Origin of the sequence: Paenibacillus hemerocallicola, from assembly GCF_006265175.1 — a bacterium.
Taxonomy (GTDB): domain Bacteria; phylum Bacillota; class Bacilli; order Paenibacillales; family NBRC-103111; genus Paenibacillus_AB; species Paenibacillus_AB hemerocallicola.
Genome location: NZ_VDCQ01000006.1, coordinates 6074 through 63744 on the forward strand (window position 1 = coordinate 6074; position 57671 = coordinate 63744).

Consider the following 57671-nt stretch of genomic DNA (forward strand, 5'->3'; position numbering starts at 1 on the left):
TCCGCCATGCTGTCCGCCCCAACCGACGCCTTGACCGCCATGCCAACCGCCATGCCATCCGGAGTGTCCCGGCCAACCGCCGTGCTGGAACGGAGAATAAGAATACGGGAAGAGATAAGCCGTCGGGTAAACTTGCTGCGTGCCTAACGAGTATGGATTGTAAGACATTTGAATCAGTCCTCCTTTTTCGATACGACAGCATATGTTGCTCTGGGCACGCTGGATGCTTGCCTATACGATTTGGGCTTATCCTTTCCAATATTTTCTATTCAGGCGAACGGATGTTTGAAATACTGAAACCGAACGTATGTTTGTGTGCGGTGGAATGGCACGGCAAAATGATCAGGATAATGCCGCAACAGCGAGTATACGGGATGAAATCGTGGAGGAAATGGCACGCAGGTTCGGATGGAAAGCGGATTTCGTTCACGAAAAGAGGACGAATATGCCGCCGCGCGATGCCCTGCAACGGGAATTGCCTTCCAAGGAGACGATGCTCAAGAGGCTGGACAAAAACTTGGACGAGACCGCGGCGGCGGGCCATGAACGGTTCGTTCTCGCCTAAGAAGGTTCATGCGATGTGCGGGACCAACAAGCGATGAGCCGTTTTATTGAAGAAATGATTAGGATCGCAGAACAATGGGACGATCTGCAACAGATTAGTAGCGTATAAGAGGCGCTATGTCGGGAAAAAAGATCATAGTTTATACGACGGGCACATAGAATGGAGTCACCGAATACAGAGGTGATGCGATATGGAACGAAACGGCTCCGCCGTTCGAGGATTACTGTTTGCGGTCATGCTCGTTGCACCGGTTTGGGCCATTGTTGCATGGCTTTGGAGTCACTCGTGAGAGTGGCTTTTTTGCTTGTTCGAAGCTCTCGTCGATCATCCGGAGAAATCGATTCGGGTTCCGACGAAATATCCGAGCGTGATGAAGAACAGACACCATAACAGAGCGCCGAAGCCGGCATACCATAAATATTTCCGGTGGTCCATTCCGCTTACGCCGGACAAATAACAGGTCAAATGACGAATGCCAGGGATGAAATAACCGAAGCTCACGGTCCATAGTCCGTACCGGTTAAACCATCTCTCGGCTTTCCCGAGTCGACTCGGCGTCAGCTTGACCCACTTGCCGTATTTCCATAGCAACGGTTTGCCGAATGCTCGCCCGGCCCAGTAGCTGCATACCATTCCGGTCATGGCTCCCAGGAAGCTGACCGCCAAGGCGGCAGGGTAATCGAGCAGATCGAGAGAAGTCAAGTAGCCGACAAACGTCAATAGCAGTTCATCCGGAATAGGTATGCCGACGATACCGAGGGCGAGCAGAACATACAGCGCGATATATCCGTACTGGGCGACCATGTCTTGAACAAAACTCATCGTCTCACTCCATCTGTTAGTGCGAGTGTTCCTCCTCCGGCTGTTGGGCCGAACGGTCTGACGGCTTCCCGATCGCTTGCACGTCCAGGATGTCCAACAAGAAGACGAAGGTCGGAATTCCGACGATCAGTCCCCATACGCCGAAAAAATGCTCGGAGAACAGAAGCACTACGAATGTGTAAAACATCGGAAGGTTGGTCTTCGACGCCATCAACCGCGGGTTGAGCACATATGCCTCCAAGGCATGAACGACAGTAATGACTACGAGCAGGTAGACGATGTACAAAATTCCCCCGATGCTGTATGCGATGGCGCATAGCGGAATCAGAGACAGGAACACGCCCGCCACGGGAACAAGCCCGAGAACGAAAATAAGCAGCGCCAGCACGAATAAGTTCGGAAAGCCCATCAGCCATAGCGCCAATGTCGTTACGATGCAATTGATAAAGGCGATCAGCAGCTGCGTTTCGATAACCTTGCCGAAGGTGTGGACGAATTTGCGTCCGAAAAATTCCACTTCGTTAAACAGCCAAGCCAATTTGCTCGTCCGGAATTGTCTCGTGAACCGGACTACGTTTTCTTTGCCGAGCAGCAGGAACAAGCTAAGAAGCAGGGCTAGAAATAGATGGAATCCCCAATTGCTGACTCTCATTACGAATTCGAGTCCGTGCTTGACCGTGCCTTGAATATTGATCGTATTCAGGAAAGAAACGAGATAGCCGGCCAGTTCGTTTTCTTGAGGCATCGTATTGACGCGCTTCACCAGATCGATCAGCTGCCCGGTCTGATTAATAAGCGCCGGAAAAAGCTTGAAGCCCCCGGCGATCAGGAGCGCCGTGAGTGTCGCATACAGCAGCGACAACACCAGCTTGGAATTCACCGGTACGACCTTGTTCAACAGACGGGATGTATGGAAATGCAGTCTGTCCATCAGAAAAGTAAGCAGAAAGGTCAATAGCATAATGTTGAGCATACTGCGCAGCATTACGAGCAGCAAGCAAAACAACGCGAGGATCAAGAATCGCCGTGCATCTTTTTTTTGCAGGAGGGTGACGATGAAGTTCATGGAAACATCCTTTCTGCGGAGGACACGTCTTTGGAGTTCAATCATATTAGCAAAATGTTGTGTATTTCATGTGTTCATAGCGGGGTGAACGGAACATTTTGCGTTGTCGCGGCGGTTCTGGACATACAAAAAACACAATCATCGGTTATACTGGACATAAAACGTGTAGACGCTCGATCAACTGTAGCGATACCGGGAATCGGGGGTGCGCAGAAATGAAGCGAGACATCCTGCTCATCGAGGACGAGAGCCGGATCCGCGAAATCGTGGCGGACTATTGCGAACGCGAGCAGTGGAACGTATACGAAGCCGAGAACGGCAGGCAAGCGTTGGATATGCTGGAAACGTTGAAGCCCGATCTGGTCATTCTCGATATTTTACTGCCGGAATTGGACGGCTGGACGGTATGCAAGCGGGTGCGGGCGCAATCCGACGTGCCGATCATTATGCTGACGGCGAAGTCGGAGGACGACGACAAACTGCTCGGATTCGAGCTTGGCGCGGACGATTACGTCACGAAGCCGTTCAGTCCGAGACTATTGATCGCCCGGGCCAAAACGCTGATCAAACGGGCGGAGGGCACGATCGGCAAGAACGACCATCTTGTCCGCTTCGGCCGCGTAGCCATTAACAAACGGGCGCATCGCGTGGACATAGATGGAAACGGGATCGAGCTATCGCCCAAGGAGTACGAGCTGCTTCTCTATTTGCACAGAAACGAAGGCATCGTGCTGTCCAGAGAGACGATATTGGACCACGTATGGGGCTTCGATTATTTCGGAGATTTGAGAGTCGTGGACACGCATATCAAAAAATTGCGCGGCAAGCTGGGCGAAGAGGCCCGTCATATTCGCACGGTGATCCGCTCCGGCTATAAATTCGAGGAGGACCGATGAAGAGGCGCGGAATCATTGTCAAGCTGTTTGCGATTACGGCGTCGTTTTTTATCGCGTTATATGCGATCGTCCTTGTTTGCCAGCTGTTGTTTTTCGAACGGTTTTACGAGCATCACAAGCTGAGCGCGCTCGAGAAGAAGCTGAAATCGTTCGCGGAGCAGTACGAGCAGACGAAAGAGGACGATTCCCGCATTTCCCGCGAGATCGCCTTGTTCATTAACCGGAACAAGTCCCAGATGGCCGTATTGACGCCGCAAGGAAAAATATTGCACGACAACCCGTTTCGCATCGTAATCCGGGAGGCCGACGGGCACGAGGTGAAAATATCGCTGTCGCCCTTCGCGGCCGCCCAAGGCCGGGATTTGCAGGCGGCGAAGCTGAAGCGCGGCGACCGGATCGAGGTCGAAGGATTTTTCGAGGACGAGGCGGCGCGGGATTGGCTGTATCCGGTCCTGATCAAGAAGGCCGGGGCAAAGGAAATTCGCGGTCCGGAAGGAATCGAGACGCCTTTCCCGAAAATACGCGTCAGCGGAGACATTACCGAGCTGCTGCTCCCCGGTATCAAGCAATGGAATATGAGGCAGGGTATGTTATCGCTCGCGCTGGAGGAATGGTTCCCGCTAAAGGAAGTCCATGCGGCCGAGCTGCAAAAAGGACACCTGGTGAAGCAGGAATGGACCGATTCGTGGAGCGGGGTGCGCAGTTACATCGCTATCCAGCCCGTACTGAGGGACGGCCGAGTCACCGAGCTCGTATTCGCCTATACGTCGCTCCAGCAAATCAACGAAGCTTACGATGCGCTTCAGCTGTTCTACGTATATATCGGAATCGGCGGGTTTGCACTTATCGTGCTGTTATCCTTGGTGTTCTCGCGCATCGTGTCCAAGCCTATTTTGTCGTTGAACAGCGTGGCTCTGCGCATGGCGAAGCTGGATTTCGCGGCAAAATCGCCGATGCGAAGAAACGACGAAATCGGCAGCTTGTCCGACAGCTTGAACAGCCTGTCCGAGACGCTCGGCATTACGCTGAAGGAGCTGCAGCAGGCGAACGACCAGCTGCGCGAAGATATGGAGAACAAGCGGCAAATCGAGCGCATGCAGAAAGAATTCGTGTCAAACGTCTCACACGAGCTGAAAACCCCGCTAAGCATCGTAAGAGGCTTTGCCGAAGGATTGAAGGACGGCGTAGGCGAAAGCAAGCGCGAGCGCTACACGGAAGTGATTTTGGACGAAACGGAAAAAATGGAAGAGCTCGTCAAAGACTTGCTCGAGCTGACGAAGCTGGAGTCGAAAACGATCAAGCTGAAAAAAACGTCGTTTTCCATCAGCGAGCTGATGGAGGATATCGTGGACAAGCTGTCGCATCATTTGAGCATCAAAGAGCTGAAAGTCGTCATTGTGCCGGCCAACGAACAAGAAGTCCACGCCGATTCGGTCAAAATCGAGCAGGTGCTGTTCAACATAATGATGAACGCGATTCGACATGCCGTTCCCGGAAGCGAGATTACGGTAAGGATCGATAAGGAGCGCGACCGGGTGCGCGTTGCGATCGAGAATGAAGGAGAACCGATTCCGGAGGACCAGATCGAGCATGTATGGGAGCGGTTTTACCGTACGGAACGTTCCCGCAACCGAAAGACCGGAGGGACGGGACTCGGACTCGCGATCGTCAAGCTCATCTTGGAGCTGCATGAGAGCCGGTATGGGGTTATGAACACCGGACGCGGAGTTTCTTTTTATTTCGATTTATGAGGAATGGGAAATAATAACAAGACCATGAAAAGGCCGGACCCGTGTCCGACCTTTTTTTGTGCCGATCATAGTGGATGCCGCGCAGTAACGCCGGCCCGCAGGATACTGTTACTCGTCCGCCTTGGGGTAATCGGCTTTGAGCGCGTCGGCGCTGTCGTACCGCTGCGTCTCGAATATAAACTTGGCCGGTGCTTTGTCCGTCCGGTTTTTGATAATATGTCCGTATACCTTGTTGCCGGACGCGAAAATGAACATCGTTTTATCGGGCTCGTTGGCGAGCGAATATTTCTCGATCATGGGACACCTCCGACAAGTACAATTCGGCAGTTCAGGGGAAATCCCTTCCTTGCAGACCGCCGAACTTTCGCTAGAATAGATGGCAAAGAGAGAATGAAAAATAAATCGAGATTAGTGTTGACATGTCCATAGAATCTTGATATTATATTCCTTGTCACCAGCGAATACGATCTGTTAGCTCAGCTGGGAGAGCACTATCTTGACAGGGTAGGGGTCAGTGGTTCGAGCCCACTACAGATCATATTACAGAAGAAGTCCTTGATGTCAAGGGCTTTTTTTATTTTTGTTGATGATTTTCTCCCCAAGCTGCAATGAGCATCCCTTGCGCAGCCAATTTGATAATGATCCGATTAAACTTCTCCATTTCCTCTGATGAAAGGCCTGTCAATTCTAAAATAATTTCCCTTTATGATTGCCGATCGATTCGCCTTCTTCTCCTGCCACTTCCAGCAAGCTCGCACGCTTCCATAAACGTTCGACTCATGAAAGCGAGAAGGATATTCTTGTTTTCCTCGCTGCCGAATATGCGTTAATGATGCTGGAGATTTTGTGGTGTCATAAAATGCTGTTGAAAGAAGGAAATGCCGGTTGGGTATAGAATGAGTTGTGGAAAGGAATGAGACTTAAGAACTAATTTTCGAATAGTCAATAATGCCAGGGAATGAGTCGATTCAACTTTTTGCCGGAATATACTTCGAATTGAGGAAAGGATGTTCATCGTGACCAAAAAGCTGATCGTATCGATCCTATTCAGCATGGCTTTTGTTTTCGTAGTCCTTCATTTTGCCTTTGCTACCGTGGTCGCCGCCTCTTCTCAAACGTTGAGTATTGTCGGAGCCCAAGGCACGACGGGGCAGACCGATCAGTACACCGAATTCTCGCTGGACAGCGGGCAAACGTGGCGCCGGGCGTATTTGTACGGGGTGCATCCCTGGGGGGTTATAGAAGGAACCGACAGCTGGATCAATTGCGGTCCTTCCGGTTCCGATTGTGCGGGCATGGATGTCCTTTACCGCGTTCGGTTCATCCTTCCGGATGACTTCTCCAAGCCGCAGACCCTATTCCAATTCAAGGCCGACAATGCTGTCACGATCAGACTGAACAACACCTACGTGTCCGATATTACTACGGAAGGCACTGTGACCGGCGACACATACACGAATGGCGCGCTTAAAGCCGGCATAAATGAGATCGGGATGGTTCTCCATGATTACGGCGGCTTAACGGGGTTGAATTACAAAATCACGATAAATGTCGATGCGTCGTCAACCCCGACGTTGGTGACCGCGCCTCTTTCGGTATTGCCCGCACCGACATTAAGCGGAAGTCCGGATATACCGACAAGAGATACTGTCAGCGTGACGATCATCTACCCGGCCGATGCCGTTCTGAAGGAGTACAGCCTCAATGGAACGGATTGGATCGGTTATACTTCAGCGGTCGTTATGACGGATAATGGGACGATTCATGCCCGATGGAAGGATTCGTTAGGCATAGTTTCCAGCACGGGAACGTTTGCCGTATCCAATATAGACAGAACTGCCCCTGCGACACCGACGCTGAGCGCCACGCCAACGACACCGACGAATGGCGATGTGAAGGTGACCATTGAGTACCCCGGGGATTCGGTGCTGAATAAATACATAATTGGAACTGGCGAGGCACAGGGATATGTCGGGTCCATTACTCTTTCGGTGAACAATGTCGTTTATGCCTACGCGGTGGACGCGGCCGGAAATACAAGCGGTGTCGGAATGCTTACGGTGAGCAATATCGATAAAACGGCTCCGACCACGCCAAGTCTCTCTGCGGATATTACTAATCCTACCCTCAGCGTTGTTCGTGTGACCCTTTCCAATTGGGGCGATGCCACGGTAAAAGAATACCGAATCGACGGAGGCGACTGGAAATCTGTAACGGATTCTTCCGAGGTCGTCATGACGGCCAATGGAACAGTGGAAGCCAGAGGGCAAGATAGCGTAGGAAACAAATCTGCAATAGGCCTGATTCAGATCAACAACATTGTGTCGGATCAGGATCCGCTTAAAATTACAGTCGCTGCGATGAATTCAAATGGGACGGAGATTGCTTTGCAATTTAATCATACATTGGATCTCCGCACACCGCTGACCAAAGAGAAGTTCCATTTGAATGGACCGGCCGTTTCCATAAGCAGTGCGAGCTATGCTTCGCATCAAGTGGTTGTACTGAAACTTGCGAATCCTTATGTTGCAAATAACGAACTACAGCAAATCACTCTGAATGTCGATTCCGGAGCCGTTATGGATAAAGGAGGAAAATCGATTCTGGAATGGAGAGGGCTTCCTGTCAAATCACAGATGGAAACCGACATCTTGCGAGAACGATTGAAGTCGTTACCCTCCGGCAATCCTGCTGCGGCGATCAGGATAAATTCCGTAGTGAAATATATGCTTCAATTCCGTGACGATATTACGGGGGACGGCACTTTTGACCGGAATGACATCTTGTTTTTACTGCTGCAAATAGATAGGCTGGAAGAGTAAGCCTCTGTTCGCAAGCTCAAGTCCATGCGTTGATCTCCTGTCGCTCGAGGAGCTTAACGCATGGACCAAAACGGGCGATGTCACGTTGAGGCGATCCTCATCAAGGCTCGTCGATATAAGTATCTTTGTCGGCAACATTATAAATGTCGTTTTCCAAATAGGCCGGCGTGGAAATCGGGACATTGTCCGGTTTGTTGCGAGCCTTGCCCTCGGTTTCTTCATTATTGGTCAGCTTCTCACTATAGTCGTCAGGCATGGCGTTCTCTCCTTCCTATCATTGAGCCCTGTGCATCAATCCTTGGGGGTTCGATCCAAATACAATCGGGTGACTTCCGTAAACTCTCCGCGCTCCACGTCTTCATCCGACGCTTTCTCTTCCAAAGGATCACTCGTATTCATTCCGGGCGCGATGGTAGGTCCATGCTCGTCGCGTATTTCCTTTTCCAACATTTTCACCGCCTTTCACGAAGATTATCATTCCGAATCGTCCCGGATTTATACATCGGCTCATAGTCCCTGAAGCTTGTCCCCGGTTTCCTTTCTTTTGTCATGGCTTAACTTGACAAAAACCGTGGACATGCTGCAGTCGGGGTTATCCACGCGAATATCTCCATTGTTGAAATGGACGTGATCAATGCCTAGACTATAGAACAAAAATTTCCGATGATCCTCCAAGCCTTCAAATGAAAAGTCGCCCATATAGCGAAAAATGTCATCCTCCAGCATAAGCAAATGGATGCTCTTGGCATTCACATGAATATTGACAAGCAATGTATCGGAGAATTCGATTAGAAAGGTTCCTTTCCTTATTCCCTTTTCGAGTCGGTGCCATTTTCCGCTCGTTGCTTCGTGCAGAGTACTTCCATCGGGATATTCGCTCATCGCTCTACCTGCCTTCGAAATCATTTGTACGTAGTATATACATGTTCATAGCCAAGTATAGGCCGTGTCGAAAATGGAGGAATAGAACGGCAGTCGACAGGAAAGGGAATGAAAAAGAGAGGTGGTAGTTCTTGGGAAACCCATTCCGGGGCGTTTTTGTCATTATTCTGATACTTTTTTCGCGTTGTGAAAAATCGACAATTTATGATAATGTTAAGCTGTAAAACATATTGGAGCGAAACTACCCAATTGAAACTATCGGAGGAGGAAAATGAAACGATACGGCGAAATGAGCCGCGACGAGCTTTTGTCTGAAGTAGACAAGCTGGAAGCGGAGAAGCGGCGGGCGGAGTTTCCGAGTCAGACGGAGATGCTCGAACGTAAAATTTGGATGGCAAAAGCCTATACGCTGGCGGCTGAATCGTTTTCGCCGGGCATCTATGCAGTCGAAGGGTATTCGGAGCAGTTCGAGCTGAATTACGTGAACGGCATTATGGCATGGGGCCGGATGGGCTCGGAGGACGAATCCAGTTTTCCTATTTCCATGCTCAGACGGATCTGATGAAATCAAAAAAAACGTCGAAGATGCTTGCAGGAATTTAGTAATTTTGGTCGAAATAGTATTACAATCGCACCATATCCCTTATTTCGACAGTTGCGGAGTTCCGGCTGGCATCGCGTTCTAGAGGGGTAACCGCATGCATAAAGGATTGCTCTATTCTACGGTACTGAATCAGGAGCAGCGGGCGATCAAGTTATTTTTAGTGTTGTTTTACGTAATCGGTTTCTCGTTCGACGCGTTTTATTTCTACATTTTTCCCAAATATATGAGTCATACGAGAGAGATCGGACTCCCATCGGGCGGATTCGGGTACGGGATCTATTTGATACAACTTGCATTGCTGCCCATCGCCGTTTACTTGATCAGAAAACAAAAGCCGACCGTCATCAAGTACGTCTACATTTACGCGTATTTGGCGGCAACGGTGATCAACGATTTGATCGTCTACATAGGCACGGACAAATCGTATGATTCCAGCAATGTGGGAGAAGTCCTGTTTGTCCTGTTCTCTCCGATTTTTCTGAACAAGAGGTATTTCTGGATCGTCACCGGCGGGTTGACGTGCAAGTATGTGCTGTTGTTCGCGGCGATACATCAACCGACCCTGATCCTGCCGTTGGCGCTGTATCCGATTTTGTCCTCCATGTCTTATATTATGTTAAACCGGTTTATCGGCTATGTGAACGCGATACGAGACTCCTTCAACTGGCAAATGGAAGGCATCGTGAAAGGCATCGTCGCCACGCTGGAGCTTAAAGATCCGTATACGCGAGGACACAGCGAGAGGGTTGCCCATTTTTCACTCGAGATTGCCAAACGATTGAACCGGTTTTCGGAAGAGGAAATCAAATCGTATTATTACGCTTGCCTGCTGCATGACGTGGGGAAGGTGAGCATCCCCGATCATATATTGACCAAGCCGTCATCCTTGACCGACAATGAATTTGAAATTATTAAGACGCATCCGGTGGTAGGCGTGAACGCCATCAAGCATATCGAAGGTCTGCAGGATAGCGTGAGCGTAATTCTCCACCACCACGAGCGATGGGACGGGCGAGGTTATCCGGACAAGCTGGCGGGAGAGGAAATTCCGCTGATGGCACGAATAACGGCCGTCGCGGATGCATTCGACGCCATGACGACCAAACGCTCTTACCGCGATGCGCTGAGCCTCGAGGAGGCGTACGACCGGATCGTGCAAGGGAAAGGCACCCAGTTCGACCCGTTGATCGTCGAAGTGTTTCAAGAAGCGTTTCCATCGCTTGCCCAATACGTCCAGGCGGAGCATGGCAAGGAGGCCGGGTTTTCCGGCAAAAATGCTCTGGTATCGGGATAAACAGATTTCGATAAGGGGGTGAATCATAGATGAAAATCAGAAAGCTGGCCAAAGTAAAGACGACTTGCTGGTGGTGCGGAATTTGGGGGTAAGGAAGCGGAAGGATGCAGCCGTCTCGGCCGCATCCTTTTTTCATGCCGCTCGAGAAGCCCGGGTGCCTCTGTCGAAGGAAAGGAAGTGAACGCGACGTGAAAGTGACGTCCCGAAGCAAGGTGATGCCGGTTGAACTGACCGTTCGACCGGACCGTCAAGGCTATATCGTGGAGGATGCAACCGCCGGGGAGTTCTATGAAATGTCCGAGCCGAGCGTGCAGGCGCTGCAGCGAATGCGCGAAGGCCTTAGTCTGGAGGCGATCGAGGAGGAGCTGTCCGCACGGTTTCCGGACGAAGAGATCGATATGATCGGCTTTGCGGAGCAATTGCTCGAATTAAAGCTTGTCGCCGAGCTGGATGGAATTCCCGTACGCGGCGAATCCGATTCGGAGCGAAGCGCGAACGCGAAACCTCTCAAGAGCGGAGGTTTCGGCTGGATATCGGAGCCGTTCGCACGGTTCTGGTTTCACCCCGTCATGCGCCTTTTGTATGTGTCGGTGATCATCATGAATATTGCGCTATTCATCGCCAAGCCGGGATTATTCCCGCAATACCGGGATGTATTCCTGTTCGAATCGATGGCTCTGAACAGTTTGATCTGGCTGGGAATTTCCTTTGTATTGCTTATGCTGCACGAGCTGGGACATATTATGGCGGTACGTTCGTTCGGCTTGCCGGCAAAGCTCGGTATCGGACACCGGTTCCTGTTTGTCGTATTCGAGACGGAGATGGATGGGGTGTGGCGGTTGACGCCGAAGCAGCGGAACAGGGCCTATTTGGCGGGAGCCGGCATGGATCAGGTCATGCTGCTGCTCTGCTTGGCCGTACAGTTCGCTCTGCCCGGCGAGCCGGGATTCGTAGCGAAGCTGGCGGCGTTCGCCGCTCTGGACTTGGTCGTGAAGCTTGTATTCCAATGCTGCTTCTATATGAAGACGGACTTGTACTACGTTGTGGAGAACGGAACGGGATGTTACAATTTGATGGAGCGAAGCCGCGAGTGGCTTGCAGTCAAGCTGAGAGGACGCGGAGGCGATCCGGCCCGGGCGATCGAGGAACGGGCTGTGAAATGGTATGCGGTATTCTATGCGGCGGGATATGTATTCACCCTTGGAATGATTGCTTTATTTTTTGCGCCCCAGCTTATCGTGTCGTTGACTACCGTTATTCCAAGGCTAGCCTTCCCCGCAGAAGGGGGGCCGTTCTGGGACGCGGTCGTCTTCTTGGCGGAATGCATCGGTCTCGGAGCACTGCTTCTGTACTCATGGATAAAAAGTCGGAGGAATGCCGTATAGCGGACGGTCGAACGATTAATCGGAACCGCACATGGAGCCGTGAAGCTTATCGCACCGGTCGATCAGCTCGAAATCGAGCGCCGTTATGCCGCCTTCGCTCCAGGTGGTCACGCTGATGGTGACGACCTTATATTCGATGGCGATCATCGGATGATGATTGAGCGCTTCGGCGGTCATCGCCGTTTGCTGTACGAATTCGATGCCTTTCATATATAGCGGGAACCTGAACTTTTTCACTAGCCATTTCCCGTCCTTGCGCGTCCATCCTTGGCGCGTCTCCAGAAGCTCTTGGATGCGTTCGTCGGTTAATTTCGCCATGGGAAGATCACCTCGTTATGGAATGATGAGCTTGCTTTGTTGCCCATATCATTATACACCAATGCCAAGCCGAGGGGGGCCGGTATGATTAAATTTAATGCGGAATTGATGTTCGAAGCCGATCTGCGGCCGTATCGGCCGGTTGTGGAACGCCGGGAGCCTTACATAGACATCTATTTGAAGCTGAATAAGGACGGCACCGGATGGCCGGAGGATTTGACGGAGCCGGGGGCGCTGATCATTTGCCGGTCGGACGGGGAGCCGATTCAATACGTCGTGCTGGATGAAGGCTGCGATAGCGAATACCGGTTTACGGAGCGGGAGAAGGAGCAGCTGAAGCAATATGTGCAGCAGGAGCGTTTGATCGAGAAGACGATATAGCCGACACGAGCGGACACGATAAGGAAACGAAAAAAGAGAGGGACGCTTGTCCCTCTCTCGTTGTTATTCGACGATCAATTTCGCTTTCATGTTGACGTGTCCGGCTCCGCATGGAACGTTGCACATAATTTCGTAGGTGCCTGGCTTGTCGAAGGTCACTTCTTTGGACAGCTCTTTGCCGCTGAGCGAAATGCCGAGCTGGGCGATGTCTATGCCGTGAACGCCCTCCGAATTTTTTACTACGACTTGCAGCGTTTCCCCTTTTTTCACCTTGTATTCCGCTTGGTCGAACTTGAAATTGCTGGCCGTAATTTTCAACTGAGGCTTCCCGGCTTCGGCTGCTGCTTCGTTCTCGCTTTTCTCCGGTTTAGAGCTGACCATCAAAAAGATCAGGCCGAATGCGCACGCCCCGAAAAACAAGACGGACATTATCCATTTATACACGTGTGGTCCTCCTCGTTCGAAATGTCACTTCAAGCATTATACGATATTTTGGTTTTCAAATCCATTCGCATATCCGACGTCTTTTTGACAAATCGTTGAACAATGCCGATAAAATCATTGTTGCCCATCAGCCGAAGGTACAAACGGTGATCGATCCGAACGGGCTGCCTTGGCCGTACGGGGGACTCGGCGATAGGGTGGGCAGCCGTCCATTTTGCCCCGATTGGGTGTTTATCCGTGTTCCCGCTGGGTGGTTCCCCATAGACTGTTGGCAGATGAAGGTCAAAGGGAGGTGCAATAATGGAATATTCGCAAAAGCCGGTTATGAACACCGCGCCGGCTCCGATGCATATGCCGATGTCCATGTCCATGCCGATGCATATGCCGATGCCGAATCCGAATCTGGTCGCCCCGATTACGGCCGTCCCGAACATGAAGCCGGAGCATCACGGACCCGTATCGGTCAATTTCGTAAATATGCATGCGGTCGAGCACTGTCATCCGAAAGCCCACGCTTTCACTTCGACGGGAGTCATTCTGGTGCTGTTCATCCTGCTTGTCATCATCAGCCGTGCCAAATGCTAGTCGCCGCAGGCGGTTAGTCGGAAGCCGGGGCCTCAGGCGCCCCGGCTTCTTTTTGCCGCGATCCGTATTCGGGCTATGTGCGTCTCGCTTCGGGCAAATGCCCAGTCCGGAGTCGAACGTATCGCGTATACTGTGGCAAACGTATAGGTGGTGAAATCCGGATATGCCCAGAAAACCGAAGGGAAAACGGCGAAGCGCAGCGGTTCATCCGAAAATGAGCGCGAATTTGCGTCGGGCCGTCTCCATAGCGGACCGGCGCGCGAAGGTCAAGCCGGGACGGAAAACGATCCCGGTCATAATCGAATTTGACCGGAAACCGACGCATCGTTGGATCGAATCCTTGAAGCGCGGAATCGTGAAGAAAGCCCATCATTTCCAAATGCTGAGACGCATGTCCGCAATGCGGGTCATATCCGCGCGGATGTCGCCTCATTGCCTTCATCGATGGTGCTGTCACCGTAACGTGAAGCACGTTCATTTGGACCATAAGCTGAAGGTCAGCCTGAACGTCGCGACACCGTCGGTCGGCGCCTCGGGTCTGCAGCGAAGAGGGATCGGCGGGAGAGGCGTAACGATCGCCATTGTCGATACCGGCGCATACCCTCATCCCGATTTGACGAAGCCGGTCAACCGGATCGTGGCGTTTAAAGATTTGGTCGGCGGCAAAAAGAAGCCTTATGACGACAACGGGCACGGCACCCATGTAGCAGGCGATGCCGCGGGCAACGGCTTCTGCTCGCGCGGCAAGTATAAGGGGCCGGCAAATAAGGCAAGGCTGGTCGTGGTCAAAGCTTTTGACAAAAACGGGCAGGCGAACAGCTCCGACGTTGTAGCTGCCGTCGACTGGATTTTGCGCAACCGCAAAAAATACGGCATCCGCATCGTCAATATGTCGTTCGGCTCGCCGGGCTTTAAGAGCTGCTCCGACGATCCGGTGTGCCGCGCGGCGGAACGGGCGTGGCGTGCGGGACTCGTCGTCGTAACGGCCGCAGGCAACTCCGGGCCGGAAGCGGGAATGATCGAGTCCCCGGGCATCAGCCCGCTCCTCGTTACGGTAGGAGCCGTGGACGACCGAAGAACGGTGCGGCAACAAGACGACCGGGTGGCCGTTTTTTCCGGCCGGGGACCGGTCGCGGGCGGCAAAATAAAACCGGATTTGACCGCTCCCGGCGTCAATATCGTCTCTCTCCGTTCGCCGGGCTCCTCGACCGATCGCGGAGACCCTTCCGCCCGGGTCGGAAAGTGCTACTTTAAAATGTCCGGCACGAGCATGGCGACTCCGATCGTCAGCGGCGGGGCCGCTCAGCTGCTGCAGCGGTTTCCGAAGCTTACGAACAGGCGGGTCAAACAGCGGCTCCTGAGCAACGCCTTCCGGCTGCGCGGAGCGAATTCCAATGCGCAGGGCCGGGGCGAGCTGAACGTGCGATTTATTGAAAATCGCATATTGCCAGCTTCCAAATAACCGTGGTAATATATAACAATATTACTGGAAGGGCTTCTAGGGATCCGTGGCGCGCGCTTTGACGCGCCGGCGAACCGAGCGAAGCCGGACGCGAAATCGATTTTGCGTTACACCGTAGGGATAAAAGACCTGTGGCAAGTTCCGGCTCACGACGAGCGGACTGCGGCAGGTCTTTGTTGCGTTACTCCGATAAATCGTCGTGAAGAGAGGAGAAGCGATGGTGAGGGCGATTCGGGTTAACGGATTGACGAAACGGTTTCGACAAAAACGGAAAAAGGAAGGCTTCGCGGGCAGCGTTCGCGCGCTGTTCAAACCCGAATATACGGAGAAGACCGCGGTGCGCGGTATCGATTTCGAAGTGGAGGCCGGCGAATTTCTGGCATTTCTCGGCCCGAACGGAGCGGGGAAATCGACGACGATCAAAATGCTCACCGGCATTCTCCATCCTTCCGACGGCCATGCGGAGGTGCTCGGGTACTGTCCATGGAAAGAACGCAAAAAGCTGGCTTACCGGGTCGGATCGGTGTTCGGCCAAAAATCGCAGCTATGGTACCATTTGCCGCCGGGCGATACGTTCGAATTGATGAGGCGCATCTATGAGCTCGACGAGACGGACTACAGGCGCAGGCGCGCGGAGCTGGTCGAACGGTTCGAGCTGGGTCCCTACATGGATGTCCCTGTGCGGAAGCTGTCGCTCGGGGAGCGGATGCGCTGTGAAATCGCCGCGGCGCTGCTTCATCGTCCCGGCATCGTATTTCTGGACGAACCGACCATCGGACTCGATGTCGTCGTGAAGCAGAAAATACGCGAGCTTCTTCGCGAAATGAACGAAGCCGAGAACATTACCGTGTTCCTGACTTCCCATGACTCCGGAGATATCGAGCAGTTGTGCCGCCGGGCCATCGTCATCAATCACGGTCAGATCGTATTGGACGCCAAAGTGGCGGATTTGAAGCGGCTTCACTTGACCCGCAAAACGATCGAGCTGCTGCTCGCGGATGAACCGGAAACGATCGAGATCCGGGGCGTGGTTCAAATGCGCAAGGGAGGCAACCGGTTGAAGCTGTCGGTAGATACGTCCGTCACCTCGATCGAGGAAGTTCTCGCGCATATCGTGAGCCGTTACCGCCTCGAGGATGTCACGATCGAAGACCCGCCGATGGAGGAAATCATTACGCACATTTACGCGAATGCCGCGCGGAAGGAGGAGGAGCTGCCGTGATTGCCGTCCGCAAACTGGCAAAATACGCCGCCTATGCGCATATGACCGTCCGCAATCAGCTGGCCTATGTGCTCGATTTCCTGATCCGCTCCTTGTTCCTCCTGGTCATCCTGTTCATCTTCTTCCAGCTATGGTCGGTCACTTACGATGGAGTCGGCGAACGGCAAATCGCCGGATATACGTTCGAGCAAATGATCTGGTATTTGGCCGTGGCCGAGTCGGTTATTTTGGCTTCTCCGAAGCTGAACGCCAAAGTGGAGGCCGAGGTCAAAAACGGCGACATCGCTTATCAGCTCATTCGTCCGGCGAGCTATTTGCTGATGCACTACGGGAGCTATATGGGGGAAGCCTCCGTTCGCGTTATCGTAAATTTGGCGCTCGGATCGGCGCTGGCCTTCCTGTGGTTCGGCTGGTCGCCGCCCGGCATTAACGTCCCGCTCTGTCTGCTCGTCATGGTCGGGGCGTTTACGGTCAATTTCTTGCTTACAATGCTGATTTCGCTATGCGCTTTCTGGGTGGAGGAAACGCGCGGACTGGACTTTGTGTACAATAAGCTGTTGTTCACGATCGGCGGAATGCTGCTGCCGATGGAGATGTTTCCCGGCTCGCTCAGAGCTGTAGGCGAATGGCTGCCATTTCAGGCGGTAGCCTATTTTACCGCTAAAACGGCGGTCCATGCCGATGTCTCGGAAGCGTTGCGCATGATGGCGATTCAATGGGGATGGGCGGCCTTGCTTGCATGTGCGGCAGCGTTCGTATACGGGAAAGGGGTGCGCAAGCTCAATGTCAACGGCGGGTAAGCTGTTAAGGTTCGTGCTGGCTTGCTGGAAGCTGAATTTGGCCGGGGCGATGGAATATAGGATGAGCTTCTTTTTGACGGCCGGGATGATGCTTGTCAATAATGTGGTCTGGATTTTTTATTGGGGCGTCTATTTCACGAAGTTTCCGATCGTGAACGGCTGGGAGCTGACCGACGTCATGATGATGTGGGCGGTAGGTGCGGGCGGGTTCGGCATTTCCGCCGTCTTGTTCGGCAACAGCTATGCGATGGCCGGCATGATCGCGAATGGACAGCTGGACACGTATTTGATCCAACCGAAGCCGGTGCTGCTGCACGTTCTGATCAGCCGGATGTCGGTATCCGCCATCGGAGATGTCGTGTTCGGCTTGATGCTGTATGCGGTATTCGGCGACCATACGGTATCGGGATTGTTCAAGTTCGCATTCGCATTGACGCTGGCCACGACCATTTTCGTATTCTTTAATGTCATTGCGCAGACGCTCGCTTTCTATATCGGCAATGCGGAAGGAATCGGCCAGCAAGTATTCATCGGGTTCGTCACCTTTTCCACATATCCTACCGATATTTTTCGCGGGATCGGACGACTCGTGCTGTTTACCGTTATTCCCGCGGGCTTTATCAGTTATTTGCCGATCGGGCTGCTGAGAGAGGTGAGCTGGCCGTTTTTGGCCGGGGCAACGGGGATGGCGGCCATGCTGACGGCGGTCGGCATTCTGTTTTTTTACCGGGGGCTCAAACGCTATTCGTCCGGGAACATGATTTCGATGCGCTCCTGACGGTACGGCTTCGCTCAATCCGGCTATGGTATACTTATTAGGAAGTGGAGCAAAGAAATCAAGTTGACGAGGAGAGGCTAATGAACGTCGTATACGTAAACAATCCGGAGCAGCTGGCTCAATGCTTGCAGCTGCGCAGCGAAGTGTTCGTCGTCGAGCAGAAGGTGCCGGCGGAGCTGGAAATAGATGAGCTGGACTCGTTGGAGTCACCTTGCCGCCACATACTGGTGCTGGACGAAGGGGAGCCGGTGGCGGCCGCTCGGATGAAGGCCTATGATCCGCAAACCGCCAAAATGCAGCGTGTCGCCGTAAAACGCGAGCGCAGAGGGAGCGGCTGCGGACGAATCGTGATGGATGCGCTGGAGCGTCTTGCCGTCGAGCGAGGATTTGCTTACTCGATACTGGACGCCCAGCTACAGGCACAGCCCTTCTATGAACGACTCGGCTATGAAGTCGTTTCGGAGGAGCCGTTTTACGATGCGGGCATTTTGCACGTGCGCATGAGAAAGAGACTTACTGACCGTCTTTGAAAGAAACGCGAAAGCGCTCCGGCCCGGAGCGCTTTCGGTTTGCGCTTTCAGCTGCCCGTAGGCTTGGGGAGCGGCAGCGAAATAAGGAACGCCGTCCCTTTCATTTTCTCGCTTTCGACTTCAATGCTCCCCCCATGATCCTGGACGATTTTCTGACAGATCGGAAGACCGAGTCCGGTTCCTTCTTCCTTCGACGTATAGAAGGGCTGAAATATGCGCTCCAGCTCGTCCTCCGTCATGCCTATCCCGGTATCCCGCACTTCGATGACGGCGAAGCCGTTCGTCGTAGACATTCCGAGCTTTACGATACCTTGCTCCGGGATCGCCTCGTAAGCGTTTTTCACCATATTCAACAGCATCTGCACGATTTTGTCCTGATCCATCCATATGTGCACGGGGTGCGGCGGCATCTCGCAGACGAGCTCGTGACCGAGACGGGCCGTTTCCGATTCTGTCAGCGACACGACTCTTTGAATGCAGGTTTGCAGCGGAAACAGCTTGAAATCCGTCGCATGAGGCTTGGAGAAACGCAAAAATTCTCCGGTGAGCGCGGTCATCCGGTTAATCTCGTCCATGATCATGTCATACCAGGGCTCGATATTGTACCCGTTCGTACGGGATATTTGAAGAAAGCCTTTAACCGTAGTGAGCGGGTTGCGGATTTCATGGGCCATGCCCGATGCGAGCTCGCCCATTACGCGGAGCTTCTCCGACCTGGCGATATGGTTTTCGCGCTTGAGCCACAGCTCGCGCTTCATAGCGGCCATATTCATTTCCGCCGTGTGCATCAATTGTTCGTGCGTCGTACCGTCGTCAGGAAAGCTAGCATGCCCGTGAGCGATATGTATGCCGGTCAGCTTCGGTATTTCGGATTCCAGAAACCGGTTGACCGAATTCGTGCGTTCGGCGTCGATTTTGCAAAAGGCCATCGCGAACTCGTCCCCGCCGTAACGCGCGATTAGAGCGGCATCGGTGAATGAAGCGCTTATCAGATCGGCAATCTGCCTCAAGATCCGGTTGCCCTCCGCCGGACCTTGCGACTGATTTACCGATTTCAGGTCATTGCAGTCGATCACGACGACCAGCACTTTCGATTCCGTACGCAGCAGCCGCTCCAACTGTACCTGAAACTCTTCGTAATGGATCAGGCCGGTAAGTACGTCGCGAGTCCCCAACAGGCGATAGCTTTTATCCGTTCTACGTTTGTGGGACGCGAAGCGAAGCATCCCGTAGGTGCCGATGAAGCCGATCATGCCCAATCCCGCCAGAGCCCAACATACACCTTGCAGCATAACATTACCTCCATCGTAATGTTAAGAAAGTTAAGACCACAATACCATTCCGTGTCAATGATTGGTAGTTCCAAACTTAAAGATTTGTTTAAAAATCGTTTAAGTTCTAATGAATGCTCTTAATCGCGGTTCATAAAAGGGGCTGTCGCAGGGGAAGCTATCGATGAAAGATGCAATCTATAAGCAGGAAGGAGACGCACGATATGAACATCGAATCGGGAAACGACGGAGAGTTCTTCGTAGCCGTACAAAAAAACGGGGACGGGGATATTACCGCCTTCAAAACGTCAGCCGGCCGGGTGCTGAATTACGAGCAAGCGTTGACGGAAGTGAAAACGGGTACGATCCGCGGCGTCAATGCATTTAAAGGTAGAGACGGCGAAACGTATATTCGGGGAGACGCCGACGGGGATCCGAGCAATAATTTGGATAATTTGCCGGCGTTTTGATTGGAGATGTAGGGAAGGAACCGGGCTCTGTGCCCGGTTTTTTGCCGTTCGATCATATCGCGATAGCCGGGATGAAGGCTGTCGGGTCAGTCGGCTGCGCTCATTCGTTCTTGGTAGCCGAGGCCTTGATGGGAAAAGAGTAAGTCTCGTGCTGAAGCAAGAAGGTCATCGGTCCCGTTTTGCCGATGTACTGGTCCATGTTGTCCCCGTAATGCATCAGCCATATTTTTTGCTGAATCGTATCCGGCAGCGTCAGCAGCTCCGCGAGGGTCGCATGTACGAGACCGTGGCCTTCCAGCTGGCAATCGTGAAGCAAGTACATACAGCCCCGCTCGTGAACGGCACGGATCAGCTCCGGATCGAATACCGTATCTCCGCTGTAAAACAATTGTTCGTTTATAATGACCGAGTAGCTCGGCATATCCAAAAAATGTCGCGTCGGCAATATTTCCAGACGGAACCCCGGATGGATTTCCATGGGGACGCCGACCTTCAGCGTCACGATATGAAAAAAATCATCCAGCTTTTGCCGGCTGTCCGCTCCGAATTCCAGGCCGCCCCTGAGCGAATGTTCCCAAAAAGGCGAAACGAGATTTTCTTCGATAAACAAAGTCGGCTTTTTGTTGTAATTGAACTTCAACCGCAGCATCAGTTCTTCGAAGCCGCCGATATGATCGGCATGAAGGTGGGTAACGAAAACCCCGTCGATTGCATCGAGAGGGACGTTCATTTGGTACATCGCGAGCGGTGCGGTAATTCCGAAGTCGATCATTAGCGTATAGCCGTTGCACGTCACGAGTGCGTTGTTGTTGAAATATTTTTTTGCGAATGCCTGACCGGTGCCGATCATCCGGATCTCCATACTCATACGCGACCTCCTTCGGCCAAAAAGACACATTAGTTTAAATGTATCATTTTTCCACGAAGATTTAAAGAATGTACACGGGGCATTCGACAAAATTTTCACGGGACAAAGTCCTATTGAATAAAAAAACGGCACCCGGGACAGGTGCCGAGTCTGCATAATCCGCTTCCGCATAGGATACAGTGCGAAATTAGCATTCGACCGATGAGTGGCGGGAGGTAAAGCGATGGCAGGTAAAAAAATCAAAAAGCACCTATCTGCGGCCAGACCCCAGGCACAGTACAAGTTCGTCACGTCCGACGTATGCTCCGTCTGCAAGCAGCAGTGCGCCCGCGGCATCAAATATATGGCCAGAATGGAACGGCCGGGCGCGGTCGGGGGCGGCATCCCTTGCGTGCTGACACGTTACATGAAATGAGCGACGATACGCTCCGGATGCGTATACACATTCATCCCGCCCCCCCGAAGAAATCCTACGGCCGTTAGCCCGAGCTCGTCGGCGAGCGCAAGCCCCAGATCGGTCGGCGCCGACTTCGACAGCAGAATGGGAGATCCGATCTTGACCGCCTTCAGCACGACTTCCGAGGAAAGTCTCCCGCTGAAGGCGATCGGTTTATCGGCGGCTGACAAGCCGTGCATCAAGCAGTAGCCATACAATTTATCCAAGGCGTTGTGCCGGCCGATATCGGTATAATGAGCGGCTATCCCCATATCGCCGCATAGAGCCGCGCCGTGGACCCCGCCGGTGTGTCGGTGCGTGTCCGATGCCGAATGCAGATGGCGCATCAGCTCGTAGCAGCGAGCCGCGTCGATCGTCAGCGACGATTCGATCGGCTTGGCCGTCTGGGCGTCGGCGTGGAAATAATAAGACTGCCTGCTTTTGCCGCAGCAGGAGCCGATTCGGCGTTTGGAGAATATGGCCGGATCGAGCGTGTCCTTCCGTACGAGCCCGACATAGGCGAAGCCGCGTTCCGTATCGATGCTCATATCGGCAATGTCGCCATGGGAGCGAATGACGCCTTCGGATGCCAGAAAACCGACGGTCATCTCCTCCAGGTGGGTTGGAGAGCACACGAGCGTGGCAAATTCCGCGTCATTGACGAAGACGGTTAAAGGAAATTCGACCGCTACCGGGTCGTCTTCTTCCGTCCACGCGTCTCCCGCGTATTTTCGGATTGACCATTCGGTTACGGATGGGTCGAAGGACATGGAACCACTCCTGTTCGATTGAAAGTTCGGGATGCCGCCGTGGCGGGTTCATGTTATCATAATAGCATGGAACCCAAGCGAACGGAGGAGCTCATCGTGGGAAAAACGAAGCATTCCGGACCGATCAAGCTCGACCAGTCGCCGAAGCCGTCGCTGTGGGTAAGTCCCGCTCCGCTTGGCCTAGGCAAGGTGAAGCCTCACCATATATGGGATACGTTGAAAGCGGTTTACGACAATCGCGATAATTTGCCCTACGCCTACCGGATCTTGACGAAAGGAGTATGCGACGGCTGCGCGCTCGGCGTGTCCGGACTTCGAGACCGGACGCTAACCGGCCCGCATCTGTGCACGACCCGTCTGAACGTGCTTAGGTTGAATACGATGCCGGCAATCGACCCGGGGTGGTTCGACGATATCGAGCGGCTGAAGACGATGGACAGCGCGCAGCTGCGCAGGCTTGGGCGCATTCCGTACCCGCTGCTGCGGAGGAAAGGGGAAAACCGGTTCACCCGTATAACGTGGGATGAAGCGCTTGACCGGATCGCGGACAAAATCCGTGGAATCGATCCGAAGCAGCTCGCTTTTTACTGGACGGCACGCGGCATCACCAACGAGGTGTATTACGCCGCCTCCAAAGCAGCGAGGTTCCTCGGCACCAACAATATCGACAACGCGTCGCGCATTTGCCACTCCCCGAGCAAAACGGCGCTGAAGCGCTCCCTCGGTATAAGCGCCTCAAGCTGCAGCTACAAAGATTGGATCGGCACCGATGTGCTCGTCTTCTGGGGCTCCGTCGCGGCCAATAATCAGCCGGTCTCGACCAAATATATGTATGCAGCCAAAAAGGCGGGGACGAAAATCGTGGTGGTCAACCCGTATCGCGAGCCGGCCATGGAAAACTATTGGATTCCCTCGATTCCTGAAAGCGCTCTATTCGGCACGAAAATAGTCGATGATTTCGTACAGGTCCACATCGGCGGCGATATCGCTCTTGTCAATGGGGTTATGAAGCATTGGTTCGAGATGGAGAAGGAACGTCCGGGCTCGGCGCTGGACCGGAAATATATCAATGAGCATACGAGCGGCTATGAGGACCTTCGGAAGCATGTAACGTCCCTCGACTGGTCCGCGCTGGAGAAAAGCTCCGGCTTGACGAGGGAGCGGATCGGCGAATTCGCGCGGATGCTGGCTGCGGCGAAAAGCGCAGTGTTCGTCTGGAGCATGGGCTTGACCCAGCACCGGTTCGGTACCGACAACGTATCCCAGCTTGCGAACCTGGCGATGCTGCGCGGCTTCGTCGGGAGGGAACGATGCGGACTCATGCCGATTCGCGGACATAGCAGCGTGCAGGGAGCGGGAGAAATGGGCGCGGAGCCGATGGCGCTGCCCGGAGGCGGGCCGATCGACGAAGAGAGCCGCAATCGGTTCGAGAAGCTGTGGGGCTTTCCGATACCGTCATGGCAAGGGGACATCGTCGGATTGTCGCTGGAGAATGCGCTGCTGCCGGACGGTCACGATCGGCGTACGCGCGTGCTGTATATGAGCGGCGGCAATTTTCTGGAGACGATGCCGAAGCCGGACTTCATTAGAACTTGTCTGGAAAGCGTGGAGCTGCGCGTTCACCAGGATATCATTCTGAATACTTCGACGCTCGCCGACGCCCGGGAGGAAGTGATCGTGCTGCCCGCGATGACGCGTTACGAGCAGCCGGGGGGCGGGACATCGACAAGCACGGAACGGATGGTCTACTATAGCCCCGAGATCGAAGGCCCGCGAGTCGGAGAAGCGCGCGCGGAATGGGAGATCATCACGGATTTGGCCGCAAGAGTGAAGCCCGGGCTGAAGTCGAAGATCGCATTCCGGTCGGCGCAGCAAATACGTGACGAGATTGCCGTCGCGGTACCGTATTATGACGGCATCCAGCACCTCTCGAAAGCCGGGGACGTCTTCCAATGGGGAGGAGTATGGCTGTGCGAGGAAGGCAGATGTCCTACCCCGGACGGCAGAGGCAAGCTTATCCCGATCCAATTGCCGGAGCTTCGAAAGCCCGAGGGGCATTTCTATGTGACGACCCGGAGAGGGAAGCAGTTCAATTCGATGGTGTACGATCGCAAAGATCCGTTCAATGCGGCCATGCGCGAAGATGTACTGCTTCATCCGTCCGATGCCGGCGAGCTCGGTATAGAGGAAGGGGAAGCGGTGGTCGTCTATAACAGGAGCGGAACGTTGTACGGGCGCGCCAAATATGCCGATATCCGGAAGGGCAATATCGAAGTGTACTGGCCGGAAGGGAACGTACTGTTTCCGAAAGGCGTCTACGAGCCGCAAGCCGGCATTCCGGAGTATAACGGCGCTGCGATCGTCGAGAAGGCGGAGACGTTTTTTGCGTATAAGGATACGCGGTATGCCGAGCGGCGGGTCAAGGAGCTGGAGATCGATCCGTAACCGCTTCAATCGAATCCGGTTCCAACTGGGGATCGAGCAAAAAGCCGCGCGCTTTCGCGGCTTTTTTGTTCATTCAGACCCGAAAGGAGCGGAAGGCTTGTCTTGCGGTTTTTTTCTGAGACAGCATAATCCGCATACAACCTGGAAGCCCCTTGATAAAGTGGGTGCAACGTGTTGACGGAAATAGAGGAACTATTTTCCTTTGTGGTCCCGAATTCCGTTATACACTTGAAAATAGCGGAACAGACATCCTTTATCTCGATCTTTCGGGGTGAAAATGACCGTGAGCCGTGAAATAACGGAATGGTTTTCCGCTATGTTGTCATCAACACGAGTGCTCGAGTGAATAGCATACTCAAGTTCCGCTATTTGTTAGACCCGCCGTCCGCAAGGCGCCGGCAAAGGCAGCCGGCCTTTGCCGATCAAGTGGTGTATACATTCCTGTATGCGGAGTTTGCTGTAATAGTTTTGTTACACCGCGACGGCATATTCCGCTAACAAAATTTTGCTGCAATGCCACAACAATAAGCTTGGGGCGCTCCAATGCCCCATTTCGGCACTCCTGCGGCAGGAAAAGAGAAAAACCGCTTTTTGCGTTGAAACCTACAGTATGACCAAACGTAAAATACTCCTTATTATCGGAACCATGACCATCGTGCTTACCAGGGTGCGCATGCTCTGGATTGCCTTGCAATCGTCTCCCGAACACCCGCGGGCGGTGCAGGGCGTGCTCGATATGCGCGGCCGGCACGGCTTGGGCATGGACGAGGGGACGAATCGCAATGTGCTGGCAATCCGCTCGGAATGCAAACGAGGCATCGGACTGCCCAACACGGAGCGGAGGCTGATGCAGCAATACGACCAGAGTGCATATCGAGAGCCGGCCGGCTCAAGGCACGACGGTCACGTTCAGGGTGTACAAATCATGCAGCCGGCGGACTTCCGACTTCGAAAAGGATAAGTGATCGGCCGGGAGCGGATCCCCCAAAGGCGATGTTTCTAAGAGATGGATTTCAAGTTCCGCCACGATACTTATTATAAAAAAAGGAAGCACCTCCGTTATAAGCCATAATGGCTGTAAGCGAGGTGCTTCTTCGTGTTCTCGTATAATAAAAGACATCCCGCCGCCGGAGCGACAAGGTGAACGGATTTGCCAAGGCAATCGAATGAGACGATGCTGAATGCACGGCCGTGCAGCGGGTTGTGATATGTATTTTTATTTGACAAGGGGCGCTTATGGCGTATGTGCGGCGAAATCTCAGGGAAACAACAGCTTCCGCATTTCTAAGACGTTCGTAAAAGAGTCGGACGGGCCAAGAAAAGAAATGAACTTAAAACAGCATTTCTTGTATCCGCGATTTTTGGCTGGTAGAGATCATATGGGTTATATCGAATATTCAAGAGCGGCGGGGGTGTTAACGGCTGTATCTCATCATTTTCACGATCAGGCGATCCAACTGTTGACTTAATTCCACTACCTCGGGATGTCTGAAATTGTACATGTATTCTTTTACCGTTCGTTCGAGCTTTTTTTTCATTTGTTCGATTTCGACATGCAACCCGTTATAATGGCTCATGATGACTCCCGCTTTCTTTACCGATTGTATATTTCTGTATCAGTTTACTTGATTTTTACGGTTTGCGTAACATCATTCTGTGTAAGCTAATTTATGTTTACAATTTACTAGCTTCTGGTGTATTATTAAAATTTGTCAATTGTTTCTATTTGTGTGAAATCGTATCATGTGGAAATTTAAACCAATATTGTAACTATTCTTGCGGCAAAATGCAAATTATTTCGTTGCTCCTCCGCAACTTTCGTTTCATTGCGAAGTATAACTGAGTACAACGATATGCTTGATGGAGGTTTTCGCAATGAAATTGAAGCGGCTTGCCGTTCTTACCGCTACATTAGTCGTGCTTGGAGCAGGAATCGTATATGCCAGCTCGCCTTGGGGAGAGTATCAAGGATATTCGAAAGTAAGAGTGCTGTTGAATAACGTAGAGGTGCCGGCCGGCGACGTCCCCGGCTTTATGATAGGGGGGCGTGTCGTACTGCCGCTTCGGGAGCTGTCGGATTCCTTGAACGCTCTCGTGAAATGGGACGACGAATCGAAGACGGCTTACCTGTACAAACCGAATGTTCATATGTTCATCGCCAGAGATATCGCCAAAGACGATTCGCCGAAAACGCCGTTCGGCAAAGTGAGCAAAGGCAACAAGCTGGATTTTGTCGTGGCCGCCCAGGTCGACAGTCTGACTACGCCGATCCATTCGTTCAAGATCGAACTCGTCTCGCCGGACGGAGCCGTTATCCGTTCCGTCGTATCGCTGCAGCAGGAAAGCAAGGAAAGTTTCTGGTACAGCTGGCCGCTCGACAGCGTTTCGTTCGATACGGTGGGCAAGTATAAGGTTCAATTCAAAATCAAATTGAACGAAGCGCAAGACTACACGATCGTATCCGAGAAAACGATTATTTCCGAATAACCGTCGGTTTGCAGCCCTCATTGACCGATAATTTGGAAAGTGATACGATAGGAACGATTTGAAATCCAATCGAAGAAATGAGGGCTTTTGCATGAGCGAGCATCAACACGGCGATAATTGCGGCTGCGGAGATGAGCACGAGGAAGACGTGTTTATCCTGACCGACGAAGACGGCAACGAACACGAAATGGTGATCGTATATACGTTTGAAACGAAAGAAAAAACATATGCCGTACTGTTGGACCGGAACGATCCGGAAGCCGACAGCATCATTTTCCGCGTAGACGAGGAAGGCGACGAGTCGTTCCTGGTCAATATCGAGGATGACGCCGAATGGGAGCACGTCACGGCGGTATACGAGGAAATCGTACAAACGGAATCCCAAGCTTGAGACGAGCAAAGCCCCTCTGTCATCGGAAGATGGCGAGGGGCTTTTTGGTCGTTATGCGTCCGTCTTCTATTTGCGGGGATTGAAATACATCGTCCGCCCGTTGAACAGATGAAGCTCCGCCTTCAGCTGACGGGCCAAATATTTGCACAACTCATTGCCTTTGGATTTGTCTCCGTGGGTCGCATCGTCCGGCAGCGTCACCTGTATGTAAGGCTTCTCTTTCTCTTCCTCGGTCTTGCTGCCGACGCCGAACAAAATATATTTGTATAGCGGATTGCTTCCTTTCAAATAAAACCATTTGCCCAGTCCCTCGGGCTTCGTCTCCACCGAGTAAGGAAAGGCGGATGCGGCGTAATCCCATCCGAGCTGCTTGCCGGTTTGAGCGGTTTGTTCTCTGTAACGGCCAAGGTGCTCTTTTAATTCGTCCAGCGTCAAGGTGGAGGCGGCCGATCCGTCCACAAGATAAATGTAAGCGCTTTGCGCCATCGTTACACCATCCTTGTCGTTCCGTTTTTACCATGAACATCATAGCATTTCGTCCATCCATTTACAATATGTATGCCTCGGGAGCGGTCCGTACCTTTTTTGAGAGTATAGGGGAGGGCGAAGATTGCATATTGTAAAAAATTAGGACCGGTGATATAGTTAAAATATTCAGAAAATTCAAACCAAAGGGAGCGTGATTCGAATGTTTGAGCGGTTATATGATACGGCGGAGCAAGCGAATATTCAATTTGTCGGCTATGCAAGCGAACGGGCGCGATACGATTTCGGGATCGTGTACACGACGGCTTTTTTCGGCAAGCCCCTTATCATTTGCATGCAAACGAACCGATCTTCCCTTTTGGATTACGACGATCTCGATAATTTATTATACTTGCAGCGCGCCTTTCATTTGGACGCTAGGGAAGCGGACGAAGTGTCCGTCTTTTTGAAGCAGCTTATTCCTACGATGCCGGTCAAAGAACAATATTGAGAGATTGCTAGGCTTAAATACAAGGAGATGGCTCCGCGCGTCGGAACCATCTCCTTTTCGTTGCCGATAAAATTGCTTTCCATTGCGGGGGATCAATAGATCGGCCTTGTTTCCACGATAACCTTGACGTATTCGATCGAACGGTCCTCCGGACCTTTGACCGGCAAGCCGACTTCGAGATGATCGACTATATAATCGATGTTTTCCTGCGAGATGACTTCCCCGGGCAGCAGAATCGGGATGCCGGGAGGGTATACGTAGATGAATTCGGACATAATGCGTCCCGCCGATTCCTTGAACGGAACAAGCTCCGTGTCGCCATAGAAGGCGTCCCGCGGAGATAGCGACAGCTGCGGGATTTCCGGAATTTTGACGACCAGCTCGTTCGCCTGATTGTCCGCATATTCCCTTGCCAGCACGGATAGCGCCTCCAGCAAGATGTCCACGTTCTCAAGCGTATCCCCCGGCGTGATCAGACACAGGATGTTGTACATATCGCTGAGCTCGATCTCGATATTGTACCGTTCGCGCAGCCAATTCTCCACATCGTATCCCGTAATGCCCAGATGCCTGATATGGACGGTCACCTTCGTCGGATCGTAATCGAAAGTCGCCTCCGTGCCGAGTATATCTTCGCCGAAGCAGTACAGCCCCGGAATTTCATTGATTTTGTTGCGCGCATACTGGGCTAGTTCGATCGCTTTGTCCGCCATCGCTTTCCCGTTCAACGCCAAGTTTCTTCTCGACGTATCCAGGGAGGCGAGCAGCAAATACGATGTGGACGTCGTGGTCAGCATGCTGATGATCGTCTGAATGCGTCTTTGATTGACACGCGGTCCCTGAACGTTCAATACGGAGCTCTGCGTCATGGAGCCGCCGAGCTTGTGAACGCTTGTCGCCGCCATATCGGCTCCGGCCTTCATGGCCGACAAGGGCAGGTCGTCGTGAAAATGGATCAGCGCCCCGTGCGCTTCGTCCACCAAAACCGGGATGTCGTAGCTGTGCACGAGATCGACGATTTCCTGCAGGTTGGCGCAAACCCCGTAATACGTAGGGTTGATAACCAGCACCGCTTTCGCGTCCGGATGCCGGTCGAGCGCCTTCCTGACGGAGCTTGTCGTAACGCCGTGATCGATACCGAGATTGATGTCACGGGCCGGGGATAGGAAGACCGGCTTCGCTCCGGAGAAGATGATGGCCGCCAAAATGGACTTATGGACATTGCGGGGGACGATAATTTTGTCGCCCTCTCCGACTGTCGACATGATCATCGTAATGATGGCTCCGCTCGTGCCTTGCACGGAAAATAGCGTATACTCGGCGCCGAAGGCGTCAGCCGCTAGCTTCTGGGCCTCTTGAATAATACCGGTCGGTTGATGAAGATCGTCCAGCGGTGCTATATTGATTAAGTCGATCGAGAGCGCATTATCCCCGATGAACGAACGGAATTCGGGATCGGAGCCGGCTCCCGTCTTATGTCCGGGGATATGGAACTGAATCGGACGTTTGGCAGCATGCTGTGTCAGTGCGGTAAACAAAGGGGTGCGGTTGTGATCCAATGCGGTCATCCCTTCCTTCCAGGGGGTTGCAGATGATATGCTTAAACAAAGTTGAGTATATCAAATTGAACGGGACATGCAAGTCAAAGTTTTGTAGCGAACGACTTTGCATTTTCCGTAATTTACTATGCCTTTTGGGGCAGACTAGAGAGATAACGCGGTATTGCGCCAATGTCGGGTACAACATTTGGCAAGCTACGGGCAGAGGGTGGATATATGAACAAACTGAAACAATTTTGGTTGAACCAAAAGCCATTTTTTACTCCTTTCGTCGTGTTGCTTCTACTTATCATGTTTATCGTTGAATTCGTCAAGGGCGCGATTCTGGTGTCCATCTTGCCCATCTACATGAAGTCGGTGCTGGGCATCTCCACCTTCGTTATCGGCTGGACGATGGCGCTTCAATATTTGGGCGACAATTTGTTCCGGTCTCCGGTCGGATGGCTGATCGACAAAGTAGGCTATAGGGCGGTCATGCTGACCGGCGTATTATTGACGTTCGCGTCCGTCGTCATCATGGTCACGTTCTCGCATACGTTCTGGATTATCGTCGCCTGTACGCTGCTTGGAATCGGTACTTCGCCACTTTGGCCGTGCGTCATTACGGGCGCGACGGAATCGGTAGGCGAGCAGGCGACCGGTACGACGATGTCCATCATCTATTTGTCATGGCTCTCCGGGGTCGGCTTGGGCCCGGTCGTCATCAATTTTTTTATCGGAGAAACGTACACCGGGGCATTCCGGCTGCTTGTCCTGCTTACGGCGGTATGCGTTGCCGTCACGTTTTTCTTGCCGTCCCGTCGTCGTGACGAAGCGAATATGAAGACCGTCCTGCACGAATTGAAGGACAAGCGCGCCAGACAGCAGCCGCAGGAAAGCTTATGGACCCGGCAAGCTCGCAAAATACGCCAATATATGGGCGAAGTGAGCCGTTCGTTAAATGTAAGCTGGGCGTTCTACCCGGCTCTGTTCGCGCAAACATTCGCACTGGGGCTGCTCACGCCGGTACTGACGCTATATGCGCGTACCGTACTGAATTTGACCCCGTCGCAGTACAGCATGTTTCTGATCGCGGGCGGAGCGATAACCGTATTGTTCCTGATTCCGGTCGGCAAGCTGGTGGACCGTTGGGGCACCCGCTGGTTCATTAACATCGGGCTCCTCCTCAGCTCCTTTACGCTGCTGACGTTCACCTTCGTCTCATCGATCTATTTCGTCCTCGCGCTGGTCACGCTGCTCGGCATCGGTTACGCGCTGATCATACCGTCGTGGAACGCTTTGATCGCTTCGGTTATTCCGAAAGAAAAACGCGGCGCCATCTGGGGATTTTTCCTGACGATCGAAGGCTCTGGCAACGTCATCGGACCTATCATATCGGGCAAGCTGTGGGATTCGTTCGGCCATCAGGCTCCGTTTGTGACGAGCGGACTCGTTCTCGCGGCGCTGTTCGTTCTTCAATTGTTCATTTTTGTCAACCGTAAAGTTATGGTAAGATAGTTGAAGCGTATATCGGGCTACAATCTTAATCGGAGGACTTTACCGTGAGAAAGCAACTATCTGCGATCATGCTCCTGCTAATGACGATATTTATCGGGTTCGGCATCATTATTCCGGTATTGCCGGAAATCGTCGGACCGTTTCATCTCAATATGATGCTTGTGCTGTATTCGGCGGTGTCTTTCGTTATGTCGCCCTTCTGGGGTTCGCTGTCCGATCGGATCGGCAGACGTCCTGTCCTGCTGCTAGGCTTGGCCGGCTTCGGGGTAAGCTTTCTGCTGCTAGGCTTGGCGGGTGATCAGCTGTGGCTTATGTACGTGTCCCGCATTTTGGGCGGATTGTTCTCCGGAGCGGCGACCTCTTGCGCGGTCGCGTACGTGGCCGATATTACGACCGAGGAGAACCGGACGAAGGGAATGGGGCTGGTCGGCATGTCGATCGGGCTCGGATTCATTTTCGGTCCCGCTGTCGGGGGCTTGTTGACCGGATTCGGGCTGTCCGTCCCTTTTTTCGTCGCGTCGGGACTCTCGTTCGTTACGTTGCTGCTCGCCGCCGCCCGGCTGCAGGAATCGCTTCCGGCTTCCAAGCGGGGGGATGTGAGGAAGCGGACGTCTCGCTGGACGGCGTTCTCGGGATCTTTAAAATATTTGTACGTACTGTCGTTTTTCGTCACATTCACGTTGGCCGGCCTGGAAGGGACGCTGCAATATTTTGAAGCGATCAAGTTCGGCGCCGGACCGATGGATATCGGCATCATGTTTTTGGTCAGCGGCATCGTCGGAGCGGGCATCCAGGGCGGCGTCGTGCGCAGGCTCGTCAAGCCTGGAGACGAGCCGAAGGTTATCGCGATCGGTCTTGTTCTTTCCTCGCTCGGGTTTTTCCTTATCCTGCTGTCGACCAGCTTGCTGACGGCGACCATTTATTTGACTGTATTTGCGGCAGGCAATGCGCTTATCAGACCTTGCGTCCTGTCGCTGATTACCCAAAAGACGAAAGTAGGACAAGGCGTTGCAACGGGGCTTAATTCCTCGATGGACAGCCTGGGACGGATCGCGGGTCCGCTGATGGGAATGGGCGCCTATCATCTGAATATACACCTGCCGTTCGCGATCGGCGGAACGTTATGCTTGGCCGCCATTACGCTGCTCGTTACGTTCAAGGCGGCCGATCGGCAAGCCAAGCAGGCGAGCGCGGCAGGATAATCCGGCCTCGTACGCCGGAGCCATCGATGGCTCGTACTTTAATTCGACATCCTTCCCGTACTTTCGTACCGGGGAGGATTTTTTTTGATGATTTTTGAAAGCGGTTTAGATATAATACGAATATGAGCTGGCATCAGGAGGGACTCGCATTTTTAGACGATGGTTGCCCACATTTCGCTCCCGCACACGCTTCATGCTCGCCGTGACGGGTGCGTTTGCGTTGCTGTACACGATTTATTTTGCTCCCGCGTTCGGAAACGACAACATGCCGAAGCAAGTTTTACTCCGGCTCGAGGATGTCGGCCCGGGAGGCCAGTATGAAGGCGCCGAGCAGTTGGGAAAGCTGAGGGCGGTGCTGGACATGCTGAAGGAGAGGGGAGTCCGCTATCAGGTCGCTCTTATCCCGCGATGGATCAATGTCGCCAAGGATGGGACCCGTTATGACGTTTCTATCGACCAGTTGGACAATGAGTACGTGCGATCGTTCGATTCTTTAATTCAAGAAGCGTCCCGGTCGGGTGCCGTAATCGGCATGCACGGGTATACGCACCAGGTCGGCGATACGTACCGCGAGGACGGGCATCAGGAGTCCGGCACCGGCAACGAATTCTACATGCCCGACGTCAAGGATTCGATGACGACGCAATATGCGTCGCAGCGCATTATCGAAGGCGCGGAGAAATTCAGCCGGGTAGGACTGTTCCCGTATTTCTGGGAAGCGCCGCATTATCGGACGCTGCCCGAGCAGGATGAAGTATTCCGCAATTATTTCGGATTGCACTTTCAAGCAAACGTCCAGGAAAACCGCAACGCTGTCCAGCCGCAATATTCGACCGGGCGCAATAAGGGCTACGGCTCTCCGTCGCTTGGAGCGATTTACGTTCCTACGCCGTTATCCTACATTCCATATAATCGCGATGTGGATATTATTACGAGTCAGTTGGGCAAGTCCGATAAGCTTCCGGCCTTATTTTTCCACCCTTTCCTGGAATTCAAGCATTTGCTTCCGGTTACGGACGCTGACGGAAATCCGGTTATAGAGGACGGGCTGCCGATGTACCGTTATCCGGCAGGAGAGAAGAGCCCGATGCAGAGACTGCTTCCTCGTCTCGCAGAGAAAGGTTACAGCTTTATCTCGATTACGGACTTCATCCCGTTCGTCCCGGCTCATAGCATGAAGGTCGGAACCAACCGGGCGGGGACCGTCAAAACCGGGGATGTTACGGGGGACGGGCAAGCGGATGTAGTCAGCTGGGACAAGGGAACAGGCCAAGTACTCGTGACGCAGGGGCAATTTCGCGGATTGCGCAACGAAACCTCCGCCGCTCCGGGCATATGGTGCCAACTGAAATATTCGAAGGGGGACTCCTGGACGCTGTTCGATGACGATGGAGACGGCAAGGCGGACCTGTGGGTGATGAGAGCGAACGGTACGTTGGAGTCTTACCGTGCCAAGCAATCGGAATTCGTCTTGTCCCAATCGTGGAAAACCGATTCGCGCGGCTGGAGCGACATGCTCGCGCTGAGAAAAGGAAAGGAATGGGTCATTGCCGGCGAGTCGCAGGATGGCAGCCAGCTGGAAAGCTTTTCGCTTGCGAAAGGAGAGCTTGTCCCGCTTGCGGCGAGACCTTGGGACCGGCGTTTCCCGGTCAAGCTGACGGTGGCCGACTTGGACGGCGACGGGAATGATTCGCTGCTGATCCCCTTCCCTCATTCTTCCCGTTGGATCGAGCTCGTTCCGGACACGGCTTCGCGGAGCTGGAAGCGTAATGTTTTGCAGTTGACGATACCTACAGGCGAGGACGGCCAAGTGAAAATCGGCGATTTTAACGGTGACGGGAAAGAGGATGTTTTGTTCTGGAAGCCCGAGTCGAAAACATTTGCCGTTTATCGGCAAACCGGCCCGATGCAATTCGAGCTGTTGTCGCGTATGGGTCCGTGGGGCCATTCGACGGGCGAATTATTCGTTTGCGACATGAATGGCGACGGGCGCAAGGACGTGGCGGAATTGGCCAACGACGCGCCGTATCTCGATATGGCCATGTCCTTTCAAACGAAACGGCCTTTGTCGGGAAAGCCGCTTTAACCGGAAAATCAAACAAGCTTCGGCAGGGAAGAGTGCATTCCTGACCGAAGCTTGCGTATTTTCCGGGATTCATCCCGATATGCTCGTATTAGATCGTCTTAAGCTCCATGGTCAAGTCTAGCCATGAGAGCTCCGATTCGCTCAGCTTGATCCGCGCAGCGTCGCGGCACGACTCGAGCTCGGCGACATTTTTCGGCCCGATAAGCGCGCATGTCGGAAACGGCTGGTTCAATACGTATGCGAGCGCAATCTGGATCGTCGATACGCCGCGTTCCTTGGCCAGCTCCTCCGCCCGACGGTACCGCTCCCAGTTGTCGTCGCTGTAAAATACGCGGACGAGATCGGCGTTATCGCGTTTGTCCGGCGTGAACAGGCCGGTAAAGAAGCCGCGAGCCTGCGAGGACCAGGACAAGAGCGGGAACTGATTTTCTTTATGCCATGCGCAAGCTTCCGCATCGGCGGACACGCACCCGGCCCAGAACGGCTCGTTCGGCTTCGCCAGGCTCAAATTCGGGCTGCTGAACGAAAATCCGACAAGCCCGTTTGCCGCCGCATAATCGTTGGCTTCCTGAATCCGCCGATGCGTCCAGTTCGATACGCCGATTGCGCGTATGCGGCCTGCGGCGATGTGCTCGTTCAGCGCTTCGACGATCGGTCCGACGGGAACGTTCGGATCGTCGCGGTGCAGCGCGTACAGGTCGACGTAGTCGGTGCGCAGCCGCTTCAGGCTGATCGCGAGCTCTTCGTCGATAGCTTGCTTGTTGACGCGGGGGCCGCTGGCATTGTGATGGGCGCCCTTCGTCAGGACGACGACATCCTCGCGGTTGCCGCGCGATTCCATCCATAGACCGATCGTTTCTTCGCTCTTCCCGCCGCCATAATTATGAGCGGTATCGATCGCATTGCCGCCGATTGACGTATAGGCGTCCAAGATGACGCCGACCGTGTCCATAAGCTCCGGTTTAAAATAATCCGTTCCCAAAATCAACTGTGCGCAAGGCTTGGACGAGCCTGGAATTTGGAAGTAGTTCATTGATGATTTTCTCCTTTCATCCGTTGGATATAGTTACGCGGGATCGCGTCCGTGCCGATTCGAGACAAGCGTCGACTACGCGCATGTTGGCTATGGCGTCGGAAGAAGCGAACGACAGCGGCGCGCCGTCCAGCACGCTTGCGGCGACATCGTCCGCCTGCAGGCTGTACTGATTGACGGCGTCCAATCGCTCTTCCCGGCGCTTGCCTTTTGCCGTCACATAGAAAACCGACGGTTCGCTCGGGTTGCATACGAAGGCGGACGGCAATTCGATTCTTCCGTCGGTGCCCAGCACCTCCAGCGTATTGCGTCCGGCCGCCCACATCGCGCAATCGAACGTCAGACCTACTCCGCCGGCGAACTCGAGCAATCCGGAGGCCATCATATCCACGCCTCCGTGCTCCGGCGAGAAGAAGGCGTGCACAGTCGCCGCTTCCGGCTCGCGCCCGAGCAGCAGCCTCGCGGCGCTGATCGGATAAACGCCGATATCGTATATGGAGCCGCCGCCCATCGACTGGTCGTTGCGGAAATTGGTCGTGTTGCCCGAGTTGTTGAACGTAAATGCCCCATGGATGCCGCGAATCGTCCCGATTTCCCCGGACGCGATAATGTCTTTGATTCGCGAGTAGCGGGGATGATAACGGTACATGAACGCTTCGGCCAGCTTGACGCCATGCCTGTCGCAAGCGTCCACCATCTCCTGCGCTTCGCTCGCATCGAGGGCGAACGGTTTCTCGCACAGGACGTGCTTGCCGGCCTCGGCGGCCCGTATCGTCCATTCCTTGTGCAGATGGTTCGGCAGCGGAATGTAAACGGCATCAATATCGCCGTCGGCGATTAGCGCTTCGTAGCTGCCGTATGCTTTCGGGATGCCGAGCTTCTCCGCCGTTTGCTTTGCCTTCTCCTCGTCGCGGCTTGCGATCGCGACGACTTCGCCTCGCGAGGACTGTTGAATGCCGGGGATGACGGAACGGATCGCAATGCCCGCACAGCCGACGATACCCCATCGCAGCTTTTCTGCAACCATATGTAATTCCTCTCCTTGTTAGAAGTATATTGTCATTATAAAGGGTTGATATTAAAATAAATATAATAATATATTGAACAGGATAGAACGATATTGTCATTCGTTATAGGATTCGGGGGTGCTTGATATTGCCTATTCATCCGTGCCTGCTGCCCACTTTGCCGGAGCGCAAATATTTTTGTTCCCCGATCTCGGTAGGCTCGTGCTGGGACACGCCGGAGCATAGCGTTTACCGCGGGAAAGGGACTACCAACGAATTCAGCATCCATCTGATCGTAAACGGCAAAGGGTTCGTGGAAATTGAAGGAAACGTATACACGCTGCAGGCGGGGACCGCGTTTCTGTACTTTCCTTTTGAAGAGCAGCGGTATTATAGCTCCGAAGAAGATCCGTGGCACGTCAAATGGGTTCATTTTTACGGAGACAAGCTGAAGGAATTTATGATCGAGCACGGCTTCCATCGCTCAACCCTATGGTCGATAAATCACATCAAGCCGTTGGAGGAAGCCCAGCTTGCGCTGTATGAGGAAGCGATGCGTCACAAACTGCTGCACGAAACGAAGCTGTCTGCGCTCACCTATGCATTTCTCGTAGAATTTATGGGTCAGGCCGCTCCTTTCTCTGCCGTCAAGCCTACCGCCTCCGCCGACCGGATTCCCGAGCTGCTGCCGCACATGCAGGAAAGGGCGAGAGAACCGTTCGATCTGGAATACTGGGCCGCGCAGGCAGGCGTCAGCTCGTATTATTTTTGCAAGCTGTTCCGCAAAACGACGCGGATGACGCCGCTCGCCTTCATTACGCTTTGCAGGCTGCAGTACGGCAAGCACCGGCTGCTGGAGCAATTGGACTTGCCGATTCAACAAATCGCCAAGGAAGCGGGATATTCGAGCGCCAGCTACTTCAACAAGCGGTTCATGGAACAAGAGGGGATGACGCCGTCGGAGTTCCGGGAGCTGTACGTGAGGAAGAGTTAGGAGCGAGAATCGCCAATCTGTTAACAATGTATAGTCATTCTTAAATAAATACTATTTTCAATCGGGGTAAAGCTATTCATATAATGAATAATCGAGAAAAAAGCCAAGGTGGTGACCGCCATGAAACGTATTCGCATTCGCAGCCGCGGCCGCAGTCCGGTATGGCTCGCCGGCGTCATGCTGCTGGCCGGCTTGACGGTCGGTTGTCGCGGCGACGAAGGGCAAACGGCGGAGTCCGGCTTTGGCGGAATGGGCGAGTCGCTAACGGGAAGGAGCATCACGGCTTATATGGGCAATAGCCCGGCGGCCGAGGCGATCCGGACTTTGCTGCCCCAATTCGAAGCCCGGACGGGCCTCAAGGTGGACTTGACGAGCTTTTCCAACGAGCAGTTGAGCCAGAAGCTTTCCGTTCAGTTTGCGGCGGGCAGCACGAGCCCGGACGTATTCATGTTCCGGCCGCTGGAGGAGTTGAAGGCGTTCGGGCGGAACGGCTGGCTGCAGCCGTTGGATTCTTTCTCGGAAAGCGATCCGGAATACGATTTTGCGGATTATTCTCCGACCGCCATCGAGTCGGTCACCTATAACGGAGCGATTGCGGCCATGCCTCTTTCAACCGAGCAGCAAATTTTATTTTATCGCAAGGACTTGCTGGCGCAAGCCGGATTGGCGGTTCCGACAACGCTCGATGAGCTTGAAGCGGCAGCGAAGGCGCTTCACGATCCGGTGAACGGCGTGTACGGCTTCGTGGCGAGAGGGCAGAGGAACGCGCTCGTAACGCAGCTGTCGTCCTTCCTGTACTCGGAAGGCGGAGATTTTCAGAAAGGCGATGCAGCGGCGATCAATACGCCCGAAGCGATTAAAGGGATCGGCCGGTACGTAACGCTATTGAAGCGATACGGACCTCCGGGCGTGTTCAATATGGGCTGGCAGCAGGCGGCGGGGCTGTTCTCGCAAGGGAAGGCGGCGTTTTACACCGATGCGAGCGCGATTTATTCGATTGCCATGGGCTCTAATCAATCGTCGATCGGCGACAAGGTCGGATTCGCCTTGTTTCCGGCGGGACAAGCGGGTGCCAGACCGTTCAACGTTACCGCTTGGGGCTTGGGGATGAGCTCGGGCTCCGTCCATAAGGAAGCGGCGTGGCTTTTTATTCGATGGGCTACGAGCAAGGAGGTCGTCATGAAATCGCAGCAGATGGGAAATCCGGGTGCCCGCCGGTCCGTATGGAACGATCCGCAAGGCGTGTCCGGCTTCCCCGCGGAATATATCGGCGTCGTCACGGAATCGATGCGGGTAGGCGTCGGCCATGACCGCCCGCAGGTCGTCAATGTGGGCCAAGCCCGCGACATCATCGGCGATATCGTCGTACAGGGCCTGCTGGACGAGGACATCTCCGCCGCGGCCGATAAAGCGAACCGCGACTTTCAAGCGCTGATCGACGGGGAGAAAAGCAAATGAATACGTTCGGTAAAATTATCCTGCTCGTCGTTTCGCTGCTCATCCCGATTATTTTGCTCTATGGGTATTCGAATCAAGTCAGCGTAAATGTCGTTCGCGATACGATCGAGGACAGCAACCGGAACCGGCTTTCCTTCTTTATGAGCCAAATGGAAATGATGATCGATCAGCTGACGAAATATTCGGTTACGGCCAGTCGCGATTACAGCATCAGGGAATATTTGAACGGCCGGAACGCGGACTCGCGTCTCGTTCAGCTGCAGCGGCAAAGCCGTATCGTCGAGATGCTGAACATGCAGATCGCGACAAGCGCGTGGAACAATCAAATCATTCTGCATTTGCCCGACTCCAAGGAAGTGCTGTCGACCGATTACTCGGTTCAATACGACGAGAACTACATCCGCAGCCCGGAATGGAGAAAATGGACTCACCGGAGCGCCGTAACGTTCGGAATTACCCAGACGTTCTTCTCGCGGATCAAGGAAAGCGATATCCCCAATCTGCTCGTCGAGGTCCGATTTACCGACGACAATTTGCGCAATATGCTCAATTTGCTGAAGCAGGGCGGACAGCACGAGCCTTTTCTGTACGAGGCGGGGGCGGAGCCTATCATCAGCTACACGGCGAACCGGACGCTCATCGGCGCGATCGTCCAGCGGCTGGATCGTACGGAGCTTACGCCCGGAGGGAGTTTGACGATCGATCTGGACGACGGGAAATATATCGTGAACTATATCCGCTCCGAAAGCCTGGGGTGGTTTCTCGTCGATATCGTTCCGCTGCAAAGCATATTCGCCCCGATCGTCACGAGCCGCAATTTGTTCTACGCCTCGATCTGCCTGCTGATGGCGCTCAGCATTTTGGTCACCCTGCTGCTGTACCGGAACGTCCAGCGTCCGATCCAATTGCTCATTAAAGGCGTGCAGCGGATTAAAGACGGACAATACTCGTCCAGGCTGAAGCGGCAGTCGAACAACGAGTTCGATTTTTTGTTCCACAGCTTCAACGAGATGGCGGAGCAGATCGGGGAGCTGATCGAGAAGGTGTTCAAGGAGACGCTCCGTTCCAAGGAAGCTACCCTGAAGCAGCTGCAGTCGCAAATTAACCCGCACTTTTTGTACAATTGCTTGTTCTATATTAAAAATATGGCCAATCTGGGGGATAAGGAAGCCGTCTCGGCCATGGCGCTGAACCTGGGGGATTATTACCGGTATTCGACACGGCTGGAAAAGCCGATCGCGACGTTGTCCGAGGAAATGAAGCTGATCGAGAACTATTTGAATATCCAGACGATGCGGATGCAGCGGTTTCATTACGAGATCGATATAGCGGACCGGATGCTTGCCTTGGAAATCCCCCGCCTGCTCGTTCAGCCGTTAGTGGAAAATGCGGTGGTGCACGGCGTAGAGGACAGTATCCAGTTCGGTCTCATCCGGATTTCGGGCGTGCAGTCCGACGGGCTGAACCGGATCATCGTCGAGGATAACGGACCGGGCATGTCGAAGGAACGGTATGCCGAGCTGCAAAGGAAGGTTTCCTTGCCGAAGGACGAAGATGCGAGCTTCGGCTTGTGGAACACCCACCAGCGGCTGGTCCATATGTATGGCGGAAGATCGGGGCTGTACTTTTCCCCGTCCGCATCGGGAGGGTTTCGCGTAGAGATGGTATGGGAAGAACGAAGCGAGCAATCTTAAGCGATGCCGGGAAGCGACAAATAAGCGCTCAACAGCAATGGGGGAGGGATTCGGATGTTTCAGCTGCTCATCGTCGACGACGAAGCCAGTGTCGTGGACAGTCTTGCCGATACGCTGCCCTGGCACGAGATCGGGATCTCGACCGTCTTCAAGGCGTATTCCGGGAGCGAGGCGTTGGAGCTGCTCAAGACGAATACGATCGATATTATGATGACCGATATCCGCATGCCGGGCTTGAACGGGCTGGAGCTGCTCGCGCTCGTGCGCCGGGAATGGAAAAGGATCAAATGCATTCTGCTGTCGGGCCATGCGGAGTTTTCTTATGCCCAACAGGCGATTCAGCATGATGCCCATGAATATTTGCTGAAGCCGATCAGCGACGGGGAAGTGCTGGACAAAGTCGGCAATCTGGTCGGAATACTTCAGCGGGAGCGGGACGAGAGCCGCCATTACGAGCGTGTCGAGAAAGCTTTTCAGGAGCATCTTCCGAAGCTGCAGGGCGACTTGTTGGCCGATTTGCTGCAAGGGGTGAAAATTTCCCCGGAACGGCTGGGGCAAAAGCTGGAGTCGCTCAAAATCGCGATTCCCGCCGAGGGGCGCTTCGCCCTTATGCTGTTCCGTCTCGAGGACCGGTTTGCCGAGCTGGACTTCTACAGCTTGTCGCTCATGGAATATGCGGTCGTCAACATGGCGGAGGAGCTGTTCGAGGACGATTTCCGGTTGTGGAGCTGCAAAGACCTGCACGGATACCTGGTGTTTCTTGTGACGATTGCCGGGGAGGGTGATACGCAGCAGGATCGGCAGGAGCATCCCGACAGGGCAGCCGAGCCGGTCGAAAGCCGGCTTCAATCGATGGCATCCCAGCTGCAGCTGAGCGTCGATCGTTTTCTGAAGGGGAGCGTTTCCGTGTTGATCAGCCGCTGGGGTTCGTTTCCTCTGGATATCAAGCGTCTGTACGAGGACATTTTGCTGTCGATGCGCAAGCAGGTGGGCAACCAAAGCGGCTTGCTCATCTATGCTTCCGACGAGCTGGAGCAGCTGCCCGTTCATGCTCTGCAAAGACTGTATGAGCCTCCGATGCTCGTCCACCTGCTCGAATCCGGCGATTGGGAGAAAACCCATGACAAGCTGACCGGCATATGGAGCGAGCTCGGGGCGAAATGGGCGGATTCGCAGGAGCATCTGTTGGAAGCCTTTTTCTCCATATACGCCTCCTTCAGCTCGTTCGCGCACAAAAACGGGAGGCAGCTGACCGATATGATCGGACCGCACCTGTCCGATGTTACCGGCTTGACGCCGAGCCGGTCGCTGGAGGCGTTGCAACAATGGATGTTCCAATCGCTCGAGCTGCTGCAGCAGTGCATGGAGAACGAGACCCGAAACGACCGAGAGAATACGGTGCGTCGGATCAAGCTGTTCGTGCAGAAGCATCTGGTGGAGGACGTATCGTTACAGGCGATCGCCGACTATATGTACATGCATCCCGTCCATGTGTCGCGCATTTTCAAACTGGAGACGGGCGAAAATTTGAGCGATTTCGTGCTGCGTCTCAAGATGGAGCAGGCTGCCTTCCTGCTTGCCGATCCTTCGCTCAAAAACTATGAGGTCGCTCTCCAATTGGGCTACCAAAATCCGAATTATTTCATCAAGGTGTTCAAAAAGTATTATTCGCTTACTCCGCAGGAATTCCGCCAAAAGCTGGAGGCGGTCGAGGAGCAGTAATGGCGTCAAGGTAGCGGCTCTCGTCTATAGGACGGGGCCGCTTTTTTACGTCAGGTGATAAGAATGTCCGGCTACACCTGCAAGAACAGCCCCGAGACTCCGCTGCGGAACTGCACGCTCTCCTTTTTTACAGACAGAGACGATCACGTTAATTTTGTTCCATCCAGGTTAAATTGTTGTCATTTTAACGGGAGGGGAAACGCTTTACTATTAACTCATGAGGCAACGATGCCCCGAAGCGATCGGGACATTCGGACGCCCGAACCCAATTGAAAGTCTCGGAAACGAACACCATTACGGGAGGTCATCTAGCATGAATCAATGGATCAAGAAAGCGGCGGCAGCCTCTTTGCTTGCGGCGCTGGTCACGGGCTGCAGCACGGGAGGAAAGACGGCGGGCGATACGACGACGGACGGCAAGTCCAAGCCGACCTTAACGTTCTGGATGAAAAAACAATTGTTCGAGGACCAAAACAAGCTCATTCAAGAGCGGGCCAAGCAATTCGGCGCCGAGAACAATGTCAACGTGAATATCGAATTGATCGCTTACGAGGATTTTTATCCGAAATGGTCCGCGGCAATCGAATCGAAGACCGTTCCGGACGTCTCGTTCTTCGGCTACCAGGAGATCGGTCAATTTTACGGCAAAGACGTGCTTGAGGATTTGACCGATGTGGTCAAATCGATCGAAAGCAAAAACGGCGACATGCAAGCGAGTATGAAAAAAGCGATTACGTTCCAAGGCAAGCAGTATGCCATTCCGTTCTGGACCGAGTCGCAAGTGCTGTACTATCGCAAAGATTTGCTGAAAAACGCCGGCTTCGACGCTCCGCCGAAGACGTGGGACGAATTCCGCAAGATGGCCAAAGCGCTTACGGACCCGAGCAAGGGCGTATATGGCGCAGGTCTCGGCTACGGCAAAGGCAACTCCGACGCCGAATTCCTGACGCGCGGCATCATCTGGTCGTACGGCGGATCGGTCGATACGAAGGACGGCAAGACGGTTATCGCCAACTCGCCGGAAACGATCGAAGCGACGAAATTTATCCGCGACATTTTCCTGACCGACAAGAGCACGCCGCCAAGCGCGCTGGGCTGGGATGACAGCGGGAACAACAAAGCTTACTTGAGCGGCCAGGCGGCGATGATCTTCAACGTTGGCAGCACGCTCAGCACGATCAAGAAGGACAACCCGGACCTGTACGAGAAGACGGGGATCGCGCCTTACCCGGCCGGACCGAAAGGGACGTTCATTCCGGGCATCAGCAACAACCTCGGCATTTTCAAAGATTCGAAAAACAAAGATTTGGCCAAAAAGTTCGTCGAGTACATGCTCGCTACCGACTGGTACAAAACATGGATCGAAAAAGGCGCGCCGCTTACCGGACCGGTATACACGAAGCTTACGAGCGAGCCGGTATGGCAGGATGAGAAGAACAAAGCGTTCGTCGACTCGGTGAAAGGCTTCTACTTCCTCGGTTATCCGGGCGAATACAACCCGAAAGCGGGCGAGGTGTTCAACCTTCGCATCGTGAACGACGCGTTCCAGAAGCTGCTGCTCGAGACAAGCTACACGCCGGAAACGGCAATCAAGGATCTGCAGACGAAGATTGAAGAAATTTACAAAAAGTAACCTTTCAAATTCATGGCTGCGGGACGACCGGACAGGTTATTCCGCAGCCTAACAGTTAGGCGGGATAAGAACTTGAGAACGAACACGGACAACAAACTTGCCTACGTGCTGATGAGTCCCGTATTGCTTTACTTGCTTGCCGTAATGGTCGTGCCGTTCGGCTGGGCTCTATACCTCAGCTTCACGAACAAGGTCGTAGGAGTAGAGGCGACGTTCATCGGCTTGGGCAACTATATCGACTTGGTCAAAGATTCGCTGTTCTGGAAAGCGGTGTGGAATACGGTCGTATTTACGCTTGTGGCTGTTATCGGCAAAACCGTATTCGGCATGATCATGGCGCTGGTCCTGAATGAGAAGATCGTATTCCGGAACGTTTTCCGGGTATTGCTGTTTCTGCCGTGGACGATTCCTACGATCGTTTCCGTCTTTACTTGGCAATGGATATATTCCGATGTGGGCGGCGTGCTGAACTTCCTGCTGCTGAAAGCTCATCTGATCTCGCAGCCGGTTGGCTGGCTGGCCAGTCCGGACCTTGCGATGTTTTCGGTTATTTTGGTCAACGTATGGCGCGGCATACCGTTTATGGGGATCGCCATCTTGGCCGGTCTGCAGACGCTGTCCAAGGAAATGTACGAAGCGGCGATGCTGGACGGAGCCGGGGCATTCAAACGTTTTATTTACATGACGCTGCCTTCGGTCAAGGAAGTAACGGTGCTCGCTGCCGTCATGACCACGATCTGGACCCTGAACGATTTCGAGATTATATGGCTGTTGACGCGCGGAGGTCCTTCCAACGGCACTCAAGTGCTGTCCACGCTGAGCTACACGATCGGATTTTTGAATATGAGTCTGGGTAAAGCGATCGCCATTGCGATCCTGACGATGCCTCCGTTGATCATGCTGATCAACTTCGTCACGAAGCGTTCGCTTTCATCGAATGAGTAGGTGATGACGCATGGAACATAAATCGATCGCGAACCGGATAGTCGTCTATGCCACATTGGCCGTTTTGTTACTATTCGCTTTGTTCCCGCTGTATTGGATGTTCAATACGTCGTTCAAATCGAATGCCGAAATCTATAATATGACGCCGTCGTTCTGGCCGAAGCAGTTTACTTGGTCGGCGTACGTCAAGCTCTTGACGGAGAAAGATTTTCTGCTCAATGTGAAGAACAGTCTCCTCGTATCCATAATCGTGGCGTTTGCTTCGATCGTCGTCAGCATGCTGGCGGCTTATGCGATCGCCAAGCTGAAGTTCCGCGGCAGAAGCGTAGTTTCAAGAGGGATTCTATATGCCTATTTGATGCCGCGAGCCGTATTGTTTATCCCGTTGTATATGCTCGTTTCCTTGATCGGCCTGAACAATTCGATTTACGGTCTGATGCTTATTTATCCGACCATTACGATTCCTTATGCCACTTGGATGCTCATCTCGTATTTCAAATCGATCCCGGTAGAGATCGAGGAGGCGGCCATGATCGACGGCTGCAGCCGGGCGCGTACGATGCTCAACATTATTTTTCCGCTGGCCGCCCCGGGAGTCGCCGCCACATTCATCTTTGCCTTTACTTTGTGCTGGAGCGAATACTTGTATGCGCTGGTCGTGGTGACGAAAGGCTCCGACAAAACGCTTACGCTCGGCTTGTCGGATATGATCGTGGGAGACGTATTCGCTTGGGGCCCGCTGATGGGCGGTTCCATTCTCGCTTCCATTCCGGTCGTCATCATGTACCTGTTCACTTCTAAATATATGGTTAGCGGCATGACCGTAGGAGGAGTCAAATAATGAGCGGATTGAAAAAAGTGCTGGTTACGGCGACCAATTATTCGCTGCTGTGCGCGGAAGCGAAGCGGCTGCTCGAGGAGGGCGGCTGCGAAATTATCGAGAACCGGGTCGGCAGACCGCATACGTTCGAGGAGCTTGTTCCGCTGGTAGGGGACATTGACGGAGTCGTCGCCGGAGTGGATACATGGGACGAAGAGGTGTTCAAGCTGGCGCCCAAGCTCAAAGCGATCGCCCGCTTCGGCGTCGGCGTGGACAATATCGATTTGGCGAAAGCAAAGGAATACGGCGTACGGGTTACGAACGTGCCCGGAGGAAACGCGAACGCGGTGGCGGAGTTGACCGTAGGGCTGCTGCTGTCGCTCATTCGCAGCCTTCCGGCCTTGCATCAATCGGCCAGACGGGGCTATTGGGACCGCCGCGTAGGCGAGGAACTGGCCGGCAAGACGGTCGGCCTGCTCGGCTTCGGCAATATCGCCCAAATGGTGGCCAAAAAACTGAAAGGCTTCGACGTCTCGATTATCGCGTACGATAAATATCCGAATGCGGCCAAGGCCGAGGAGCTCGGAGTCGAGCTCGTTGCCTCCGACGAGGTACTGGCGCGCGGCGATATCGTCAGCATGCATTTGCCGAGTCTGAAAGAGACGCGTCATATGATGAATGACGAGCAATTCGCCAAGATGAAGCCCGGCGCTTATTTCATCAACACCGCAAGGGGAGCGCTCGTCGACGAGAGGGCGCTGTATCGCGCGCTGGAGAAGCGTACGATTGCGGGAGCCGCGATCGATGTGTACGAGACGGAGCCCGTATCCGCGGACAACCCGTTGTTTCAGCTGGACAACATTATTACGACGCCGCACACGGCAGCCGAAACGGCGGAAACGTACCATAGGGTAGGTCTTGTTACGGCGCAAGCTCTGCTGGATGTGTTCGCGGGCAAGGAACCGGCCAATCCGGTTTGATCGCAGACCGTACGACGAGCGGACGAAGGAGGAAGCTCCGGATGAAAGGCATGCAGGTCAATCTGGGACGCGCAAGCTTCGCGAGCGATAACGAGGTGCGGCTTCCGCGAATGGTTCCGGTTGTGCAAAAATTTGCCTCCGGCGGGTTGGACCCGGAACGGATCGAACGGATGATCGGCGACGAGTTTGCCAAGACTTCGATTCGCGGCAAAATCCGTCCCGGAATGCGCATTGCAGTCGGAGTCGGCAGCAGAGGGATCGAGAACATCTCCCGCATCGTAAGAGCTACCGTAATGGAGTTGAAGGAGCTGGGGGCGGAGCCGTTCATTATTCCGGCGATGGGAAGCCACGGCGGAGCTACCGCGGAAGGCCAAGCGCGGCTGCTTGGCGGGTATGGCATAACCGAGCATGAGATAGGCGCTCCGATCAGGTCGTCGATGGATACGGTCCGTTTGGGCAGCGTGCTTGACGGGGTGGAGGTGCACTTCGACCGGATCGCCTGCGAGCAGGCCGACGGCATTGTCGCGGTAGCGCGTATCAAGCCGCATACGGATTTCAAAGCGCCGATCGAAAGCGGCATACTGAAAATGCTCGGCATCGGCTTCGGGAAGCATAAAGGTGCCTCTTATTTGCACCGGTTCGGCATGGACCGATTCGGAGCGTTGCTGCCCGAGGTCGGAAAGCTGGTCATGGAGCGAACGCCTTTTCTGTTCGGCGTAGGTATCGTCGAGGATGCGTACCATCGGACGGCGCATATTGAAGCCGTACCCGGCGAGAGCCTCCCATGGCGGGAGGAAGAGCTGCTGACCGAGGCAAAACGGCTGATGCCCCGCTTTTGGCTGGACGATATCGATGTGCTGGTCGTGGACGAAATCGGCAAAAACATTAGCGGCAGCGGGATGGACCCGAACGTTATCGGCCGCTCCGGATCGAGCAGATCGTTCGGAGACGGACCCGCGATCGGCAAAATCGTGGTGAGAGGTCTTACTCCGGAAACGAAAGGAAGCGCGGTCGGCATCGGCATCGCCGATTTTACGACGCGCCAAGTCGTGGAGCGAATCGATTTCGCGGCGATGTATACGAATGTCATAACCGCAATGGACATTTCCGGCGGCAAGCTGCCGATCATCATGCATAATGACCGGGAGGCGATCTCCGCAGCGATGTACATGGCGGGAAGACGCGAGCCGGGGCAAGCGAGAGTCGTGCGCATCCGGAATACGCTGTCCTTGCAGGACATACTGATTTCCGAGAATATGATGCCCGAGGCGGAAGCCCATCCGATGCTGGAGACGAACGGTTCTCTCCTGGAGTGGCGGTTTGACGAATCGGGAAATGTCAAGGATGGATTCGGGAAAGACGAGTGACGAAGCCATGCATTGCCGTTGTCGGCAGGCATGAGCGCAGAGCTGTCGGCCGACGAGACGACAGATCGAGACGCACCGAAACCAATTGATCGAATAGATGAGGAGAGAACGGATCATGAAGCATTTATACGGCGTCACCACAGCTATGGTTACCCCATTTCGTCAAGACGGGACTATCGATTATGACAAAGTGGAGCAGTTGACCGAGTTCCTGATCTCGAAGGGCGTACATTGCCTGTATCCGCTCGGTACGACGGGCGAAATGCTGCGGTTGTCCGTGGCGGAACGCAAATCCGTTGCCGAGACGGTCGTCCGCAAAGCGGCAGGCCGAGTTACCGTATTTATCCACGTCGGAGCGATGACGCAGAACGACACGGTAGAGTTGGCCCGGCATGCGAGCGAGATCGGCGCGGACGGCATCGGAGTCGTCACCCCGGCTTTCTTCGGGGCGAACGACAGGGAACTGGAGCAATATTTCGTAACCGTCGCATCGAGCGTGCCCGAGAGATTCCCGGTCTATTTGTACAACATTCCGCAGTGTGCGGCGAATGATCTGAAGACCGAGGTTGCGGAGAAGGTGGCGGCGAGATGCGGCAACGTGATCGGCATCAAATACAGCTATCCAGACTTTTTGCGCACGAATGAGTATTTGAACATCAAGGGCGGCGATTTCTCCGTCATGCAAGGGTCCGACCGCCTGTTTCTGGCTGCCTTGGCGATGGGCTGCGAAGGCGTCATCTCCGGCGTCTCCTGCGTATATCCGGAGCCGTTCGTAGCGGTTTATAACGCGTACCTGGAGAAGGATCTGGAGAAAGCGAGAAGGTTGCAGCGCATCGCGATCCAATATTGCGAGACGCTTAAAAGCGGCAGCAACATGTCCTATTTCAAGGAAGCGCTCAAGCTGAGAGGCATCGATGCGGGATACATGAGGGCGCCGCAGCTCGACCTGCCGGAAGAGGACATCGCCGATCTGAAGCGCAAGCTGGAGGAGCTGAACGCGGTAACCCGTTATGCCTGATTCGTCGGCCGACTATTTCAGTTTGTTTTGCAGCTCCTCGATTTTTAATTTGGACACGTGGGCATATTTGCTCGTGTTCGGGAAATAGGCGAGATACGTCTGATTTCGGGCAAGGACGCAATAAATTTTCGTTATGTTTACAATGTACGACCGGTGTGACAAAAAAAATAAATGATCCGGCAGCTGCTGAAGCATTTCGCCGATATTGTCATTCGTCACATACTCGTTGGCGGCCGTGTATATATGGCATTTCTTGCCAATTTTTTCGATAAATAAAATATCTTTGACGGGGATGAAGTAATAGTCGTTGCCCTCCCTGATGATGAGACGCTTCTCGAATTCGACGGTGCCCGGCAGAGCTTGTCCGGGCTCCGTTCTTCTTCTTATTTTATTGATTTTCTCGAGTGCGGAGTATAGCCTTCCCTTCTCGACGGGCTTCATGACATAATCGACGGCGCATAGCTCGAACGCCTGGACCGCGTATTCTTCATCGCTTGTCACGAAAATAAACAATAGGTCGCTGATGATTTTCAAGCAGGCGCGGATCGCCTCCAAGCCGTTCAGCTTCGGCATGCGAATATCCAGCAGGATAGCGTCCGGCCTGGACTTCATGACCGAATCGATCAGCTCCTCGCCGTTTCTGCACGTATCCACGATATGGAAATCGGGCAATTGCCCGATATAATGCCGCAATATATTCAGTTCGTCCTCGTTGTCGTCGGCGAGAACGATCCGAGTTTTCATTTTGCCACCCATGCCGGCTTCCTCCTTCCTTATATCGAGAGAGGTATCGGAAATCCCTCGACGGCTGCCCCGTTTTGTTCGTGCCCAACGCCGACATAGCCCCCATTATTGCTATAAACGATTTTACGGGAGCCAACCCGATTCCGGTACCGATCACACCGCAGCCGGCATCGCCGAACGGGTGCGGGCTCCTTCATTCATTTACTATTTCATAGGCTGTATGACGTAACAAGGAACCACTGAAAAGTATATAGGAATCCGATAGGAAAGAAAGGCTTACCCGTCGGCAGGAAGGGGGCGTGAAGGCGAGAAAGTCCGTCAACGGACGGTGTACGATGCCGAAATGTGCCATTTGAGGCGCGAGATATCCATATATGCGCTTGTAATCTCGCGTGTGGGTTCGACAAAAAGAGGCAACGGTCGTATAATGACTTGTATATAGTTCGAAAGTACTATAGATGAGCGGAAACATTGAATAGGGTTGCTCAACGATAACGGCAAACCTTTCGAAAGAAAGGGACGCAAAGCTATGGGTCTACGGAGTGTTCTCTAAGATCGCCAGGCTACCGAATTGGGTGTTTATTTACGGCATCCTTTTTGGGTGCCGTTTTTTGTTCGGAACGCTTTTTTTCCTGGATACCGGCTCATTTCCCGCACTGATCATAATACATAATCCATAGGAGCGTCGCGGTTGTATGCATGGGGAGGTGTCGCAATGAGCAAGCATATGACGGAAGACGAGTTGACGCAGCTGATCGGACAATTGAATATGGACGAGCTGGAGTCCGTCTCGACATCGGCCACGAGAAGCGATTTCTCCAGACGGAACGGCTCGATCCGAATCAAGGATCAATCGATTATCGTTCAGGACCCCGAGAACGGCGGTGATTTGCCTCTGATTCGTTCCGTCGAGCCGGTGCGCCTGTATGTGAACGACGAGATCGTCACGGCCGAAACGGCCGTCAGCTCCGCAGACCGCATCCGTTGGGAAGTTGAAGAGAAGCCGTTGTTCGAAATCGAAGTGTCGGCGGACAAGCTCTACGCCTATTTTCAGCTTATGTCGAAGGAACGCTATGCTTGGCGTCTCCTCGATTCGATGCCGGTAAATGCGATCTCGATCGTCGCGGAGGAAGACGACTCCATCGTGCTGGAGTCCGTACATCTGAGCGAAGTCGTCGCAGCGCTGGAGCAGAGATCGATCATGTTCCAGCTCGATATTGCGGCCATCCAGCACGAGGTGCAGCAGCCGACGTATCGACCCGTTGTCGTCGCCAGAGGCAAGGCGGTTATTCCGGGGGAGGACGCGCAACTGGACCTTTATTTTGCCGAACAAGTGGAGAGCCATTTTTTCGAGGTCGGGGGCTCGGTCGATTTCCGCAATCATCTGCACATTCCGTCCGTAAAGAGGGGCGAGGTGATCGCCAAAAAAATTCCGCCGGTTCAAGGCATTCCCGGCTTCGATGTGTACGGAAACATAGTAATTCCTCCGCCTCCCAAAGACATCATGATCGTCGTCAAATCTTCCGTGGAATTGACCCCCGAGGGCGAAATTGTCGCCTTGAAGGAAGGCAGGCCGCGGATTACGGGCGAGAAGATCAAAACGTTCGATATTTCCACGTCCTACATCGTCTCCGGCAACGTGGACATCGAAACCGGCAATATCGTATTCTCCGGAGACGTCATCGTGTACGGCGACGTAACCGACAATATGATTATCGAATCGCTCGGCAACGTATACGTCTACGGCAGCGTATATAACGGAACGATCACGGCGACCGGCAGCATCTTCGTAAGGGAGAATGTGATCGGCAGCAAGCTGTATTCGGGATACTTCGGCGTCATGTTCAACCGGCTGTACCATTCCTCGAAGCTGCTGAGCGAGCTGTTCGGGAAGCTGCTGGCCGCTTGCAGAATGCTCGAACAGGCACTCCGGTCCAAGCGGCAGCAAGCGATCCGGTTCGGACAAATCGTACTGCTGCTGATGGAGAGCAAATTCAAGGAAATCCCGGCGACGATCAAGGATTTGCTGGTCGTGATCGCCAACATTCAGCATCTGAAGCGGGAGCAGTACCAGAAGCTGAAGCAAATGTCCGAATTTTTCCTGCAGCCGACGAAATTGCCGGAAGCCGCGTCCTACAATATCTTGCAAAGCTATCTCGCGCTTCTTCAAGACACGCATCAGGAAGTGGCCCGCATGCAGGAAGAAAAGGTGGAAATTCGTCTGAACCAATGCCACAAGAGCGAGCTGAAATCGAACGGAGATATCGTGATCCAACGGGAGGGCGTCCTGCTGAGCGACCTGTATTCCGCCGGCAATATCCAGTTCGTATGGGAATATGCGGTATGCCGGGGAGGCAGGCTCGAAGCCGGGGGAAGCATCTCCGCCCAGATTATCGGCGGCGAGACGGGAGCGAGCACGATTCTGAAAGCGGCAAGGCTAATCCGGATCAAGAAAATGTATTCGGGCCGGGTATGCGTCGGCAAGTATTGCACGGACATATTCGAAATGATCGAAAACAAGACGTTCGACGGTGGAAGCTTCAGGCAGAAAGTCTGATTACGGACGAAATCGTCTCGACGCGGGCGAGGGACAGGCGGCGGATTATGAGTGGAGGAGGCGGTGATTGCGTGCAAGAGCGTCGCACCGGTCCGTACCGATACGTAGGCTATCGGCTTAACAAAAATATGTACAATCGCGCGGGCGTTCTGATCGTACCCGTCCATACCGTGCTGGCTTCGAAGGACGTCGAGCTGCTCGTCCGCCAACAGGTCAGGCTGAGAGACGAAGACGTCGAGCGATTGCCGGTTCTCGACCTTATCGAGACGGCGATCCGCGAGGTCAAGTCCGCCTTCGATAAGATCCGTCATTCGGAGCGGGTGCCTCTCGATCGCTTCCATGAGAAAATCATTCCGATTATTGTAAAAATGAGCGAGCACCCGGATTTGAATCTCATCTTCGCTTTGTTGGAGCGCAAGGACGAATATACATACAGACATAGCATCGGAGTCGCGCTTATCGCCAAACTGATCGGCAAAGCCAAAGAGCTGCCCGCCCAGGAGCTGCTGGAATTGACGAGCGCGGCTTTTCTTCACGATATCGGGAAGGTGAAAATTCCCGACGACATTTTGAATAAGGCGGGCAAACTGACGCCTAACGAGTTCGAGTTGATTCAAAATCATACGATATACGGCTACGAGCTGCTGAAGCATGTCTCGGGTATCCCGCACCGACATGCGCTTGTCGCGCTTCAGCATCATGAACGCGAGGACGGCAGCGGCTATCCGGGAGGCTTGACGGGGGAGGCGATCGATTGCCACAGCAAAATAGTAGCCGTAGCCGACGTATTTCACGCGATGATCTCCAAACGAGTCTATAAAAACCCGGTGCCGTTCTACAAAGTGCTCGTGGAGATGTCGGAGAACGCGTACGGCACTCTCGAGCCGTCGACTACGTTATGTTTTTTGAAGCGGATCATGGACATGCTGATCGGCAATCGGGTCGTGCTGTCGAACGGAGATGTCGGCAAAATTGTAATGATTCATGCCGCCGACCCGATCCATCCGCTAGTCGAAGTCGATGGAACGTATGTCGACTTGAGCAAAGTTCGAACGTTGCATTTGGAGCGCGTCATTTGATGCCGAATGGGGACTCTGTCGTACGGGACGTTTTTGTCGTTACGGTTGAAGACGAAAACGAATATGTGCTAAAATCAGCACAGTAAACGCCGGGTCGTGAATCGCCGGTTGCTCAATGAACGAAGCATCGGCAGGAAAGGAGGCGTACGGGCGGAGACCGGTTGTTTCCATCCGAGGGGGTTGCAAACTATTGGGTTCGCATGTCATGCCGCACAATAAAGCGCTGCGGGTCTCGCTTTCTTTTATGACCGCACTGATCGGCGGTTTCCTGTTCGAATGGCTGCAAATCCCCATTCCGTGGCTGCTCGGTCCTATGATCGCCGTCTTGATCGGTTCCCAAATATGGAAAAGAAGCTACGAGTGGCCGACGCCGGTCCGAAACGCGGGAATGATTATCGTCGGTTACACGATCGGTTTATCGATGACGGCCGCCGCGCTGCGGGAAATGTCCCGTCAGCTGCCATCCATGCTGTTGATGACCTTGCTGCTGCTGCTCTTGTGCGTCGGAATCGCTTTTATCGTTTCGAAGCTGACGGATACCGGCTTCAAGACGGCGCTGCTGGGGAGCATACCGGGCGGATTGACGCAGGTAATCGCATTGGCGGAGGAAACCGAGGGAGTCCATTTCACCGTCGTGACCGTCACGCAGGTCATTCGGCTGATGATGATCGTAATAAGCGTTCCTCTCCTTATATTCAGTCCGGTATTCGGTGAGGCTCACGGCATTGTGCCGGACGTTATTCCCCAGTCGGACGCGATTGCCGATTGGAGCGGGTTGTTTCCTGCTATTTTCATTTTCGCTCTGGTCAGTGTAGGGTGTGCCGTGGCAGGGAACAAAATCCGCTTTCCGACCGCTTTTTTTCTCGGTCCGGCGATCGGTACGGCTGTTGTTCAGCTGGTCGGCCTGGATGGGCCGGCTCTTCCCCCGACGCTTATTAACGCCGCCCAGCTAATGATCGGCACGTATGTAGGATTGCTGCTGAAGCCGAACTTGCTGACGCGCAAGCTGCGGACGATATCGCTTGCAATCGGCAGCGGACTGCTGCTTATCCTGGGGGCATGCGGCTTGAGCTTTGTGCTGACCAAGCTTCACCCGGTAACCATGTCGACCGGCTTGTTAAGTCTCGCCCCCGGCGGTATGGACCAGATGGGCATAATCGCCCACGAGATCCATGCGGATTTATCGATAGTGGCCGGGTATCAACTATTCCGGACCTTTTTCATTTTTTTCGCGGTGCCGCCTCTGCTTAGAATGGTATTCCAGAACGGTCGCAGAGGGCGACCTGCGTCGAATAAACAAGTCGATTAATTTCATTCCGTCATTCCGTCCGCTTGCGGCTGCATAGCGGATTTTTTGTATGCCGCCACTTGCATTCGATATACGTATGCGATATATTGCATATAATAATAGAAATCATAAGGATGATGACCATGCCGGTACCCCCCAATTTTTCTTCGCCGATTCGGATGTCCGCCAAAGAACGGGCGCTGTCGCAAATTCAAAGATGGATTATCGAAGGGACGCTTCACCCGGGCGAAAAGTTGATCGATGCCGAATTGGCAGAGTCGTTGGCCGTGAGCAGAACCCCGATACGCGAAGCTTTTCAGCTGCTGGAGGTTCAGGGGCTCGTATCGATGCATCCCGGGAAGGAAACGAGAGTAACGAGCATCGAGAAGGACGATATTTTAAACATGTACCCGACTCTCGGAGCGCTTCATGCCCTGGCGTCCGAATATTCGGCGCGGCTTATTTTGCCGGAGGAGATCGAAACGTTGAAGGAATTGAACGCGCAGTTCGCCCAAGCGATCGAGAACGGGCAGCCGTATCAGGCGATGGAGCTGGACGAGCAGTTCCACAACCTGATCGTAGATTTGTCGGACAATCCGTATATCGCTTCATTCAGCGCCTCGCTGCAAATCCATATCCGCAGGTTCAAGTACGTTTTCTTGAAGCAGCAGCTTACCGCGACGCTGGCCTCGGCGGAAGAGCACGCGGCTATCATACGGGCGTTCGAAAACCGCGACCCGGAAACGGCGTCGGCCATGATGAAACAAAACTTGATCAGACCGATGCACGAGCTGTATGCATTAATTTAATAACGGGAGGGACGAAAGAAAATGGCTGAAGGCAAAGATTTGAGAATTCGCAGCAAAGTGATCAGCGAGGGCGTGAATCGGGTGCCCAACCGTGCGATGCTGCGGGCGGTCGGATTTCGGGACGAGGACTTCAAGAAGCCGATGATCGGCGTAGCCAGTACATGGAGCGAGGTGACTCCGTGCAACATTCATATTAACGATTTGGCCGTCGAAGCGAAAAATGGGATTCGGCAGCACGGCGGAGCGCCGCTCATCTTCAATACGATCACGGTATCGGACGGAATCTCGATGGGGCATGCCGGCATGACGTATTCGCTACCGAGTCGCGAAGCGATAGCCGACTCGATCGAGATCGTTACGAACGCTGAACGTTTCGACGGCTTGGTCGCCATTGGCGGATGCGATAAAAACACCCCGGCCTGCTTGATGGCGATCGGCCGCATGAACTTGCCGTCGGTCTACGTATATGGCGGGACGATCCAACCCGGCAAGCTGGATGGCAAGCAGGTGGATATTGTCAGCGCTTTTGAGGCGGTCGGTCAATATCACGACGGTAAAATTTCGGATGAGCAGCTGCACAAGGTCGAATGCAGCGCTTGTCCGAGTGCGTGGGCTTGCGGGGGGATGTACACGGCCAATACGATGGCGTCAGCCGCCGAAGCTATGGGAATGAGTCTGCCCGGCTCCTCCTCGACCCCGGCCATTTCTCCCCATAAGGCCGTCGAGTGCGCAGAAGCGGGCAAGACGGTGGTCGGGCTGCTCGAGAAAGGCATTTACCCGCGGGATATTATGACCAAGAAAGCATTCGAGAATGCAATAACGGTTGTCATGGCTCTCGGCGGATCCACCAATGCCTTTCTGCACCTGATCGCGATTGCCCATTCGGTCGAGGTAGAGCTGACTTATGACGATTTCGAGAGAATCCGGGCGAAGGTGCCTCATATAGCCGATCTCAAGCCGAGCGGAAAGTATGCGATGCAGGATCTCAACGATATCGGCGGCGTCCCGGGCGTAATGAAGCTGCTGCTCGATCAAGGGCTGCTCCATGGAGATTGCATGACCGTTACCGGTCAAACGTTGGCCGAAAATTTGGCGGAGGCGAGGCCGTTGCATGAACAACAGGATATAATCAGACCGTTCGACAGCCCGTTGAAACCGACCGGACCGCTGGTCGTCCTGAAAGGGAACTTGGCGCCGGAAGGGGCCATCGCCAAAATGTCGGGTATGAAAAAGCTGCGGTTTACCGGTCCCGCGAAAGTGTACGATAGCGAGGAAGCGGCAACCGAGGCGATTCTGAACAATGAAATCAAGAAGGGGGATGTGCTGGTTATCCGCTACTGCGGCCCGAAGGGCGGGCCGGGCATGCCCGAGATGTTGTCCGTGACGGCGCTGATCGTCGGAAAAGGGCTGGGCGGCGAAGTGGCGCTCATTACCGACGGACGATTCTCCGGCGGCTCT

At 53.8% G+C, this 57671-nt stretch carries 56 protein-coding genes, 1 tRNA gene and 1 riboswitch (1 of these 58 cut by a window edge); of the genes, 40 read left to right on the top strand and 17 right to left on the bottom strand.

Features of this window, described 5'->3' with window-relative positions; all coding sequences use genetic code 11:
* Positions 1-382: 382 nt before the first annotated feature.
* Positions 383-565 carry a hypothetical protein gene (locus FE784_RS05875; protein WP_176705991.1) on the top strand — a complete coding sequence of 61 codons (183 nt, stop codon included), beginning with the start codon at positions 383-385 and terminating at the stop codon, positions 563-565.
* 324 nt (positions 566-889) lie between these two features.
* On the opposite strand, the gene FE784_RS05880 is transcribed toward FE784_RS05875, so the two are convergent.
* Positions 890-1387 (bottom strand): DedA family protein, encoded by a 498-nt coding sequence (locus FE784_RS05880; RefSeq protein ID WP_139601213.1) that lies wholly within the window; start codon positions 1385-1387, stop codon positions 890-892.
* Positions 1388-1403: 16 nt separating this feature from the next.
* Complete coding sequence (locus tag FE784_RS05885) at positions 1404-2453, bottom strand: AI-2E family transporter (protein ID WP_139601214.1); 1050 nt, start codon at positions 2451-2453, stop codon at positions 1404-1406.
* 215 nt (positions 2454-2668) lie between these two features.
* Here FE784_RS05885 and FE784_RS05890 point away from each other — a divergent pair, with 215 nt between their 5' ends.
* The gene (locus FE784_RS05890; protein ID WP_139601215.1) at positions 2669-3349 is read left to right on the top strand and encodes a response regulator transcription factor; all 681 of its coding nucleotides are present in this window, start codon (positions 2669-2671) and stop codon (positions 3347-3349) included.
* Complete coding sequence (locus FE784_RS05895; RefSeq protein WP_139601216.1) at positions 3346-5100, top strand: sensor histidine kinase; 1755 nt, start codon at positions 3346-3348, stop codon at positions 5098-5100. The genes FE784_RS05890 and FE784_RS05895 overlap by 4 nt, the downstream gene beginning before the upstream one ends.
* Before the next feature lie 108 nt (positions 5101-5208).
* Here FE784_RS05895 and FE784_RS05900 read toward each other — a convergent pair whose 3' ends face one another.
* The gene (locus FE784_RS05900; RefSeq protein WP_139601217.1) at positions 5209-5397 is read right to left on the bottom strand and encodes a hypothetical protein; all 189 of its coding nucleotides are present in this window, start codon (positions 5395-5397) and stop codon (positions 5209-5211) included.
* 168 nt (positions 5398-5565) lie between these two features.
* Between FE784_RS05900 and FE784_RS05905 the strand changes: the two genes are divergently transcribed.
* Positions 5566-5638 (top strand) — tRNA-Val (locus tag FE784_RS05905).
* 478 nt (positions 5639-6116) lie between these two features.
* Positions 6117-7922: a hypothetical protein gene (locus FE784_RS05910; protein ID WP_139601218.1), complete on the top strand. Its 1806-nt coding sequence runs from the start codon at positions 6117-6119 to the stop codon at positions 7920-7922.
* Positions 7923-8022: 100 nt separating this feature from the next.
* Here FE784_RS05910 and FE784_RS40690 read toward each other — a convergent pair whose 3' ends face one another.
* Genes FE784_RS40690 through FE784_RS05915 form a run of 3 tightly spaced genes read right to left on the bottom strand, consistent with a single transcriptional unit; the run spans position 8023 to position 8804 of the window.
* Positions 8023-8178, bottom strand: coding sequence for a hypothetical protein (locus FE784_RS40690; RefSeq protein ID WP_176705992.1), 156 nt, complete (start codon positions 8176-8178; stop codon positions 8023-8025).
* A 35-nt stretch (positions 8179-8213) separates the two neighbouring features.
* Positions 8214-8372, bottom strand: a complete 159-nt coding sequence (locus FE784_RS40695; protein ID WP_176705993.1) for a hypothetical protein — start codon at positions 8370-8372, stop codon at positions 8214-8216.
* Between the two features lie 57 nt (positions 8373-8429).
* Positions 8430-8804: a hypothetical protein gene (locus tag FE784_RS05915; protein WP_139601219.1), complete on the bottom strand. Its 375-nt coding sequence runs from the start codon at positions 8802-8804 to the stop codon at positions 8430-8432.
* A 271-nt stretch (positions 8805-9075) separates the two neighbouring features.
* Between FE784_RS05915 and FE784_RS05920 the strand changes: the two genes are divergently transcribed.
* The 3 genes from FE784_RS05920 to FE784_RS05930 all read left to right on the top strand — a co-directional run bounded on the left by FE784_RS05920 (position 9076) and on the right by FE784_RS05930 (position 12087).
* On the top strand, positions 9076-9366 hold the full coding sequence (locus FE784_RS05920) for a DUF1811 family protein (RefSeq protein WP_139601220.1): 291 nt from the start codon (positions 9076-9078) through the stop codon (positions 9364-9366).
* A gap of 136 nt (positions 9367-9502) precedes the next feature.
* A complete protein-coding gene (locus tag FE784_RS05925; RefSeq protein WP_139601221.1) occupies positions 9503-10702 on the top strand; it encodes an HD-GYP domain-containing protein in 1200 nt (399 codons plus the stop codon).
* Positions 10703-10890: 188 nt separating this feature from the next.
* Positions 10891-12087, top strand: coding sequence for a peptidase (locus FE784_RS05930; RefSeq protein WP_139601222.1), 1197 nt, complete (start codon positions 10891-10893; stop codon positions 12085-12087).
* 15 nt (positions 12088-12102) lie between these two features.
* Here FE784_RS05930 and FE784_RS05935 read toward each other — a convergent pair whose 3' ends face one another.
* Positions 12103-12405 carry a 4a-hydroxytetrahydrobiopterin dehydratase gene (locus tag FE784_RS05935; RefSeq protein ID WP_139601223.1) on the bottom strand — a complete coding sequence of 101 codons (303 nt, stop codon included), beginning with the start codon at positions 12403-12405 and terminating at the stop codon, positions 12103-12105.
* 84 nt (positions 12406-12489) lie between these two features.
* On the opposite strand from FE784_RS05935, the gene FE784_RS05940 reads away from it, so the two are divergent.
* The gene (locus FE784_RS05940; protein WP_139601224.1) at positions 12490-12786 is read left to right on the top strand and encodes a hypothetical protein; all 297 of its coding nucleotides are present in this window, start codon (positions 12490-12492) and stop codon (positions 12784-12786) included.
* A gap of 63 nt (positions 12787-12849) precedes the next feature.
* Here the strand turns inward: FE784_RS05940 and FE784_RS05945 are convergent, their stop codons facing one another.
* Positions 12850-13230: a cupredoxin domain-containing protein gene (locus FE784_RS05945; RefSeq protein WP_139601225.1), complete on the bottom strand. Its 381-nt coding sequence runs from the start codon at positions 13228-13230 to the stop codon at positions 12850-12852.
* Positions 13231-13707: 477 nt separating this feature from the next.
* On the opposite strand from FE784_RS05945, the gene FE784_RS41545 reads away from it, so the two are divergent.
* The 6 genes from FE784_RS41545 to FE784_RS05975 all read left to right on the top strand — a co-directional run bounded on the left by FE784_RS41545 (position 13708) and on the right by FE784_RS05975 (position 18607).
* Positions 13708-13815, top strand: coding sequence for a YjcZ family sporulation protein (locus FE784_RS41545; RefSeq protein WP_218103754.1), 108 nt, complete (start codon positions 13708-13710; stop codon positions 13813-13815).
* 163 nt (positions 13816-13978) lie between these two features.
* Positions 13979-15277 (top strand): S8 family peptidase, encoded by a 1299-nt coding sequence (locus FE784_RS05955; protein ID WP_139601227.1) that lies wholly within the window; start codon positions 13979-13981, stop codon positions 15275-15277.
* Between the two features lie 217 nt (positions 15278-15494).
* Entirely contained in the window at positions 15495-16499 is a 1005-nt protein-coding gene (locus FE784_RS05960) for an ABC transporter ATP-binding protein (protein ID WP_246131921.1), read from the top strand.
* On the top strand, positions 16496-17299 hold the full coding sequence (locus FE784_RS05965) for an ABC transporter permease (protein ID WP_246131922.1): 804 nt from the start codon (positions 16496-16498) through the stop codon (positions 17297-17299). The genes FE784_RS05960 and FE784_RS05965 overlap by 4 nt, the downstream gene beginning before the upstream one ends.
* Complete coding sequence (locus FE784_RS05970) at positions 17283-18077, top strand: ABC transporter permease (protein WP_139601228.1); 795 nt, start codon at positions 17283-17285, stop codon at positions 18075-18077. Before FE784_RS05965 ends, FE784_RS05970 begins: the two co-directional genes overlap by 17 nt.
* 80 nt (positions 18078-18157) lie before the next feature.
* Entirely contained in the window at positions 18158-18607 is a 450-nt protein-coding gene (locus tag FE784_RS05975) for a GNAT family N-acetyltransferase (RefSeq protein ID WP_139601229.1), read from the top strand.
* Between the two features lie 47 nt (positions 18608-18654).
* Here the strand turns inward: FE784_RS05975 and FE784_RS05980 are convergent, their stop codons facing one another.
* On the bottom strand, positions 18655-19899 hold the full coding sequence (locus FE784_RS05980) for an ATP-binding protein (protein WP_139601230.1): 1245 nt from the start codon (positions 19897-19899) through the stop codon (positions 18655-18657).
* A 203-nt stretch (positions 19900-20102) separates the two neighbouring features.
* Between FE784_RS05980 and FE784_RS05985 the strand changes: the two genes are divergently transcribed.
* Positions 20103-20348, top strand: a complete 246-nt coding sequence (locus FE784_RS05985; protein ID WP_139601231.1) for a DUF3892 domain-containing protein — start codon at positions 20103-20105, stop codon at positions 20346-20348.
* 100 nt (positions 20349-20448) lie between these two features.
* On the opposite strand, the gene FE784_RS05990 is transcribed toward FE784_RS05985, so the two are convergent.
* Positions 20449-21216 carry an MBL fold metallo-hydrolase gene (locus tag FE784_RS05990; RefSeq protein WP_139601232.1) on the bottom strand — a complete coding sequence of 256 codons (768 nt, stop codon included), beginning with the start codon at positions 21214-21216 and terminating at the stop codon, positions 20449-20451.
* 223 nt (positions 21217-21439) lie between these two features.
* Here FE784_RS05990 and FE784_RS05995 point away from each other — a divergent pair, with 223 nt between their 5' ends.
* A complete protein-coding gene (locus FE784_RS05995; protein ID WP_139601233.1) occupies positions 21440-21631 on the top strand; it encodes a hypothetical protein in 192 nt (63 codons plus the stop codon).
* Here the strand turns inward: FE784_RS05995 and fdhD are convergent.
* Positions 21619-22422 carry a formate dehydrogenase accessory sulfurtransferase FdhD gene (fdhD, locus tag FE784_RS06000; RefSeq protein ID WP_139601234.1) on the bottom strand — a complete coding sequence of 268 codons (804 nt, stop codon included), beginning with the start codon at positions 22420-22422 and terminating at the stop codon, positions 21619-21621. The genes FE784_RS05995 and fdhD overlap by 13 nt on opposite strands.
* A 96-nt stretch (positions 22423-22518) precedes the next feature.
* Here fdhD and FE784_RS06005 point away from each other — a divergent pair, with 96 nt between their 5' ends.
* Positions 22519-24867, top strand: a complete 2349-nt coding sequence (locus FE784_RS06005; protein ID WP_139601235.1) for an FdhF/YdeP family oxidoreductase — start codon at positions 22519-22521, stop codon at positions 24865-24867.
* Between the two features lie 610 nt (positions 24868-25477).
* On the top strand, positions 25478-25828 hold the full coding sequence (locus FE784_RS06010) for a hypothetical protein (RefSeq protein WP_139601236.1): 351 nt from the start codon (positions 25478-25480) through the stop codon (positions 25826-25828).
* Between the two features lie 454 nt (positions 25829-26282).
* Here the strand turns inward: FE784_RS06010 and FE784_RS06015 are convergent, their stop codons facing one another.
* Positions 26283-26444: an aspartyl-phosphate phosphatase Spo0E family protein gene (locus FE784_RS06015; RefSeq protein WP_139601237.1), complete on the bottom strand. Its 162-nt coding sequence runs from the start codon at positions 26442-26444 to the stop codon at positions 26283-26285.
* Between the two features lie 298 nt (positions 26445-26742).
* Between FE784_RS06015 and FE784_RS06020 the strand changes: the two genes are divergently transcribed.
* Both FE784_RS06020 and FE784_RS06025 read left to right on the top strand, forming a co-directional pair.
* Positions 26743-27354 (top strand): stalk domain-containing protein, encoded by a 612-nt coding sequence (locus FE784_RS06020; protein WP_139601238.1) that lies wholly within the window; start codon positions 26743-26745, stop codon positions 27352-27354.
* A 91-nt stretch (positions 27355-27445) separates the two neighbouring features.
* Positions 27446-27745 (top strand): DUF1292 domain-containing protein, encoded by a 300-nt coding sequence (locus tag FE784_RS06025; protein ID WP_139601239.1) that lies wholly within the window; start codon positions 27446-27448, stop codon positions 27743-27745.
* Positions 27746-27811: 66 nt separating this feature from the next.
* Here FE784_RS06025 and FE784_RS06030 read toward each other — a convergent pair whose 3' ends face one another.
* Positions 27812-28231, bottom strand: a complete 420-nt coding sequence (locus FE784_RS06030) for a DUF1885 family protein (protein WP_139601240.1) — start codon at positions 28229-28231, stop codon at positions 27812-27814.
* Between the two features lie 202 nt (positions 28232-28433).
* On the opposite strand from FE784_RS06030, the gene FE784_RS06035 reads away from it, so the two are divergent.
* Positions 28434-28721, top strand: a complete 288-nt coding sequence (locus tag FE784_RS06035; RefSeq protein ID WP_176705994.1) for an SAV0927 family protein — start codon at positions 28434-28436, stop codon at positions 28719-28721.
* Positions 28722-28813: 92 nt separating this feature from the next.
* Here the strand turns inward: FE784_RS06035 and FE784_RS06040 are convergent, their stop codons facing one another.
* The gene (locus FE784_RS06040; protein WP_484217482.1) at positions 28814-30280 is read right to left on the bottom strand and encodes an aminotransferase class I/II-fold pyridoxal phosphate-dependent enzyme; all 1467 of its coding nucleotides are present in this window, start codon (positions 30278-30280) and stop codon (positions 28814-28816) included.
* Between the two features lie 216 nt (positions 30281-30496).
* Here FE784_RS06040 and FE784_RS06045 point away from each other — a divergent pair, with 216 nt between their 5' ends.
* From FE784_RS06045 to FE784_RS06055, 3 genes are all read left to right on the top strand, one after another.
* Positions 30497-31777, top strand: coding sequence for an MFS transporter (locus FE784_RS06045; RefSeq protein ID WP_139601242.1), 1281 nt, complete (start codon positions 30497-30499; stop codon positions 31775-31777).
* 44 nt (positions 31778-31821) lie between these two features.
* Positions 31822-32979, top strand: a complete 1158-nt coding sequence (locus tag FE784_RS06050; protein WP_139601243.1) for an MFS transporter — start codon at positions 31822-31824, stop codon at positions 32977-32979.
* A gap of 265 nt (positions 32980-33244) precedes the next feature.
* The gene (locus FE784_RS06055) at positions 33245-35065 is read left to right on the top strand and encodes a DUF2334 domain-containing protein (RefSeq protein ID WP_176705995.1); all 1821 of its coding nucleotides are present in this window, start codon (positions 33245-33247) and stop codon (positions 35063-35065) included.
* A gap of 88 nt (positions 35066-35153) precedes the next feature.
* On the opposite strand, the gene FE784_RS06060 is transcribed toward FE784_RS06055, so the two are convergent.
* Positions 35154-36098 carry an aldo/keto reductase gene (locus FE784_RS06060; protein WP_139601245.1) on the bottom strand — a complete coding sequence of 315 codons (945 nt, stop codon included), beginning with the start codon at positions 36096-36098 and terminating at the stop codon, positions 35154-35156.
* 16 nt (positions 36099-36114) lie between these two features.
* Positions 36115-37125 carry a Gfo/Idh/MocA family protein gene (locus tag FE784_RS06065; protein ID WP_139601246.1) on the bottom strand — a complete coding sequence of 337 codons (1011 nt, stop codon included), beginning with the start codon at positions 37123-37125 and terminating at the stop codon, positions 36115-36117.
* Positions 37126-37253: 128 nt separating this feature from the next.
* Between FE784_RS06065 and FE784_RS06070 the strand changes: the two genes are divergently transcribed.
* The 10 genes from FE784_RS06070 (at position 37254) to FE784_RS06115 (ending at position 49736) form a co-directional block, all read left to right on the top strand.
* The gene (locus FE784_RS06070; RefSeq protein ID WP_246131923.1) at positions 37254-38099 is read left to right on the top strand and encodes an AraC family transcriptional regulator; all 846 of its coding nucleotides are present in this window, start codon (positions 37254-37256) and stop codon (positions 38097-38099) included.
* Between the two features lie 120 nt (positions 38100-38219).
* Entirely contained in the window at positions 38220-39557 is a 1338-nt protein-coding gene (locus FE784_RS06075) for an ABC transporter substrate-binding protein (RefSeq protein WP_139601247.1), read from the top strand.
* Entirely contained in the window at positions 39554-41251 is a 1698-nt protein-coding gene (locus tag FE784_RS06080; protein WP_139601248.1) for a sensor histidine kinase, read from the top strand. Before FE784_RS06075 ends, FE784_RS06080 begins: the two co-directional genes overlap by 4 nt.
* Positions 41252-41305: 54 nt before the next feature.
* Complete coding sequence (locus FE784_RS06085; RefSeq protein ID WP_139601249.1) at positions 41306-42973, top strand: response regulator; 1668 nt, start codon at positions 41306-41308, stop codon at positions 42971-42973.
* A gap of 313 nt (positions 42974-43286) precedes the next feature.
* Positions 43287-44606 (top strand): ABC transporter substrate-binding protein, encoded by a 1320-nt coding sequence (locus FE784_RS06090; RefSeq protein WP_139601250.1) that lies wholly within the window; start codon positions 43287-43289, stop codon positions 44604-44606.
* A 72-nt stretch (positions 44607-44678) separates the two neighbouring features.
* On the top strand, positions 44679-45551 hold the full coding sequence (locus FE784_RS06095; RefSeq protein ID WP_246131924.1) for a carbohydrate ABC transporter permease: 873 nt from the start codon (positions 44679-44681) through the stop codon (positions 45549-45551).
* A gap of 10 nt (positions 45552-45561) precedes the next feature.
* Positions 45562-46392, top strand: a complete 831-nt coding sequence (locus FE784_RS06100; RefSeq protein WP_139601252.1) for a carbohydrate ABC transporter permease — start codon at positions 45562-45564, stop codon at positions 46390-46392.
* A complete protein-coding gene (locus FE784_RS06105) occupies positions 46392-47351 on the top strand; it encodes a phosphoglycerate dehydrogenase (RefSeq protein WP_139601253.1) in 960 nt (319 codons plus the stop codon). Before FE784_RS06100 ends, FE784_RS06105 begins: the two co-directional genes overlap by 1 nt.
* Positions 47352-47392: 41 nt before the next feature.
* A complete protein-coding gene (locus tag FE784_RS06110) occupies positions 47393-48718 on the top strand; it encodes a nickel pincer cofactor-dependent isomerase, group 22 (protein WP_139601254.1) in 1326 nt (441 codons plus the stop codon).
* Between the two features lie 115 nt (positions 48719-48833).
* A complete protein-coding gene (locus tag FE784_RS06115; RefSeq protein ID WP_139601255.1) occupies positions 48834-49736 on the top strand; it encodes a dihydrodipicolinate synthase family protein in 903 nt (300 codons plus the stop codon).
* 12 nt (positions 49737-49748) lie between these two features.
* Here FE784_RS06115 and FE784_RS06120 read toward each other — a convergent pair whose 3' ends face one another.
* Positions 49749-50492 carry a LytR/AlgR family response regulator transcription factor gene (locus tag FE784_RS06120; RefSeq protein ID WP_246131925.1) on the bottom strand — a complete coding sequence of 248 codons (744 nt, stop codon included), beginning with the start codon at positions 50490-50492 and terminating at the stop codon, positions 49749-49751.
* Between the two features lie 474 nt (positions 50493-50966).
* Positions 50967-51051: riboswitch (cyclic di-GMP riboswitch) on the top strand.
* Between the two features lie 144 nt (positions 51052-51195).
* Between FE784_RS06120 and FE784_RS06125 the strand changes: the two genes are divergently transcribed.
* The 5 genes from FE784_RS06125 to ilvD all read left to right on the top strand — a co-directional run.
* Positions 51196-53037 carry a FapA family protein gene (locus FE784_RS06125; protein WP_139601256.1) on the top strand — a complete coding sequence of 614 codons (1842 nt, stop codon included), beginning with the start codon at positions 51196-51198 and terminating at the stop codon, positions 53035-53037.
* Between the two features lie 71 nt (positions 53038-53108).
* Positions 53109-54116 (top strand): HD-GYP domain-containing protein, encoded by a 1008-nt coding sequence (locus FE784_RS06130; RefSeq protein WP_176705996.1) that lies wholly within the window; start codon positions 53109-53111, stop codon positions 54114-54116.
* A gap of 190 nt (positions 54117-54306) precedes the next feature.
* Entirely contained in the window at positions 54307-55425 is a 1119-nt protein-coding gene (locus FE784_RS06135; RefSeq protein ID WP_246131926.1) for an AbrB family transcriptional regulator, read from the top strand.
* 122 nt (positions 55426-55547) lie between these two features.
* Positions 55548-56213: a GntR family transcriptional regulator gene (locus FE784_RS06140; RefSeq protein ID WP_139601258.1), complete on the top strand. Its 666-nt coding sequence runs from the start codon at positions 55548-55550 to the stop codon at positions 56211-56213.
* A 21-nt stretch (positions 56214-56234) separates the two neighbouring features.
* Positions 56235-57671: the 5' portion of a dihydroxy-acid dehydratase gene (gene ilvD / locus FE784_RS06145; protein ID WP_139601259.1), read on the top strand. 255 nt of this gene lie beyond the right edge of the window; only the first 1437 of its 1692 coding nucleotides appear in the window; it begins with the start codon at positions 56235-56237; its stop codon lies off the right edge, out of view.

Excerpts from the sequence above, each read along its gene's own strand:
- FE784_RS05880 (WP_139601213.1), bottom strand. The coding sequence starts at position 1,387 with ATGAGTTTTGTTCAAGACATGGTCGCCCAGTACGGATATATCGCGCTG.
- FE784_RS05885 (WP_139601214.1), bottom strand. The coding sequence starts at position 2,453 with ATGAACTTCATCGTCACCCTCCTGCAAAAAAAAGATGCACGGCGATTC.
- FE784_RS05890 (WP_139601215.1), top strand. The coding sequence starts at position 2,669 with ATGAAGCGAGACATCCTGCTCATCGAGGACGAGAGCCGGATCCGCGAA.
- FE784_RS05895 (WP_139601216.1), top strand. The coding sequence starts at position 3,346 with ATGAAGAGGCGCGGAATCATTGTCAAGCTGTTTGCGATTACGGCGTCG.
- FE784_RS05900 (WP_139601217.1), bottom strand. The coding sequence starts at position 5,397 with ATGATCGAGAAATATTCGCTCGCCAACGAGCCCGATAAAACGATGTTC.
- FE784_RS40690 (WP_176705992.1), bottom strand. The coding sequence starts at position 8,178 with ATGCCTGACGACTATAGTGAGAAGCTGACCAATAATGAAGAAACCGAG.
- FE784_RS40695 (WP_176705993.1), bottom strand. The coding sequence starts at position 8,372 with ATGTTGGAAAAGGAAATACGCGACGAGCATGGACCTACCATCGCGCCC.
- FE784_RS05915 (WP_139601219.1), bottom strand. The coding sequence starts at position 8,804 with ATGAGCGAATATCCCGATGGAAGTACTCTGCACGAAGCAACGAGCGGA.
- FE784_RS05920 (WP_139601220.1), top strand. The coding sequence starts at position 9,076 with ATGAAACGATACGGCGAAATGAGCCGCGACGAGCTTTTGTCTGAAGTA.
- FE784_RS05925 (WP_139601221.1), top strand. The coding sequence starts at position 9,503 with ATGCATAAAGGATTGCTCTATTCTACGGTACTGAATCAGGAGCAGCGG.
- FE784_RS05935 (WP_139601223.1), bottom strand. The coding sequence starts at position 12,405 with ATGGCGAAATTAACCGACGAACGCATCCAAGAGCTTCTGGAGACGCGC.
- FE784_RS05940 (WP_139601224.1), top strand. The coding sequence starts at position 12,490 with ATGATTAAATTTAATGCGGAATTGATGTTCGAAGCCGATCTGCGGCCG.
- FE784_RS41545 (WP_218103754.1), top strand. The coding sequence starts at position 13,708 with ATGCATGCGGTCGAGCACTGTCATCCGAAAGCCCACGCTTTCACTTCG.
- FE784_RS05955 (WP_139601227.1), top strand. The coding sequence starts at position 13,979 with ATGCCCAGAAAACCGAAGGGAAAACGGCGAAGCGCAGCGGTTCATCCG.
- FE784_RS05960 (WP_246131921.1), top strand. The coding sequence starts at position 15,495 with ATGGTGAGGGCGATTCGGGTTAACGGATTGACGAAACGGTTTCGACAA.
- FE784_RS05970 (WP_139601228.1), top strand. The coding sequence starts at position 17,283 with ATGTCAACGGCGGGTAAGCTGTTAAGGTTCGTGCTGGCTTGCTGGAAG.
- FE784_RS05975 (WP_139601229.1), top strand. The coding sequence starts at position 18,158 with ATGAACGTCGTATACGTAAACAATCCGGAGCAGCTGGCTCAATGCTTG.
- FE784_RS05980 (WP_139601230.1), bottom strand. The coding sequence starts at position 19,899 with ATGCTGCAAGGTGTATGTTGGGCTCTGGCGGGATTGGGCATGATCGGC.
- FE784_RS05985 (WP_139601231.1), top strand. The coding sequence starts at position 20,103 with ATGAACATCGAATCGGGAAACGACGGAGAGTTCTTCGTAGCCGTACAA.
- FE784_RS05990 (WP_139601232.1), bottom strand. The coding sequence starts at position 21,216 with ATGAGTATGGAGATCCGGATGATCGGCACCGGTCAGGCATTCGCAAAA.
- FE784_RS05995 (WP_139601233.1), top strand. The coding sequence starts at position 21,440 with ATGGCAGGTAAAAAAATCAAAAAGCACCTATCTGCGGCCAGACCCCAG.
- fdhD (WP_139601234.1), bottom strand. The coding sequence starts at position 22,422 with ATGTCCTTCGACCCATCCGTAACCGAATGGTCAATCCGAAAATACGCG.
- FE784_RS06010 (WP_139601236.1), top strand. The coding sequence starts at position 25,478 with ATGACCAAACGTAAAATACTCCTTATTATCGGAACCATGACCATCGTG.
- FE784_RS06015 (WP_139601237.1), bottom strand. The coding sequence starts at position 26,444 with ATGAGCCATTATAACGGGTTGCATGTCGAAATCGAACAAATGAAAAAA.
- FE784_RS06020 (WP_139601238.1), top strand. The coding sequence starts at position 26,743 with ATGAAATTGAAGCGGCTTGCCGTTCTTACCGCTACATTAGTCGTGCTT.
- FE784_RS06025 (WP_139601239.1), top strand. The coding sequence starts at position 27,446 with ATGAGCGAGCATCAACACGGCGATAATTGCGGCTGCGGAGATGAGCAC.
- FE784_RS06030 (WP_139601240.1), bottom strand. The coding sequence starts at position 28,231 with ATGGCGCAAAGCGCTTACATTTATCTTGTGGACGGATCGGCCGCCTCC.
- FE784_RS06035 (WP_176705994.1), top strand. The coding sequence starts at position 28,434 with ATGTTTGAGCGGTTATATGATACGGCGGAGCAAGCGAATATTCAATTT.
- FE784_RS06045 (WP_139601242.1), top strand. The coding sequence starts at position 30,497 with ATGAACAAACTGAAACAATTTTGGTTGAACCAAAAGCCATTTTTTACT.
- FE784_RS06055 (WP_176705995.1), top strand. The coding sequence starts at position 33,245 with ATGCCGAAGCAAGTTTTACTCCGGCTCGAGGATGTCGGCCCGGGAGGC.
- FE784_RS06060 (WP_139601245.1), bottom strand. The coding sequence starts at position 36,098 with ATGAACTACTTCCAAATTCCAGGCTCGTCCAAGCCTTGCGCACAGTTG.
- FE784_RS06065 (WP_139601246.1), bottom strand. The coding sequence starts at position 37,125 with ATGGTTGCAGAAAAGCTGCGATGGGGTATCGTCGGCTGTGCGGGCATT.
- FE784_RS06075 (WP_139601247.1), top strand. The coding sequence starts at position 38,220 with ATGAAACGTATTCGCATTCGCAGCCGCGGCCGCAGTCCGGTATGGCTC.
- FE784_RS06080 (WP_139601248.1), top strand. The coding sequence starts at position 39,554 with ATGAATACGTTCGGTAAAATTATCCTGCTCGTCGTTTCGCTGCTCATC.
- FE784_RS06085 (WP_139601249.1), top strand. The coding sequence starts at position 41,306 with ATGTTTCAGCTGCTCATCGTCGACGACGAAGCCAGTGTCGTGGACAGT.
- FE784_RS06090 (WP_139601250.1), top strand. The coding sequence starts at position 43,287 with ATGAATCAATGGATCAAGAAAGCGGCGGCAGCCTCTTTGCTTGCGGCG.
- FE784_RS06100 (WP_139601252.1), top strand. The coding sequence starts at position 45,562 with ATGGAACATAAATCGATCGCGAACCGGATAGTCGTCTATGCCACATTG.
- FE784_RS06105 (WP_139601253.1), top strand. The coding sequence starts at position 46,392 with ATGAGCGGATTGAAAAAAGTGCTGGTTACGGCGACCAATTATTCGCTG.
- FE784_RS06110 (WP_139601254.1), top strand. The coding sequence starts at position 47,393 with ATGAAAGGCATGCAGGTCAATCTGGGACGCGCAAGCTTCGCGAGCGAT.
- FE784_RS06115 (WP_139601255.1), top strand. The coding sequence starts at position 48,834 with ATGAAGCATTTATACGGCGTCACCACAGCTATGGTTACCCCATTTCGT.
- FE784_RS06120 (WP_246131925.1), bottom strand. The coding sequence starts at position 50,492 with ATGGGTGGCAAAATGAAAACTCGGATCGTTCTCGCCGACGACAACGAG.
- FE784_RS06125 (WP_139601256.1), top strand. The coding sequence starts at position 51,196 with ATGAGCAAGCATATGACGGAAGACGAGTTGACGCAGCTGATCGGACAA.
- FE784_RS06140 (WP_139601258.1), top strand. The coding sequence starts at position 55,548 with ATGCCGGTACCCCCCAATTTTTCTTCGCCGATTCGGATGTCCGCCAAA.